We start from the raw sequence: 57671 nt of genomic DNA, 5'->3' as shown, positions 1-57671 counted from the left end.
TCTGGAAAATCGTATAGATGATCACAAATTTTCGGTGGCGATTCATAGACTTAATGATCAATATAATATTTATAATTCCGGAGTAACGCCAACGTTGATAGATACCGGCACTCCAAAATGTAATACCTTAGCACAAAAAGTGAATGCTGATCTTAATGTTGGTGGACTAAATACCAATTATTTTGTTGCTAATTGTTATGAAAATTTTGCACAGAATCACGTAAGTAAGGTGCAAGCACATAGTGGTCATGTTGCACATAGAATCAATGGTTTATTGTCTAATTGTGGTAATTATTTCTCATGGCTTAAAGATAAAGTCTTGCACTTTTTTTCTTCGAGCTCATCATCAACACAGCCAGATACTAATACTATCCAGCATTTTCATCAAATGGGTAATGATTCAGAACGTTCGATTACTCAATGACAACTCGATGATTAAATGTTAAACGGTTTGCGGGAAAAAGTCACTGCCATCAGCCACGTCAGTGGCGGGTATATATTCCTCCTCAGCTAAACAACTCAACCGCAAAGCCATTTACTGCTCGTGTATTTTGGTCAAACGAAATACCGACTTGATAAATCGGTAAGCCTAGATTTAAAAATTTATCGGCGTATTTTGTCTCAATAATTTGCTGTAAAGCTTCTTTTGAGAGATCTTTATCGTTAGCGACTTTTAGCTCAAGAATAATGACCTTGTAATCAGGGATGACAATCGATATATCAATGCGGCCAATAGCGGTTGAGTCTTCCGCAATCACATCATAGCCAAGTCCAGTTAGGTAGCTATAGATTACCGTGCAATAAAAGCCTTCATAATCTTGAATCGGATTATTGCGATACCATTCATTGGGAATGGATGCATATAAGGCAACGATACAGTCATAAAACACTTGCCAATCATCACTGAGTAAGCTGTTACTTAAGCGCGTCGTATTCACGGCATTGGCATGTGAGTTGGTGCCAATTAATGACACACAGCTATTAAAAGAGGATTTAACCTCTAGATTAGGGTACTTCAGGCGATAACCGATTTGCATGCCAATATTAATCTGTTCTTTGATGGTCAAATATCCGGCTTGAAATAGCAAGGCTTCAAGTGGGATATTTTTAACGTCAATATTATCGATAAAGCGAGCTTGCACCTGAAAGTCTTCAAAGTCAGGCACACGGTAGCGATATTTTTGCAATAACTGGATTAAAAACGTAGGCGTGCCGGTTTGAAACCAGTAATCACGGTACTCATAATCCTTATCAATAAACAGTAGGATGTCATAAGGGTTATAAACCTTTTGCGCTTTAAGACCGGCAAAGTTATAACCGTTATACCATTTTTTAAGCTTATCTTTATCAACATCGATTAAATGCTCTTGAAATGATGACTCAAGGTCATGTTGCGTATAGCCACAGATATCAGCATAGCGTTGATCTAAGCTGATATCCTCGAGATTATTGAGTCCAGAGAATAAGCTGACTTTAGAAAAGCGCGTCACCCCAGTAAGAAACACAAACTTCAAGCACTCATCATTGTCTTTGATCACACTATAAAGTCCTTTTAATATCTCATGATTGCGCGTCGCTTTATGCTCATCGGTGATCACATCTAAAATGGGCTTGTCATATTCGTCTGTTAAGAGGATAATTTGCGTTTTGTATTTTTCTTTTATTTGCCGTATGAGATTATGAAAGCGTACAGCGATACTTTGTCCGCTGACATCAACTGCATACCTTTGAGCTGTTTCAGTGATTTGGTTATGTATAATCTCAATAAGTGTCTCTTCTGACTCAAAAGCACTCGAGCTACCAAAGCTTAAATGAATAACAGGATAGGTAACCTCCCAATCCCAGTTACTTTCGGCAAAGGTGTCTTTAAATAATGCTTTATTGCCTAGAAAAAGCTGTTTCAATGTATCAATCGTTAAGCTTTTGCCAAAGCGTCTGGGACGTGACAAAAAGAAATATCGCCCTGAGTTAATCATTTGTAATAAGTGTTGTGTCTTATCAATATAGATTGCATTTCTCGCTCTGATTTGAGTAAGGGTTGAGTCCCCAATGGGAAGACGCTTGCGCTGTATTGTCATTTGTCAGTACCAATCACTTACATTTGCGCTAAAGTGTAGCAAAATATAGTTATAAAGGCGACAACTATACCCATGATCTTTGATGATACCCGCCAACAACGGTGAAGGAAAGCTAAGGTGACAGCAGAAGTGATGGGGGCAGGGCTAATTTTCGTCACGTGTCATTGCGAGCATGGATGCGTGGCAATCCATTTGCGTCAGGGATGACAAGTCCGAAAGTGTCATTGCGAGCAGGATGCGTGGCAATCCAGTTGAGTCATGGATGATAACGGTTATTTGGCAATAGGTGGTGATATATACAACACAGAGCATTGCCGAATGATCATTACCGTCCATGGCAGCTTTGCACTGGATCCTTACGCCGTCCTGGCTCAGGATGACAAGAAAAAAAGGTGACTCAGGATGACAGAGAAGAGGTGGCTTAGGATGACGTCTGTTGTCATTGCGAGCAGGATACGCGGCAATCCATTTGTGTCATGGATGATAAATCCGAGAGTGTCATTGCGAGCAGGATGTGTGGCAATCCATTTGTGTCATGGATGAGTATTTTAAATATTAACAAGAATTTATATACCTTGAGTAATGTCCAAATATAAATCCTTCCAATTTGGGTTGACTGACTCAATCAAGGAAATTTTCTTATATCGTGACCAGGATTTTATTTGTTTTTCTCTGCTGATGGCTGTATACATATCAGCTAATAGCTCATAATAGACCAGTGTGTGAACCTTATAACGTTTTGTGAATCCATCAATATTTAGCATCCTATGCTCATAAATTCGCCTAATTAAGTTATTGGTTACTCCAACATATAGGGTTCCATTTTTCTTTGATGCTAGAATATAGATTGCCGGCTGCATTATTACACCTAATGTTAAAAAATTTGTCTATGAGTATAGTTGCTATTTTGATGTGCCAACAGTACATCAGACAAGAAAAGAGCGCGCAGTGTGCCATGTTTTGTCATTGCGAGCAGGATGCGTGGCAATCCATTTGAGTCAGGGATGACAAGTCCGAAAGTGTCATTGCGAGCATGGATGCGTGGCAATCCAGTTGAGTCATGGATGATAGCGGTTATTTGGCAATAGGTGGTGATATATACAACACAGAGCATTGCCGAATGATCATTACCGTCCATGGCAGCTTTGCACTGGATCCTTACGCCGTCGTGGCTCAGGATGACAAGAGAAGAGGTGGCTTAGGATGACAAGAAAAGAGCGCGCAGTGTGCCATGTTTTGTCATTGCGAGCAGGATGCGTGGCAATCCAATTGTGTCATGGATGACAACGGTTATTTGGCAATAAGTAATATATGCAACACAAAGCATTACCTAATGATCATTACCATCCATGGCAGCTTTGCACTGGATCCTTACGCCGTCCTGGCTCAGGATGACAAGAGAAGAGGCGGCTCAGGATAACAGAGAAAAGGTGGCTTAGGATGACGTCTGTTGTCATTGCGAGCAGGACGCGTGGCAATCCATTTGAGTCATGGATGATAAGTCAGAGAGTGTCATTGCGAGCAGGATGCGTGGCAATCCAGTTGAGTCATGGATGACAACGGTTATTTGGCAATTTAGATGTATCTTTAATCGTAAACATTGATACTTTTTGTGACAAAAAAGACATTAAAATAGACTTTTATCTAGCGGCAAGGCGCCATTTTATAAGGATCTTGATGATATATCTCAAGCAGTGTCAATAACTGCTTTTTATAATGGTTTTTGATTCAATAGCAAGGGCAACAATTAATCCAAACTAACAAATAGGAGAATAACAAATGACTGAATTTAAATTAAAGGATATATTGAATAAAGAAGGGATGGATTTTTATAAAAATTTCAGCTCTGAGTCCAAGAATGAAGATGATCAAGCGCTACTATATAAGCAGTTACAGAATGTTGAGAGTGGCAACGTAAATGAGAATGACTTAAATGATTTGCTAAGCCAACTGTATAGCGAGGGGTGGTTACATAACAACTTTACAAATGTAGAGTGGCTAGAAAAAAATTATAACGATGGAGCATGGATGGAAGCAGTTAAGCCTCTTAGTGATGATTCTAATATAATTAGTAATAATTCTAATACAAAGAGTCTCTATCACTCTCTTGAGAAGAACATCAATAACATATCTTCTGAGAATAAGAATCCTTTTAATGAAAATATAAATACTAGCGGTAGTCAAATTTTTTCTAAAATCAAGAAGAATTACGACGATAGTAGTATTAAGGAACGCACAAGTTCTTTAAATCAAGATATCAACGATTTAAATATCAATAGAACATCTATAAATAATAGTGATTCAAAAGCAAATAACAGATATGAATACAGTCAAAATCATGATGATTATGATAATGTCAATATTAGTACAACTGATATTAATGTAATTAATTCAAATGCATATCAAAAAAATAATAGCAATGAAATCAATAATGAATCAAAACTATCTAATGATAAAAGAAATCTTAATGATTCGCTTAATACTAGTAACCAGTCTCAGCAAGAGTTGAGTCACCAAAACAATCAGTCTAGTGAAGACTCTATAAGTAAAAACGAAAAAACTCTTAAAAAAATTCAAGGATATGTTGCTAAAGCAGAAAAGGGCACAAAAAAGCATTCATTGCTTACGGCATTAGCTGCCGAATATCCGCGTGTCATGGTAGAACAGTTTAGTTTTAAACACTTAGTAAGTTCAAAAAGAGGTAGTGAAAGACAGAATAAACTTGATGCCATTGAACGCATGGCGGATGCTACCTATGACAATGAACTAATTAATACCAATGATTTAGCTGTACTATATAGAGGGGGCAGTGACGCTAGGAAGAATATTGGTAATAAAATTGGGATAGGTGGGGACAGTTATAGAAATGTATATTCACTGGCTGAGTCGTATCAAGTTGAAACCCACTTAAATAAGAAACATAATAGTGATTTTAGTTTTAATGATATTGAGAAGGATCTAAAGCATGACAACTATCAAAAAAAGCTGTTAGAAACAGTTAAGTGGGCATATGAAAAGGATATTAGAAAACAGTTTGCTATAGAGAGTAAAAAATCATTAGAAGATAAAGGTTTTGATAAGAAAGCAGACTTGGATACTAAAGTTATTTCTGAACAAAAAAATAATTTAGATGGTTTAAAAATAAATAATTCTCGTAATGATAATATTTCAAGTACTGATTTATCTCAGAAATATAATTCGTCAAATCAGTTATCTGATAGTCAATCTGGTCGTGACAATGGCAATATTTTTACTCAGCTTGCTGACAAAATAGCTAACAAACAAGAAATTTCAGATAAAGATAAAGAGGATTTATATGCCAAATATCCAGAAAGAACTGAGGCGCTGTATCTAAAGAAAAACTTAGATAAACAGGTCGATAATTATAACAAATACTCTATTAATTACCAAAAAAAGTATAAAAATGAGCTAGGCAAGCAAAGAGATCGTATTGCAGAGACAGATGCCGGCGGTATAGGGTTTCTAACTAAGAATAATATTGCTTACCAACGCGTACAAAAGCTACAACAACTGATAAAAGACGTTGCGTCATATAATATATCAAATGGTGATGCATCAAAATCACTTTTTGAATCGGTTGTTAGTGAGTATAAGCTCAATGAAAAGCAGACGCATTGGTCAGCCAATAATACGACAACCTATAATAACCTTAAGAAACCATTAACAGACTTTCTAAACAAGAGTTACGATGCTAGAGAAGAGCTTAAATTTGAAGAACGGTATGTGCAACTCACTAGTAAATATAGCAAAGAAGAATTAAATATAAACTTCAATCGCGATGACGCCATAAAGGAATTGGAGAATAACGATAAAGATTTAAGTGATGCTAAGAATACTTTAATAAAGACAATAGAAGCTGAAATTACGCGCTTAAAAGAGACGTCTTCATACCAACAAGCAGAGGCTAAAATCCAGGCTATTGATAAGGGAATCAGCGAGCTTGGAAGATATAACACAAATATTGCGTCTGATACATTAAATAAAATACAGCAACGTCGCTATGCTGATGACAATGTTGTAACAAAAACAGTAGGCGGATTGGCTAGTGGCATTTCAGCCTTGACAAATAACCTATTTGGTAAAGCGTCAACGACAGCAGGAGCGTCAATTAGTGGGTATGTTAATGCTCATTCAGTTAAGGAGGTGTCATATGAGAATGAATAGCTTCGACTAAAGCTTAGCCAATAGTATCAACCATCCCTGATAAAATGGATTGCCACGGATCGATGCTCGCAATGACAGCCTCTGACTTGTCATCCTGAGCCAGGATGGCGTGAGGATCCAATGCGAAGCTGCCATGGATGGTTAGTGATCCTCCTAAAGTTAGTGCCATTAGTTCATGCTTAATCGATTTTTGCTATATAAATGACATAAAAAGTTAACTTTGTTAAATCGTGAAGCTTAGTGATTTTATGATTTTGAATGATATATCTTAAGCACTGCAGATAAATGTTTTTTATTTTGATTCTTGATTTAATAGTAAGTGTCAAGCAAACAAGATTTGATTTGAATATATGTAAAACAACAAAAAGGAGAAAATAAAAATGAGAACAATAAACAAAATGAACAAGCAAAAAGGTTTTTCATTAATTGAGTTAATGGTCGTGCTTGTAATTATCGGAGTGTTAACGGCAATTGTGATTTCGCAGTTTGCGAAAGCGGCGCAGAAAAATCGTATTTTAGAAACAACGGCTTTAATTGGCACGGTGCAATCAACCATACATGATGTCACACAAATGGATCTGGGGCGAGAGATTAATGACAAGCTCTTAGTCGATAGTGATCGTATTGCTAAGAAATACATTAGTGGTACAGATATTGTTACGCCATTTGGTGGAAGCTTTACAGTCAAAGGTGCTGCAAAAGGCACTGAATATACGATTAAATTTGATAGTATGTCTCAGCAAGCCTGTGATGCATTATCAAATGCAGTAGCTATGTCTGATGCCTTGAAGCTAAAGATAGGGACACAAACAGAAAGGGCAGTGCCAATTACATCTGCGGATATTGCTACAGATTGTTTAGCTGAAACTTCGGTTGTAGGTACTAAGTATCCATTGGAAGTAACTTTTAAACGTTAATACTCAAATCGAGTAATGCACCAACTATGATGACCGATGGTTAAAATAAATAAAAACCATTGAGCATCATTACCATTTTAGAATTTTCTGAACAAAAATAAACTTAGGTGATCCTAGTGCAGCATATATTTTCAAAAAAACAAAATTGCCGCCAGCTAAGATCTAAGCAACAAGGCTATATTCTCATTTCATTAATGGCGTCGTTGGTGATTTTAGGACTTATTGCGATTAATGAATATATGCATCTGGTTAAGAAACAGCAGTTGGATCGAGCAGAGACGGCAGCGACACAAATAGTCAGTGTTGCCAATACTTTAGGGGACGCCATTTATGAACCAACTGAGATGTTTAATAAAAATAAGGTATTGAAAAATGAGGTATTGAAAAATGAGGCATTGAAACAAGATATAACTGAAATTTCGACACAATGGCAAGATGAAAGCAAAAAGAATGGTGGGTGGGTAACTTTACAGACGTTTTATGAGACACCTGATTTATCTGCTGTTTGTGGTATGAGTTACCCCCCGATTACACAAAGTCAGTCATTTCCATCTTGTCTTGTTGCACGTAAAAAAATAAATTCTTTTAATGACCAATATCGTTCGCTTTGCCGATGCGTTAATCAAAAGATTAAGTATGCTGGGTTTTTAAATCTAATACCTAAAAATATTGTGATGCGACCGATTGGTGGTGGCTATAATAAAATACCTCAATCTATATTGTTACGTGTGCCATATCCTGAGCTTGGTGGTAAAGCCGATAGTGGCTTGGCATTAAGAATATTGACACATATAAAGAAAAACTTGATTGATACACCGAAGTTAAAGTTTGCTGTATGTATGGGCGAGCTAAAAAACCAGGGGCTGATTAGCAATCAATTTACCTGTGAAGCGGATGTTGATTCAGTCGATGCTTTTGATTCAACACATCTTAATCAGCAGTATATTTATATCTATATTGAAAGAAAAGTTTAAAAAAGGAAAGGTAAAGGAAAGTGAGCGATAAAAAAATCTGGCAAAAGCCGCTATGTTTAGTAGGTTTTGTAACTGTTTTATTGATGACTGCGCTGTTTTATCAACGTGCGCTAGCACAGGCATCGGTTTCAGAGAGTTCTTTTAAAGTGGTGAGTCTTAACTGTGCCTTATCTGAACATTGTGCTGACATTGATATTAAGCAATCCCAAGGCATGGGTAAGATTATTGCCGACGATGAATATAACGGTTTTATATTAATTATTGCCGATAACCTAATTGATAAGCTCTCATTGCAAGAGATATATAAAGTTTTTAGTCATGAGGGGTCACGCTTTTCAATTGGTGTTAATCTTGAGCGTAAAACTGTTGCAATTGCGCAAACTCAACAAGAGGCGGATTTATTGGTAAAACATCCGCGAGAAGTCTTCTATGCCCTGAAGGGACAAACCTTAAAACAGACCATTGAGCGCTGGCTTTCTTACCAAGGGATTAGGCTGATATGGGAGGCATCTGTCGATTATAAGCTTGCTGCATCTGCCGTGTTTGAAGAGCCGCTTTTTGCAAAAGATGGCGCATTAAATAATCTGTTAAAAGCATTTGAAGAGGCTGATCATCCATTACAGGCGCAATTAAAAGCCAATAAGGTGTTGGTAGTTAAGGCTAAATCATATTCTTCAAATATGGTTGTTATGCAAAATGAGTGAAGGTTATCTTATGAAAAACAATAAAAAAATATGGCGTATCTTATCAAGCAGTTTGCTGTTATCTCTAACTGCTTGTAGTACCGCGATCTACAAAAAAGTAGATAAAAATACAAATGATCATATCGCAAAAGCGAACGAAATGATCTCAAGTCTTAAAAAGCCGTCGTCAGAGCAGTTTGTTAGCGTCAGTGATGAACCATATGTTCAAGGTGATCTTATTGATATTGAGGCGGAAAATGCTTTACCTCAACTATTCCAACATTCCTTTCAATATACTACTGCCGCAACAGGTGTCACACTGGAAACTTTGATCACAAAGCTACAGAAAATCACGCAAGCTAAAGTGGTTGTTTCAGAAGGTGCGATTGCTTATATTCTTGAGCGTGAGCATGTGGGCATGCCTGAAGCTGATGTGGCGAATAAAGACAGAACTGCTTATGAAGTTGCAGATATTCAAGATGTGATGGTGCACTGTGATTATACGGGAGATATTACTGGGTTCTTGGATTATGTTGCATTTAAGCTTGGTATTTTTTGGAAGTATGATCAAAGTAGAAACACGCTTGAATTCTTCAGAACAGAAACCAAGACATTTCATGTAGATATTTTAACAGATAAGATTAAAACGACAACCAAGGTTGGTAGTAATTCCAGTAGCGGTGTGAACCAATCAGCTTCACTTAAGACAGAAAATGAAGCAGAGTACGATAACCCTTGGGCTGCGGTGATTAAAACCATTAAATCGATTATTGGGCAATCAGGCAGTGTTGATGAGAACTCAACGCTTAATCTAATTACAGTTAAGACCACCCCATTGTTGATGAGACAAGTGTCTCAATATCTTGAAGAAATTAATCGCACGGCGAGAAAGAAAGTTGTCATTAGACTTGATGTATATGATGTCGATCAGAAAAATACTTCAGGTTACGGATTTGACTGGAATGCTATTTATAAGACAACTAAAGGTGCAATTAACTGGAATACGCCAACGGGTTTAACAGACAACATTACCGGTATTAGTCAATATGGCATGTTAGCAGGTGCTATTTCATCGGGTCCGTGGAGTGATTCGACTTTAATTGTCAAAGCGTTACAGACAATGGGTAAGACAACACATGTCACAGGTACAACAATGTACACTGTCAGTGGGCGTCCTGTGCCGATTCAAGTATCAACAACAACTGCATATATCAAAAGTGTAGATGTTGTGGCGACACCTAGTGGCAATGGAACCGTTGTACAACGCTCAGCAAAGGCTGGTGAATACAACGAAGGCTATGAGATTAAAGTTTTACCAATTGTCGTTAAAGGTAATGAAATCTTGGTTGACTTAAGTGTTAATTTAACCAATTTGGTGCGTATGGACGAGTCAAAAGTTCCTGTTGATGGTAGTAGCGAGCCACAAACCATTAAACTGCCATCTATTAGTAACAAAAGCTTTATGCAGTCAGTACCATTAAAATCAGGTCAAACGGTTATTTTAGCTGGCTTTGAAGATAAAAAAGATAATGCACAAACCGACAGTGTTGGTCCTCAAAGCACTTGGATGCTAGGTGGTTCACAAGCTGCATTAAACAACTCAACCGTTACAGTAATTGTTGTCACACCTTATCTGATACGTTAATGATTATGGAGAAACATATGATTATTGTTATAGACAACAAACGTTATGCTATGGGGTTAACTTGGTTTATTGCGGATAGTCAACATAAATTATTTGATGCGCTTTATCATATTGAATGTCAAAACTTTGTAATCGATGTAAAGCGCAATATTGCTGCAGCTATGCTGCCAAATGTAACGCAAGTTGAGGTGATTGGCGCTATTTCACTTGCGGCTGTGCTTGGTGAATTATTGGCAAAAGATGCTATTTATATCTTTCGTTTATTCGATAAAGCGGGTAACTCAATAGATAAGTATTGGTTGTGTGCCGTAAAAAATGGTGTGATTTTACCAACGGCCAAATTACCTGTTAATCAAGAGATAAGATCTCAAAGTGACGATATAAAGACATTAAATGGGAATATTGAATTATCTGGTGATATGGTTGTTGATGAAGCTTCTTTGCATGAATGCTTACGCTATTTAGAGATAATTTTTTCAGCAGATGTTTTTAGGCAAATTATACAGTGCGACACACAGGTTGATCATTTGTTAATTGATAAGATTGCCTTAGATTTTGATATTGATAGGACATTAATCAAAAGGAATGCACTTGCGCAATTATTGATAAATGTTAAAGACAAAGAGTTACGTCAGTTTGCGATTAAGGTGTTGCCTAAACCTGCCAAGAAAGTGCATAGTAAGTCTACTTCTCGCAAGGGGAGTGCTTCTGTATCAAGAAGAAAACTTGTTGTTTATAGTGCACTATTACTCGTATTAGTTGCGGCAGGATATATGTATTTTAGTAGTGAATCATCAGCACGTTCTAACAATAAAAATGTCAATGAGATAAAACTACAGCAGGAAAAATCCTATATTCAGAAAATTGAATCTGACGTTGAGCATAAGAATGCTTACCCTTTAATTATTAAGTTTGTCAATGCTATCGGAGCTTTGCCTACGTCGGTCTTGCAATGGCATATCCAAAAAGTTAGCTATCAGACAGAGGCATTGGATGATGTAAGTGCGGTTTATGTGTTAAACAATAAAAAGCATAAAACTGCTCTAACAAAGGCAGAATTTGCTCATGTTCAGTCATTACAAATCACTGCGGTAAATGAAGCGACTGATAATATGACGAATGTGCACTTTAAGCTCATTGGTAACATGCATGCGCTCACCGATCAGACGATGGTACGTTTGAAAGATAGAGCAGCTGAAAGTTACCACTTTAATCAATTTGTGGAGGAGTTAAAATTAAGGGGGATAGACTTTAAATTAGAACCCCCTCAATCCTCTTATGGCATTGCTAAACATGGGATCACTGTTATAGGGCATAGTATGAATCGGCTTATAACATTAACAGCAATGGCAAAGGAATTACATACATTTGTTTTAGTCAGTATTGAAATACATAATAATCAAGACAAACCAGTCTCTTGGATTGTTAAAGGAGAAATCTATGAAGCATAAACAATCATGTGCTATTCATCTACACTTTTTGAGGTTCCCCGCTTTTTTATTCGCATTGAGTGTAATAACAGTCAATGCTGATGCGCAGCCAAAAAACTTAGAACAAACCTATGCTATTGATTCTAGCAATCACTATTATCAAAGCATTCAGGCGCAGGATCACTTACATGCGCAAATTCAGCAGCAGGCGTTGGAAAATCAGGTGATACAACAAAAGATAGAAAATCATAAATTACAGCGTCAACTAGCTGTTGCGAGTAAATCTAAGGGAATGCTAAATACTGCTTCAGCTAGATATGGTCATCGTGAGTTAAGTGTCAGTGAAATCTCACAAGTAGGTAATACATGGGAGGCTGTTATATGGTTTCAGGCAAAAAAGTATGAGATTAGTGTTGGTCAGTTAATTGGTAAACGTTACAAGGTTGATTCTATTCACCCTGATAGCGTGACTTTTGTTGATCTTGCAAATAATACTAAAACTTTTAGCGTTGATATTGGTTAAATTTTTGGGTATATATGATTATGAGCAAAAACTATCAAACGATTGATGATATTTATAGTGGTATTTATCAGTCATCAGTAAATAGTAATGATCGTCCTGCTAATTCATTAAATGAGTTAGATTTTGTTATTCAAGATGTGATTCAAGCATCAGTTAAAAAAGAACAATATGTTTTTGCGAAGGCACTTAAAAATGGTCAGCAAGAAATTGCTGTTGTATTTATTTCTAGTGAGGTTCCCAAAGCACGATATGAACATATTAAAAAACAAGGGAAAAACTATCTCAAAGATGACCTGGTCATTACTGTTCAGCCTGTTGTTGCCTCATTACTAGATGAGCTTATTACGCTGTCTTTGAGAGATCAAATTGACACAGGTATTTTAAGTGAATTTTATACCATCGTAAAAGAAGCAGTAGATCTCAAAGCATCTGATATTCATATTGAAGCGACGTCAACACGAGTTGAGTTAAAGCATCGTATTAATGGGCTGATCTATCTGCATAAAGCGTATGATGCCGAGGTGATGCTTAAGATCTTGCGAGCAATTTATAATACCAAAGGACATTACGGTACAGTTGATAAACAGTTAGATCTATACAACAAATCACAACAGGCTGTCATTGATCAGCATATTGATGGAGTTGTTTATCGACTGCGTTTTCAAAGTACGCCACTATATCCTTATGGTTATAATGTAGTGATGAGGGTATTGTCTATGGGTAAAAAGCAAAGTCAAACCATACATTCATTGGGTTATTCATCTGAACAGGTTGAACTAATAGATAGTGCGTTAGCTTCACCTGAAGGCGTGATTATTTTCTCAGGTGAAACTGGGTCAGGCAAAAGCACATCACTTTCAGTTGCTCTGAAATTAATGGTAGATCGCAGTCGCCGCCAGAAGAAAATACTAACGATTGAATCGCCACCTGAATATATTATTGATGGGGCTTGTCAAATCCCTGTACATGAAACAGCGGATGATACCAGTCAGGTGACATTGGAGAAATTTAATCATACCTTTAAAGCGGCAATGCGCCTAGATCCAGATGTTATTATGGCAGGAGAAATTCGTGATCGTTCATCTGCTGCATTATTGCAGCAGGCAGTTCAATCAGGGCATAAGGTATTGACAACCCTGCATGCCCAGAATGCTTTTTTGTGTGTTGAGCGTTTGATCGGTATTGGCATTGACAAGGAGGTGTTATTGTCACCTAAATTCTTATCAATGATTGTCCATCAAACACTTGTGCCAATTGTTTGTCCTGAGTGCTCTTGGGGTTATGAAAAATATCGATCGATTTATCCAGATTGTGAGGTGCTGCATCGACTAGAGCGCATTAGTCATCAATATGGCAATGATGATAAAGTGCTTCAAAATGTACGCTTTGCTAACCGTGAAGGGTGTGATCACTGTGGTCATAAAGCCGTTATTGGTCGTGAGGTTGTTGCTGAGGTGCTTATACCCACAGAAGCGTTATTGGAAAAAATGCGTTTAGGTCGAATGAGTGAAGCAAAAGAAATATGGTATCACATCGGTGGACAAAATATGGCTACTCATGCTTTTGTAAAGATGTTATCAGGTTTACTGTGTCCGACGATGTATGAGTATAAAATGGGACGTCTGGATGAAATGGAGGTAGGGCAATGAAAGGCTTTGCTATAAAGTCAATATTTGATCGTCTAAAGTTGAGATTTAGTCAGGAAAAAAGACAGGTAGATGATAGAAAGATTAGAAATTATTCTATCGTCTTGATTTTTGTTTTGCGTTTATTTTTTTCTAATCGTGTGCGAGCCTCCTTATATCAAAATATTATTCTGGTGATGAGTAATAGTAGCTTGAGTATTTACGGCACACTGGTCGCTCTTAAAGAGAAGTATACATACTATCGATCATTCAATAATAGTGTTTTATCTATGATTTTAAAGGATTGGATTAGTAGAATTGAATATGAAGGTATGAGCTTTGATGAAGCGATCAAACCCTATATTCCATCAAATGAACATATGATGATTAAAGCGAATTTTGATGACCCTATTAATGCGCTTGATTATGCAAGTCAATTGACTAGAAAGTTTGCATTATTAACTAAGAGAATTGCAACTGGGATGATTATGCCACTGATTGCAACACTAATTTTAATTGCCGTCATTATTGGTTGTTCGCTTAAGGTAATTCCAATGCTGTTGGAGTCACTGCCCACGGATAATTTATCTGGAAATATTGCAGATTTTATTGCATTGAATAATTATATCACCAGTCATGCATGCTATATTGTTTTAATTGTCATTGTGTTGATTATTACAGTGCCAATAATAATTAAGCGCTGGACTTTTCGTATGCGTTATCGTTTATTTGATAAAATATGGGGTTTTACTGAGTATAAGAGGATTCAAGCGACAAGTATTCTGATTTCATTAGCGTCACTGCTGAGTTCTGGCAAAAGTTTTAATATGGCATTTATGTTGATCGAAACAAATTGTTCATATTATCTCAAGCCATATATCAGCAGGATGAGAGAAATGATGTCACAAGACGGGCTTTCAGCTGGTCGCGCGCTAGCGAGTGTGAATCTTTTTAATAACGATACATCACTACTGTTGGATATTTATACCGATGCGGGAGCGATTGAAGAGGGTTTACTTGCGTTAAGTGATCGTGTTTTAGAAACTGAAATTAATGCGATTGTAGTGAAGATGAAGATGCTAGGATTTGTCATTTTAGGTTTATCGATGAGCTACATTGGTTTCTTTTATTTTTCAGTGGCAACATTGTCAGACAGTATGCGCTAAAAAGTTATTAAGGATGGGGTGTTTATCATAGGAGAATTGTCTGTAAATGGATGGTATGGAATTTTTTAGCGTAACACTTAGACCTCTAAACGCGTTAAGCGGCAAATAAAAACGGGCAATGATGTAAAAGTTGGATTAATGCACTTTTGCTGTCAGTGCCTAGTTTTGCTTTGACGGTATTCAGATAATCAATGGCTGTTGAACTGGCAATATTAAGCTTATAGGCGATTTCTTTAGTGGTACAGCCTTCATAAGCAAGTTTGGCAATTTGTTTTTGTTTTTGTGACAAGGGTAACAATTGATGTTCTTGATGTAATGCATTATAAAACGCAATTAATTGATCACTTTTACAAGGGGCTAAACTTTGATGCATATTGAATGAGTCTTTAAGGCTTGAAGTATATGCGTAGGCAAATTTTTCGAGTTGTTTGAGTTTATTAGCATAGTTTGTAAGTACATAGTCTGATGCAATTTTACTTGCTTCCATCAAGTAATTCTGTTGATTCAGTGACAATAAAACCTCCATGGGGTAATCATAGTGTAGTATCAACGTCATATGATCAATGGTTGTTTGTGTCACAAGGCGATAAGGGATATTTGGGTATTGCAACGATTGAAAATAATGCCCAATCAGTTGTTGCGAGAAGACCGTTTGCCAGCTATAGCTTTTATCATTAAACGTTGTATCTGTCAAAAAGCTCGGATCAATATCAAAGACCTTTGCCTGATAGTATCTTTTGGCATAGGATAAATTGGCAAATGCTTTGACTTGTTTGACTTGTTCCTGTGATTTTTTGTCAGTAAATATCAGATTGATCTCACTTAGACTAAGATTGTGCGTTTGCAAATGTCGGTGTATCGATGTCATGAATGTTTGCAATTGAATGCTTGGTTGTAATAACTCATGTGCATTTGACTGTGTGTTTTGTTGCTTTGATTTCATATGATCGTTAGTCATCTATTCAATAATCTAGGTGGCAATAATCTATCATCTATAAGCTGTTGTCAGAATGCTAAAATTGTATGGAAATTGTACGTAAAAAAACTACCAACGTGTTGGGATGCAAAAAATATAGCCTTTATGGCGAATGGCTTGGAAATACTGATGATCGTCTGCATACGACTCTAAGCGACGTTTGAGTCTTGAGACCAGCAGATCAATGCGACGCAAAAACTCTGGGTTATCGGTTTCACCATATAAAATGGCATGTAATTTCTCGCGCGATAAAATTTCAAAGTCATGCTGCATAAAGATATTCATTAACAGCTTTTCTTTTTGGGTTAAGTGAATCTCGTTACCTTCAAAGTAAAGCGACAGTGTGGTCAGATCAAAATGCCACTGATTAAAGCGCACGATATTTTGTGCTTTTTGTGCTAGTGGTATAGTCGATTTGACAGATACATAGTCTAGTCTGGAGCTGACACGGTTAATCAAATAATCAAAGGGGTTGTGCAGTGCAATATAATCATCAGCACCATTTTTTAAACTGGTAAACTCATTCTCTTGCGTGAAATCATAGACGATATAACATAAATTATGTCGCGCTTTTAGTGTGCGCCATGTGGCAACGTCAGTTTGTAAAAAATACGCAGCATGAATTAAGCAGAGTGATCCTTGCATATGCATGCGATTGATATCTTTTGGCGTTTTAGCAACAAATAAATTCCAGTGATTAAGTGCCTGCATTTTGAGATATAGGTCACTGTTTTTAAGATCATTATTACCGATAAAGACAATGTGCTGCTTCATTTTAAATCCTTTTTGTTTTTTTTGGTTTCTTGTTGTTTTGTCGTTTGTTGATAGCCGTCATCGATCAATTAGTTATTACAGAAAATAATTGATGATAGGTCGTACCGTTTACAAAATTTTTGCAAGCGGTATATGCTGCGAATGAGGATATTTTATCGACAGGTTTATTTTGAAATCACCTCAATTTTTGAGGGGTATACCCATCGTAAATCATTTTGTGGTGTTTAATGTTGAAGAAATTTTTGATGCTTTTGGGTGATTGGGTTGCAGATAATAACTAGGACTATTAGCAAAAACCAATCATTCAAAAGCGAAAGAAACTCAATAGCAGAAATGCTGTAAATTGGTTTGTAATAATTCAAAAATAAGTTGAGCTTTAATTACCCCTCACCCGTGCAGCTTAAGCTGCACGACCTCTCCCGCAAGGGGAGAGGTATTAGCTGACGCAACTTATTCTTGATTCATTACTTTGTGATGGGTATATGTAGGAAAGCGTAAACTTTGTGTCATTAATAAGAGGTTAAATAGCTTAGCAATTTATGTCGTCTAGGTAATATGAAGATGTCATTTTGCTGCATACAAAAAAGTGCGCACTTTGTATTTATTATTATCATTTGGTATCAGGATGAGTCAGGTTAATGGTAAGTAAGTATGTTTACATTTAAGCGAACGAGAAAATTGGTACGTAGTGCATTTATGGTGGATGCTATCAAACAGCAGCATAGTGTGCTAAAAGATATTTTGAAAGCACCATTTAAAACAATAGCAAAGATCAATCAACCAAGCGCAGATGCGCAAAAAGTCGATCAAACGCTAGCGGATGATACGCTTTATCATCAGTGTTTAACGGCGTTAAAGTGTCGTTTGTATTTTTTTCTTATATTATTTATTTTCGGCACGGGATACTTTCTGTATTTGTTGGTTGAAAGCCATGCGATTTGGCAATCAGCGTTAATGATGTTGATGATCAACGTGATTTTATTTTTATATGTCTTTCGTTACCACATGTGGTCAACACAAGCAAAGCACAAACTAAAGCAACTTTCTTTAGCTGGATATTTTCAACTATTGAGAGGCAATTCCTCTATCAATAATCATCAGCATGATAAGAACTGTGCAGATAATAGAAAAAATGACAAAAATCAGCAAAGCTAAAAGGGCGTTTAATTATGAGTATGTGGGCACCAGCAAGTAAGGATACATCAATAAGCATTCTGCAACAATTTTTAACCGGCGGCATGCCATTTTCATTGCATGATGCCTCAGTGACACTTTTTCAGCAAGTTATCTATGGCTTTAATATTGGTATGTTAGCCATTGGTATGGTGTTGTTTGGCTATATCCTATTTGCAGGCACCATTCATTCAGCACGCGATGGTGTGTTTTTAGGCAAAGATTGGGATAGCTATTGGTTACCATTGAGAACGGTATTTGGTGCCATTGCTGTGATTCCAACGAAATCAGGCTATTGTATGGCGCAATGGGCAATATTTAATTTAGTCAGCATGGGGGTGGGTTTTGCGGATCATATTTGGCATGATGCGTATACTGCTGCCGCTCATGGCTCACAGGCAGTTATTCCCAGTGGGCTATCACAACAGATTATTGATCAAAATGCCTATTTTTTGTTGCATGGTTTTGTGATTAATGCTTATGCCGCAGCACAAAATGATAAGGTTATTAACTGCAATTCGGATATCGATAAAACATTACAGATGACATTAACAGCAAGTAACAATAGTCAGGAATTGAAAAAATGTCAATTTAGCTATGATGTATCACTCAAAGGGGTTAATCAATCCAATATCAATCAACTGCTTGATATATGGCAGCCAGATCAACAGTCAAGTCTTAATTTGGCAACTTTCTTACCACAAGATAGTGGCGGGGTGAGTAATTTTCTGACCAATAATTTCAGTCAATGCATACAGTTGGGTAATAGCATATGTGGCGTCATGCTTAATGATAATAACGGTAAACTAACCTATTATCAGCTGGGGTTGGGCAATATGACAGTAAATGCTGATTATTTACTTAGAGCTAATAGTCAGACTCAATATTTAGATACGTACCGAGATGAAATAGAAAAAACTCATCTAAAGATTCCATCTCAAGCTCAGTTTAATACACAGTTAAAAAACCTTACAAGGGATAACAACCCCTTTGCTAAAATGGATATTTTCACACCTAATTCAACCGATGCACAGCTATTATCTAGCTATAGTGGTAATACCATATATGCAATAAATAACCAGAAAATTCCCAAGCGGTCTAGCGATAAGCTAGAAAGTACCTGGTGGGATGCTGATCAAAAATATCTGTTTTTGGATCAAATGCTTAGCGACAATATTCAAGCATTGCAGCAAGCATTTAGTCAGATTAGTCAAAAAATGCAAGTAGCATCAAGTGACACACAAATTACCAATGTTATATCTAATATTTATCTACAGAAAGTGTCTGCACAAACTATTTTTAGCAATACAGGACTTCAGCCGGATAGCAACGGTGTATATAACATTAATGGTTCACAGCAATTGCCACGGTCAATTACAGAAAATAGAGATGTATTAAAAGGGACGGCAAATGTCACAGAAGAAAATGCCCCCGATCTTTGGAAGTTAGTTGCCAGTGGGCAGCTGCAAGCCGGATCAATGCAATCGACCTTAGCTTTTATTGCTAAAGTATTTGGTCAGTCTTCTGATCAATATATATTGGCTAAGCAGTCTATCAACAATGGTTTATCGGCTAAAGCCCAATCTTATATTCAAATGATTATGAGTATTGCCGAACCGCTATATAAACAAAATCAAACAGAGGCGCAAAACTTATTAAATAATTTAATTAATCTGATGACGTACTTTGATATCAATGGTGTCAGTTTTATTCAAAGCAACAATAGTATGAGTGATAACACCTCTGACATAGCCAAAGATGCAGTGACAGCGATTTTAAATAAGTTGTTCCAAAATCAGAATGCCTCATCAAATCAAGCAAAAGATGATGTGACCAGTATTCTTGATGAGATTTATAAGTTTGGTCAGAGTAAGGATAACGGTGGATATACCCAAAGCTCATATATTCAGCAGTTACAGAATTTGGGGCGTGATATGATTAATCGTGCACTTAATGCCTATCAAAATACCTATACCTACTTTGCGTCACAATTTAATAACCTGCAAGTGGCTCAAAAAAATGCAGCATGGGCGTCATTTGGCTTAAATGCCGGTGCTCTAGCACTTGGTACTGCAGGCGTTGCAACCTCGGCATTTGCCATTTTTAATAATGAGCCTGGATTTGTCGGAATGGCGCTGCAGGGAACGGGTAAATTACTGCAAGGGACGGCACATTTAACGATGCAGGCACAAACCGCTATTTCAGTGATGAGCCTCTATAAGTTGATGTTACAAATGATGTATTTACCGATTTTATTTGTTATTTTAAGTTTGGTTTTTATTAATGGTATTATGTTCTCATTAGTTTTACCGTTAGCGCCTTTTTTCTTCTTTTGGGCGGGTAAAATTGCATGGCTATTATTGGTTATTGAAGCCTTTATTGCTGCCCCTTTTGTCGCCTTAGGAATGGTATATCCTGAGGGACATCAAGTGTTTGGTAAATCACAATCAGGGATTCAAATGGCAGTGAATTTATTCTTCCGACCGGTATTGATGATTATTGGCTTAGTGACTTCTGTTATATTGACCTATGTTGTCGTCAAGTACTCGGTGCAAGCTTTCCATGGTATTGTTAGTAGTATGAATTTAATTGCTGTTGACTATACTGCGACCAATAATATTTCATCCGGTGTTATTGCTTTATTTACCATTTTTGTATTTGTGAGCTTTTTGGCAATTGCTTTTAACAAATGCTTTTCAATTATCTATTTACTACCTGATAAAGTGTTGCAATGGGTCGGGCATTCAGGTGGCGAGCGAGCTGGCGAGCAGGAGTTTCAGCAAATTAAATCAAGCACAGAAGGTGGCGTACAACAAGCAAGTCAAGCCGGACAAAAAAGTGCAGAGGAAGGCTTATCAGCGCGTAAAGGACATGTTATGGAATCTGGCAAAGCGATATCCGGTGTTGGTGAGGCAGCGTCAGGTGCTTTAGGCGGCGATAGTAATGCTAAGCTCGCAACTGATTACGCTGATCGCAAAGAAAAACATGATCGCAAAAATGGTGCAACAGATGTCTATGAACAACAAACAACGAATGAAAAAGAAAGATCGAATTAGGAGTAAACAAAGTTATGGCTACAACTGAGAAAGCAAATAATGATAAATCAGATCAGTTAGAACCGGAAAATAATCAGCGCATTAAGCAGGAAAATATAACGGATACAAGTGGCAATGTAGAAGATTTGGTAGTGTATGAGCAAGATACTAAGCCTCTAACTGAACTGGAAAAAAAAGTACGTGAAATTTTAAGCAAACAAGACTATAGCTTACAGTCAAATGCATCATTGGATCGTTCAAGAGGTAAGTTAGATAGTGATATTACCGCATTTTTTAAAAGTCAACGTCTAGCTTCTGTGCCCTTGGAATTATATCGTTCACCGCAATTCTTAAATAAATTTGCTTATCTGATTAGTGAAGCGTTGGTTAATCATAATGCAAAAGATAAAAAACTATTAAATGCAGCAGAGCAAGCTAAATTAAAGCAGGTTGCTAAAAGCTTAAGAGTAAGTGCCTATAAGGCGCAAGATAAGCACGGTTATATTGACAAGTTTGAGTACCACCAAAATGAGCGTCATAATTTTTTAGTGATAAACACTCGAGGACAGGATACATATCAGTTGGCACTAGGCGAAAATCAGCAGTTTCAAATGTATCGCGATGACCATCACGCAGGCGGGTTTTCACTACGCTTTGAACATGGAAAGTTTCATACAAAAGCGTTGGCTGAAGCAATTATGTTAGAAGCAGGCTATCAACCACATGGCACATTAAAAAACTTAAAAGATAATGAATTGACAAGTGTTTTAGATCAATTAATTGAACAGGGTGTTGATATTTCGGGTGTGCAAATCAAAGGAGACAAAGCGCAAAATGACATCTTAAAGAACAAGCAAATGGAACAAGCGAAATTTCAAGAGAAAGTCATAAGACAAATTAATAATGAAGAGATTTACAAAAATCAGGATGTGGAGAAAGTTACCTATCCTGCGTATATGGTAGACTCTGAAGCGGAAAGGCGACTTAAGGCAGAGCATTTACCGCAACCGGTTATTGAGAAATTTATGCAAGAACTGGTTAAAGAGATTAATAACGAAATCAAGTGATAAAAGAATGAGGAAGAAATGAAGCGGATATTTTTGGCATTATTGATTTCAATCGTGATATTTATTCAGATAAGCTATGCAGACGATGGCAGTGGGCGACAAGTGTTTGAAGTAAAGTTTACTATGGATGCTCAGTCGCAAAGAGAGATTAAAGCGATTAATTTTGAAGCAGTTAAAGATGGTAATTTGGATGATGTTTCAACGGATCAATATCAGCATCATTATTTATTATGGAATAGCAATCAAAAAGATAGTGAGTACAAAGTGACGTTGACACTAAAGGATAATGGTCAATTTGTGTTTTATTTAAATCCTTTTTATGATGATTATTCTAATGATGCAACCTACGATTGGATGTTAGGCATCTGGAATTCACAGAAAAAATCCATTAATCAACCAGATGGCAACCATCAATTTAAGTCCTACAGCGGAAGATATTATATTGATAATAGTTTATTAAAACATATGACATTGAATATTTATGAAACGGTTAAACCAGTGATACATGGGCAGTGGCAGGATAATAATAGCTTTATGCCAGAGGGTGATTTGCATCAATTTAATGCTTGCTATAAGTTGTGGCCTAATAATATTACTTATGACACACCCGAGTGTATGACTAATCCAAGTGATAATAAGAGATATCGAATGTATTTTGTAACGATCAACATAGCCAATCTTTTTATGGGCAGTGCTAAGGAATATTTACTAGGTTTTGCTCATAATAATGGTATGGTTAGTTGGCAGCAAAAATCAGAGCAAGATTATGCAAAGGATGGCACATCAACACCTCAGTTGTATTTTGAGGCATCGTATAATCAACAGCCATTTTGTAAGGTGTATATGAGTGATGATTTATCAAGTATTACCTCAGTTAAGCCAGTCCAATATGCGCCGATGAGTTGCAGTTACCAATCTAATTATTATGAGCCAAAATTTATTTTTGCCTGTAGCGGTAGCAGCAGTATTGGGATGGCAGGTGATAATCAAAGTGCCTGTGGTTGGATTAATAGTGGCAACATTCAATCTCAAGCATTTAGCAGTCATATCAATCAGCTATAAAATGTATCAATATAAAACGTTAATATACAATGGTTTACATTTCGTTTTTATCTAAAACGTGTCAAAACAAATTTTGAAGTGTTTCTCAAGTGCAATTTGCCATGATTATAATCATAGGCAAATCGTAACCTTGATCACCAATAGCTTAAGTGAAGTAAAACGATGAATAATATGAATCAGTCATTAACTGCGATCCTACAGCATTTACTGGATAATTTACGTGTGCTGGTATTACCACAAAACAGTGATCAGTTTAGCCTGTTATTTATGCTATCGAGTGTGATTGGCTTTATATTGTTATGTGTTTTTGTTAATCGCTTAAGAATGCACTGTAAACCGCATCATATGATGCGCCATTACTCGCCGTGGGCAACTGTGATGTATCTGTTTTCAGGATCATTTTTATTAAGTCTTCAAGCGATTATTCAACTATTAGTCAAAAGTTTTTTTAATGATAATTGGCAGCCAGATAATGTTTTCAACTACCAACCGATTACGATTAATAACGATCCGTTATGGGGTAGCATCAGTGAGCTGTTTTTTGCGTGTATGGTTGTAATTGGTATTGTCGCTATTTTGCGTGGGTTTATCTTGGCGGTGAAATTAGGTGAAGGACAGGATGGTTCAGTGGGCAGGGTGTTGACACATATTATTGCTGGCGCGGTTGCTGTTAATGCCATTAATGTTGTGAGTTTAATCAATTTATTTTAATAAGGAGCATAATAATGAGAAATTTATATCACAATCTAAAGCATATCCTCTTGGCAGGTTTGATTAATGTTTTATTAATCAATATGAGCTTTGCCGATGAGGTGAAAGGATTTAAGTCGTGGGCAGCAGGAATTGTAACACTATTTGAGCAAATCAAAACCTTTTTGGTGTTTATTTGCTTATTAATTGGCATGTGGTATTTGATTTTGGGATTATTACAATTACGCAAATCACTGACACCACAAGGCGCACAGCAAGATATATTAAAACAAGCGTTTGGTCATATTGTGATAGGCGTTATTCTGATTAGTGTCGTTGCTTTTATCCAGATGTTCCAAGTCTCTATTGATAATAATGCAGGAGATACTTCAAAACCAATCAGTACCTTTAGTGTTGATAGCAATGCTTTGAACAACAATTAATGATGAAACACAATGATCAATAAAAATATAATTGCCCTATTAGGGGTCGCGATGTTATCAGGTTGTGCCAGTACGCCTCAAAGTATTGACTTACAAGCTGAGCAGTTGGAGATAAATGGTTTTATGCTCAAATCGCTTGATCAATCAGCACAAACGATTAGTCAAAGTGTCAATACCTTAAACAGCTATAATGCGATGCGCTTTCCAAAGGTTGATCTACCATTAGCACAAGTCCCTGATGACGTACTAGCGCAAAAAGTTACATTGGTGTGGAATGGACCGATTCAGCCAGTGATTGAAAAATTGGCAAAAATTGCAGGCTTTACTGTTCAAGTGTACGGTAACCCACCTGCCATTCCGATTGTGATTGTGCTTAATCAAGCCAATGATTGGCAGAGTATACTGGATACCTTAAGAAGTATTGATGTGCAGAGCAAAGGTGGCGCCAGTATATATGTTAATGCCAAAGAGAAAATTATCAGCTTGAGGTATCAATAATGGCAATGGTAACTAATGCACAGCTACTAGATAATATGTATGCGCCTAGTGCCTATGTCAGTCACTTGCCAGATCTCACGATTCGTCAGAAAGCAATGTTGGATGCAGCAAAAAATTTAGGCATTCAATCTGGTTTATACTGGGCATCACAAGCGATTGATGATCAGGAGAATGCACTAAAAAATAAATTGAATATGATCTATAACTTTTCTAGTTTGATGCTTAATGATTATGTTGTGCCACCGGTCATCACGCAAGAAAATAATCTTGTCAATATTAGTGATAATGTGATTCGCTTTGGTAGTCAGCGTTATCGAATCATTAAAAATGCGTACTTTTCAACAGCGGCACCTAATTGGCGCACGTATCTTTATATGGATTATCCTCAACCGGATGTCCCTGATAAAAGTTTGTTGCCACAGACCAAAGAGGAGAAGAAGCAGTGGGATGATGCCGTCACCAAGGGCTGGCATTTAGGGATTCATCAGGCACGCGTGATATTCCAAAGTAATCTTAATCAATTAACACAGGATTATGCTGGGATGGTATTGTTTCATCAATTATTATTGCAACATATGGTGAGCTTGCCTTATGTCCAAAAGCAAAACCATGGTATTACTGGGGATAAAAATAATCTGATTATCAATGATCATAGTTGGCAAATCAAAGCCGATCCGCAATTTGAAAAAGCCTTTAAATTATGGGCGCCTTTGATGAAAGCAAAGCAACAAAAAGCAACAAAATGAAAACACTGAATAATTGGAATTATGTATATTGCCCGTACCCTGAGCGAAGTCGAAGGGTCGAAATCAAAGAGGCAAGGTAATGATGGCTTCGACTAATGCTCAGCCAACGCTTATGCAAAATCATTGAATGACAGAGGTAACAAACCAATGCACGTATTGAAACTAGATGATCACTATCTCAATGAGCAACAGTTCAATCAGTTGCTATTGACATGTGCTGCAGCTGAGACTACTGATATCACGTTACAAACCAATACACCCATATTGGTTTTGCGACATAAGAAGCGCCTTTATCAAGGTATGCGTCAATTATCTGTGCAGGAAATAGAAGATATTGCGCAACTTATTTATGGTGCTAATGCCATTGCGCACTTGCATGCTGGCAATGATATTGATACCAATTATATCGTCAGATCAGCCGCTATGCGTTGGCGTGTCAATATGACCGTTTGTCAGCAACAGAGCCAGTTTGGTATTAGCATTTCATTGCGATTAATAAAAGACAAGATCCTGCCGCTTCAAGCACTAAATTTACAAGCTGAAGTTGTTGAGAAATTAATACATTTACAAGGCTTAACAATTATCTCAGGGGCAACAGGCAGTGGTAAAAGCACCTTGATTGCAAGTATTTTAAAAGCACAACAGGCGTTACCCTATGTCCATAAAATATTAACCTATGAATCACCGATCGAATATACTTTTGGTAGTCAGGCAGGTGAAGCAGTTGTCAGTCAAACGCAAATTCCTGATATCTTACCGGATTATCGTTATGCGGTATTTAATGCCATGCGTCGCTTTCCCGATGTGATTATGTTGGGTGAGACACGCGATTTTGAAACATTAAATGCCTTAATTGAAGCAGCATTAACAGGGCATGCTTGTATTACAACGGTACATGCCAATAATGCGGCTGATGTTTTTTATCGTATGTTGTTAATGGTGCCCGTGGCACAAAGGGAGGCGTACTATCGCCAGTTGATTAGTAGTCTATCTGTTATTGTTTGGCAAATGCTTATTCAGTTGATTGATGGCACGTTAGTGCCGATACAGCAGACAGTGATTTTTGATCATGCGTTGAGAGTTGCGTTGTTTGAGTTATCAATGCATGACGGCATTGGCTATCTACGTCAGCACCTTGATGCTAAAGCATCGCCTTTGGAGAAAATGATGGCTTATTATCAACGTGGAGAATTAACCCAAGAGGATTGGCACTATTATCAACAAAATTTTAAGGCGATTAAGGAAATTTAAAAATGGCAAATAACAATTATCATTGGCGCAATAGCGCATTAACGCCAAAGCTACTATTTATCAATGCCTATATGGCCTTGCCGTTATTGCTAATGGCTGTACATTTTTGTCAATGGACGATTGCCATTAGTGTTATATGTGGCGTATTTTTTTTGTTGTGTGAGCTCTTTAAGTATTCGCCAATCGGGCTTTGTTTAAAGTTCCGAAGTTTACTCGTTGGCAATAAAAAGGTAATTAGCAATGACGCATTTTAGAGGAGTCACCAAATCACAAGAAACCAATGCCGCATCGACGATTCGTGATACACGCTCATTAACAAAGCGACTCATAAGCTTTGTCTTAGAGCCAATCAATAGTGTTGCTATTATGCTTTGTTTACTGATGGTGATTTTAATTGTTCCTCAATTATTGATTGTGTTGATTTGGCTGCCGTTAATATTATCAATCGTTGTGTTAACGCAGTCACCTAAGTTACCTTTTAAACTGCCCATCGGTGCACGTTATAAAGATTATAATAATGCGCTTCCTGGACAGACAAAGCCAGGCAAAGCTAAGGGCATTTACTTTTTTGGTAATGAAAAGGAAAGTCATCATGAGCTTTGGTTTAGCAATGAGGATATGCGCACACATGCGCTTATTTTTGGCTCAACCGGAAGTGGTAAGACAGAAACACTCGTTTCACTGGCATACAATGCACTTGTTCAAGGTAGTGGCTTTATTTATGTCGATGGTAAGGGGGATAATGCACTGTATGCCAAGATTTATTCGATGGCACGCTATTTAGGGCGAGAAGATGATGTGTTGGTCATCAATTTTATGACGGGTGCTAAAGATATCAGTACATCAGAAAATAAAGAAGAAAAATTATCAAATACCTTAAACCCCTTTGCGATTGGTTCATCAGATATGCTGTCACAGTTAGTGGTCAGTATGATGTCCTCAGAGTCTTCAGGTGGTGGTGATGGAGATATGTGGAAAGGGCGTGCCATTTCATTTGTTGAAGCATTAATGCGCATGCTGGTGTATTTAAGAGATCAAGGTTATTTATTATTAGAAGCAAGTTTGATTAGACGTTATTTTGTATTAGACGTTGTCGAAAATTTTCTTTATAACAAAGAACTGATTAATCACGAAGGTAAAAGTATTGTCTTTGAAGGTAATATCCCTTTAGCCGTGACAGATCCGATGCATAATTATTTGGCAACCTTGCCAGGATATCAGGTAAAGAATGTCGGTGGACAATCGGACAAAACCTATGAGCAACATGGCTACATTACGATGCAGTTGACACGTGTTTTTGGTTCACTTGCTGATGTCTATGCACATATTATGAAGACAGAGCTTGCTGAGGTTGACTTTCAGGATGTGGTGTTAAATCGCCGTATTTTGGTGGTACTGTTACCAGCACTCGAGAAATCACCCGATGAATTAGCAAACTTGGGTAAATTAATTATTGCTTCACTCAAAGCGATGCTTGCCTCAGGTCTAGGGAATAAGATTGATGGGCACCGACGCGAAGTATTAGATGCCAAACCGTCTAATTCAGATACGCCATTTCTCTGTGTATTGGATGAGTATGGTTATTATGCGGTGAAAGGGTTTGCTGTGGTACCAGCGCAAGCTCGATCACTGGGGTTTTCAGTGATTTTTGCCGGCCAAGATTTACCTGCTTTTCAGAAAGCCTCAAAGGAAGAGGCCGCTTCCATTTGTGCCAATACCAACATTAAGATCTGTATGAAACTTGAGGATCCGCAAGAGACGTGGGAGTTTTTTAATAAGACTGCAGGAGAGGCTTATCTGACAGCGGTCAAAGAATTTAATATGGGAGATCAAGGTGATGCTTTAGGTTATAGAGATACGAGAACGGCAGCTGTTGAAAAGCGCAGTCGTGTTGATCTGATGGATTTGAAAGATCAACGAGAAGGCGATGCCCATATTTTCTTTAGATCACAGATTATTCGTAGTCGCATGTTTTATGCTAACCCCAAACAAACCGATGAGATTAAAGTTAATCGATTTATTAAAGTGCCCCCCTTAACGCAAGATAAAATCCAGCAGCTAAAAGCTATATTAAGCTACTCTCCTTCAATGGATAATGACATCACTCTCCGCCATGAGCTAGGCGATTCACTCAAAGAGCTGTTTCATAAAATGACAGAAGATCAGGAAATAGATCAAAAGGCATTGGTGCAGCAAAGTCATGATTCATTGGCGCAAAATGAACAGTTATTAGTTGATAATATGGCACAACTATTGACTGAGCTACAAAAGAGTGCAACGGTTATTAATGCGCATGGACAACATGAGGTTAATGATACTTTATATCGCAATATCCCATTGAGTAAACGTTTAGATAGTGCGTATTATGATGTGTTGCATGCTGATTTTAACGATGCGCCCGTTTCGGCAGAAAAGATTATGCGTATGACGCATTACTTTGCTTTGCAACAGGGTATTCATCCAACGAAAATTAGTGCTATTCAAAAACGCCTGCTAGGTCAGCTAACACAGGTTACCGCTTTGAAATATAGCCCATGTCAATCGATGGATGAAGTGTATGAAAAATTATCGCAAATTACTAAAGTTTATGGAGTGGGTCGACGATGAGTGTTTGCAATATATTATGTCAGTATTTTATGACGTATCATTCAGATATTACTTTTTGCTATAAAGACAATGGTTATACGCTTGATGAGGTATTGGCAACAGATGGCTTTTTGCCACGAATGATTCACTGTGTTGAGGGAAATTATAAATATGTGTTTAATCGAAAACCTGCAGTGAATTTCGTACGCAAAGAAGATGCCTTATGCTCAGAGGAAGTGTTGTTTGCGGAGGATGAAGCGCAAAATCTGATTTTAGTAATGTATTTAATTGATCTGGTTGAGCGTTGGATTGATGATGAGAAAATTTGTCAGAATAAAAAACTTAACCTTGATTTGGTTTAATGTGTCAAAATGACGCAATTACAGCCTGTTAAACAGGAGTTGTCGTAGAGTAAAATGTAAGAAGAATAAGTAAAAAATTAAGGATTTAGTTGAAATGATTATAAATCAAAATGCAAATAAAAATGAACAATCTGGCAAAGAGAGAAACAGGCCTGTTGAAACTCAAGCGTCACAATCTTTTTTATTAGGTCATGGGAAAGTAGATGAAAGTAAAACCTTTATTTTACCTGACAATGTTTATATTGTGTTTTACTCTCCATTAAGCTTTGGTATCTCAGGTTCATACAAGCATTTGATATCTAACGAAATTAGGGATTATGGGGATAAAAAATTCATATTTGAAGAATTTAGGAACTCTTTAAATTCAAAATTAGTTTTAGGTGGAAAAATAGGTGATCAACTAATTACCACTCCTTATCTAGAGGGTAATAAAAGTATAAATCTTATTACTTTAAGTAAACCAAACAGTAAAATTAATGATCATATTTTATACGATCTTACCATTAATGAGGTACACGATGATTATAATCAACAATACAATACGTTAATAAAAAACTTCAGTAAGTCAGGGAAAGTGCAGTATACATTTAGAGATAGTCATGAAGATGAGAAGTCCTCTAAATATTTGTCGACATTATGCCTAGAAGCGCCTAAGAACAAAGTAACCGTTTATCATTGGTTAGCCTGTCGAGCCATTCTGGATACGAAGGCAGAGCTTATTAGTTATTCACCTTTGTCTGTTACAAAATATTTAGAAAATAAACAAGAGCTTGTTGCAAAATATCAAGAAAATGATAAAAAGCTTGTTGCAAAATATCTAGGTAAACAAAAGTTTTTTGCAAAATATCTAGAAAATAGAGATAAGCTTTTTGCAAAATATCTAAAAAATCAACAACCGCCTGTTATAGAATATCTAGAACGTCAATACAAGTTTGTTACAGAACAGCTAAAATGTAATCAAACTCCAGATCAACTAAAACGTAAACGAACCCCAGATCAACCAAAAGTTATGGAGAACTATACTCAAAATAATTCCTCTAATAAAATGCCAAGGATGCGTTAGAAAATTATTGATAACTTGCAAAGCTTATAGTCGGTGGTTATAAGTATAAAAATGGTTATATTGCAGTTTAAATATTTTTGTCTATGCTTTATTTATGGAGATATCGTGCAGTAGAGTGGATCATGCAGGATAAGAAGATCTTAGTGATAGACGACAATGTAAAGCTTAATAAGCTCATTAGCAATTTTTTAGCTGATAATGGTTTTACTGTTCGCTCAGCACATGATGGTGAAGAAGGGATTTTTTTTGCTAAGAGCTTTGCCCCTGATTTGATTATCTTAGATGTTGAAATGCCTGATTTGTCAGGCTATGAAGTTTGTCAGTTGTTGCGAGCAGACTATCAAGGCGTGATTTTATTCTTAACGTGTCATACTGATCCTGATGATGAGTTAAAGGGCTTGAGATTAGGCGCTGATGACTATCTTAAAAAACCGGTATCACCCGAGGCTTTATTGTTGCGTGTTAACAAGATATTAACATCGCGGACTGCTAATGATGTCATTCCTGATGTGTTAAGCTATGGGACATTAGCGGTTGATGTGAAAAACTATGAAGTGCGCTATAAAGATAAGCCAGTTGAGTTAACGAGCAAAGAGTTTGAATTAATGAAAATTTTTGCGCTTAATCCTGATAGGTTGTTAAAGCGAGAGTATCTTTATTTGATGATTAAAGGTGTTGGGTATGATGGTGTTGATCGGTTTATTGATGTGATGGTGTCAAAGTTACGCCAGCATTTGGAGGATGACGCCAAAAATCCGACCAAAATTAAAACAATTTGGGGTAAAGGGTATATTTTTTGTCAAGGTGCTTGGGAATGAGTATGCTTAAATTTATTGCGCGTCAGTTATTAATCTATCTGTCTGTGCTAGTGATATTGACCATTTTTGTTGTTTCATCGAGTACTTATATTGGTTTTAAAGTCAACCAGCAAAATGCAGAGCTAAATGCTGCTGGTGTTTTCAGAGCTTTGGAAGCTCGGTTTCAGAACGAGCCAGAAAGTAAGTGGCCTTTGATTATTGATAAACTAAAAAGCCTGCATACAAGACCATTACATTTACTTCATTTTGATCAGTTACCAGAAGATATACGTTCACAAAAAGAAGCGTTATACGCCGGTGAGATGCTTTTTGATTATAATAATCATGACTACACAAGTAACTTTGATATGTTTAAGCCAAGCATGATTTATCAACGGGTTTTAAAGAGTGATTTGTTTTTTGCAATGCAAAAACGTGCGCCTGAAATCATAGAGTATCAGAAGAATAATGCGTGGATTCATCAATTGGCTTATAGTAAATTTAAAAACACACCAGAGTCTCAGTGGAGTTCAGTGATTCAATATATAGAGAATGTCTATCAAGTTGGTGTTGAGGTGAAAAATCTATCAACTTATACACAACAAGAGCAGCAAGACATTAAAAAGTGGGGTTATTTCCCGACACAACCCTTTCATGGTGTTGAAGGGTATATTCAATTCTTATCACCAAATCCGAATAAAGTCATTATTATTGGCCCTTATCGAGATAATTGGGTTAAGCTGCACCCACACATTTATGCGTTAATCATTGATGCTATTTTATTGGTGTTTTTGACACTTATTATTTCCTACCCACTTTATCGGGATTTGATTAAATTAAAGTCTTTAGCACAGAATTATGGCAATAATGCATTTGATAAGGACATCCAACTATCGACTAAATCGGTATTATGGTCGGTTTATCAGACGCTTAAGGATATGGGAAACAGCATTCAATCGCTGATAAAACGACAAACGACTTTTGCTAATATGGTCGCACATGAGATTAAAACGCCATTAGCGCAAGTCCATTTCACCTTACGGTTGTTAGAAAGCGCTAAAACAAACGAAGCGCGCGCAAAGCATATCTTATCAATCAAAGAAGATATTATACAAATAGATCATTTGATTAATCAGCAGCTAGATTATTCAAAATATAGTTATGTAAAATTACCATTGAATTTAGATAAAGTATCACTCCCTTCAATGGTTGAAAAAATCGTTACAATTCATCGTACTACTTATGCAGATAAAGCATGGCACTTTACTTGTGATCATCCGAATATAATGGTTTTGTTAGATAAATTTGCAATACAAAAAGTATTAAATAATCTACTGATTAATGCCTATAAATATGGCGGTGATATAATCAATGTATCGATTAGCATTTTTGATAACGATGCGGTGATTAAAATTACAGATAATGGTGAGGGATTTTTGTTTGATCTTGAGGATGTCTTAAATCAGCCATTTAATTCACAATCAAAACAAAGTAGCGGACTTGGGTTAGCAATTGTCTGGCGTATTGTTGAAGCGCATCATGGGCGTATAACACTTGATAATACGTCTGGCGCGGTGACATTTGAAATCAAATTGCCAATAGTATAATACTCCCCATATTTTAGACCATAGTTAGAGACACAAAAAAAGGTCTCAAAAAATGCTAATGTGCTTGGCGTTATGCGTTTAAATCTTGATTGTGATTATGATCGTTTGCAAGGCTGTAGTTTTGATAAAGGTTTTTACTCGGCGGTGAATCTTGCAGAGGCTAAAAAGCTTATTGATAAGGTTGTTATGCCCAAAAAAGGCAAGTTAAACCAGTTAGAAAAGATTCAAGAAAGCGACTCTGAATTTGTCAAAACCAGACATCAGCATTCAGCCGTTGAGTCAGCAATCAACTTTTTGGAGCAACATGGACTTGATCGCTGCCCAGATAAGGGCAAAGAAGGTTTTGATTGTTATGTGGCTTTGGCTGTTTTATCTTGCAATGTTCAACGCATTGGTGAAATTGTGCAGAAAAAACGACGCAAACAAGAAGCTAGAAAAAAACGAAAGTTGAGTAAAGCTGCTTAACACATAAATCATTTAACTTAGGGACAAAAAATCACGCAAGCAAGATCTTGGGGATCAAGTATAAATTGAGTTCACTGCCGCATAGGCAGCTTAGAAATAAAGTGGGGGTAAAAATGGAAATAATTGAATTGTTCACAGTTGTGCAAAAATGGGTTGTGAATATTTATACCGCCCATAAACCATTTTACAGCATTTTTGTCATTGAATTTTGCGCCCTTTTGGGTGATGCAATTTTGCCAATAGTCCCAGCTATTGCCTGCAGTTCCATCACCCAAAAACATCAAAAACTTCTTCGACATCTAACACCGCAAAATGATTTACGAGCGGTATAACACTTCTAGTGTTTAAGCGTTTTCATCGGTAGCACAAAACCATAAGCAATTGGTTTGAATTTGCTGATAAATAAATTAGCCGATTTGGCATTAATGGTTTTATCTTTTGGGTTATCGATGCTTTCAGCGATTTCTTTTTCAAGTTTTTTTACCTTCATCATGATGTCACCTATAAAGTTGATTGAGTCATTGTTTAAAGTAGGTCAAAATTTATTCTTTTGCCATTAATTTAAGAAGAATGTAGTAAAAATAGTATGAGCTGATGCACAATGCGTATAAATAGTGCTGTCAATCTTCTAGTCAAATGTAATACACTAACGCCTAGGAGTAATGATTAACCTTGTGGTTATCACCAAGCATATGAAGAAGATTAAAGTCATGTTTGTCTGTATGGGCAATATTTGTCGCTCACCAACGGCGCATGGTGTTTTCCGTCAATTGGTTGCTGAAGGGCATTTACAGTCACATTTTGAGATTGAGTCATCTGGCACACACTCTAATCAGTGGCACAAAGGTGACGCCTCTGACCCAAGAACTGTAGCAACAGCGTTGAAATATGGTTGTGATATTCGTGACCTACGTTCAAGGCAGTTAGTGGCAGAAGATTTTAAGCACTATGATTATCTGATTGCCATGGATGATAAAAACCTTAAAGATATGCAGATGATTGCGCCAAATAGCAACATGCAAAAGGTGACAAAATTACTGCAATATGCGCCTACTTTGGCAATAAATAATGTGCCTGATCCATACTATAATGATGGATTTGACCAAGTGTATTTGATGATTGACACAGCATGCAGAAATTTACTAGAAGTGTTAAAAGATGAATTAAAGGTAAAGTAGGGGCATATTGCATATGCCCTTATTATTAGGCATCAATTATGTAGCAATAGATAGAAGATATTTTTATGAGTGATAAAAGAATCAAAAAAGTAAAAGATGTAAAAGGTGTAAAAGACGTGAAAGAGACACCTGAACTAAGACAATCACAGATAGTGGAAGCTAAGCCAAATGATACACCATCAATAAAGCCGATGAATTATCGTCAAGCAACATATGTAATGGGGGCTGCGTTAGTTGAACAGCTTCCTGCCGACTATGGCATTGAAGTGGCGTTTGCGGGGCGTTCTAATGCGGGTAAATCCAGTGCCTTAAATGCATTAACCGAGCAGACCAAGTTAGCACGTGTCAGTAAAACACCTGGGCGGACGCAACTGATCAATTTATTTGAGCTGGAAGAACATAAGCGTTTGGTTGATTTACCTGGCTACGGCTATGCCAAAGTGTCAGAAAAGATCAAAGCCAGTTGGCAGAAAACACTAGAAATGTATCTAACAACTAGAAGGTGTTTAAAAGGGATTGTGTTATTGGTTGATTCTCGTCATCCCATTAAAAGCTTTGATTGTATGATGATTGAAGCCGCAGTGCAGAATGAGTTAAATTTGCATGTTTTACTAACCAAGGCGGATAAGCTCAATAATTCAGAAAGAGCCAAAGCGGAGCGCTTATTGAGAGACTATTTAAAGCAAGTGCGCGCACCTGATAATATTAGTTTTCAATTGTTTTCAGCGCAAAGCAAAATGGGATTGGATAAGTTAAAACATAAGCTCGATCAATGGTATAATCTGACATTTGTTGATTTGGAAAGTATCTAGCGGCTAAATCTTAAGAGGGGGAAAGGTGTGCAAAGGCATGAAGATCAATGTGTATTACGCTTAGAAAATATCCATAAAAGTTTTCCAGGGACTAAAGCATTAGATGGTGTCAGCCTAACAGCATATCGTGGCAAAGTAATGGGGCTTTTGGGTGAGAATGGTGCTGGTAAATCAACGTTAATGAAAGTGTTAAATGGTATTTACCAAAAAGATGAAGGTGATATTTATTGTTTTGGTGAAAAGGTTGAATTTGATGGTATTGCCAAAGCGCAAGCATCAGGCATTGCTATGGTACATCAAGAGCCGCATATATTGCCAGATCTGACGATTGCTGAGAATGTTCTCTTGGGTCGCGAGATTATGCGCAATCGCTTATGTATCGATTGGAAGGCAACTTATCAAAAAGTTGATCAAATACTCGCTAGGTTGCACATGCAACAAAAGGCAGCAAGTTTGGCAAATAATTTAAGTATTGGTGATCAAAAGCTTCTGGAGCTTGCTAAAGCTTTATCATTAGATGCGCAAATCATTGTCATGGATGAACCTACAGACGCCTTAACCGAGAAAGAAGTCAGACGCTTGTTTGAAATCATTAAAAAGCTTTGTGAACAAGGCAAATGCATTATTTATATCTCGCATCGCATGGAAGAAATTTTTGAAATTTGTGATGATATTACGATTATGCGTGATGGTCAGTTTATTATTGAAAGTAAAACAGATGTATTAACGCATGAACAAATCATTGAGAAAATGGTTGGTCGTAAGATGACGGCATTCTCATCAGCAGAGCACACTCAGATCTCAGAGCAGCCGATGCAGCAATTATTTAAAGCAGAAAATATTAGTAATGACAAAATCAAGCCAGCAAGTCTCGTTATTCATCAAGGTGAAGTGCTTGGTGTGTATGGGCTAATTGGTGCTGGACGAACGGAGCTTGCGCGCAGTATTTATGGTTGTTATCCGATTAAAGAGGGACAAATGACATTGGCAGGTGAGGTGATTCGTGTAAACAATCCAACGCAAGCTTTGGCTTATGGAATTGTTTATATCTCAGAAGATCGTAAAGTCGATGGACTTGTCTTGGGTGCTAGTGTTAAAGAGAATATGACGCTAGCATCACTTAAAAAACTTTCAAATGCATTGGGGCATATTGATCGATCACAAGAAAAAGAAATAGTCTCTAAGTATATAGATCAACTTAAGATTAAAACACCTAATCAACAGCAGCTAGTCAGTAATCTAAGCGGTGGTAATCAACAGAAAATTGCGATTGCTAAGGGCTTATTATGTCAACCTAAGCTGTTAATTTTAGATGAGCCAACGCGCGGAATTGATGTGGCTGCAAAACGCGAGATATATCGCTTGATTCATACACTTAAAGCACAGGGTTTGGCGATTTTATTTATTTCCTCAGAAATGCCTGAGGTGATTGGCTTGAGTGATCGCATGTTGGTGATGCGTGAGGGTGAGATAAAGGGCGAGCTGATGTCCGACGATATCTCGCAAGAAGCGGTAATGAAATTGGCAATTGCTTAAATGATTTAAGGGGAGAGTAATGCTAAAAAATAGCGTGATGAATAAAGTTAATAAACAATTTTTAATTGAGCATAAAGCAGCATTGGCGCTTGTTGTTATGATTGTCGTGATGTCATGTTTGAATCAGTACTTTTTGACGTGGAATAATATCTTAGTGATTTTGCAACAAACATCTGTTAATGCCGTGATTGCAGTGGGTATGACTTTTGTTATTTTAACCAAAGGCATTGATCTGTCCGTTGGATCTGTATTAGCACTTTGTGGTGTGATTTGTGCGTTTTTATTGCAGTGGATGGTGCCGATTTATTTGGTGGTTCCGTTGACGATTTTAGCCGGTGTTATCTTTGGTGGTGTCAGTGGTGCGATTGTAACCAAAGGTGCGGTGCAACCATTTATTGCGACATTGATTACCATGACCTTGTTTCGTGGATTAACGATGGTGTTGAGTGATGGTTATCCGGTGGCAACAAGCTCTGACGCTTTTGCTTTTATTGGTACCGGTAGTTTGTTGGGCATTCCTTTTCCTGTGTACATTATGGCAGTGGTTTTTACGGTGTCTTTTTATGTATTGAAATATACGCGTTTTGGGCGATATGTCTATGCCACAGGTGGCAATGAAGAGGCAACAAAGCTTGCCGGTATTCGTGTTAATCGTATTAAATTTGCTGTTTATGCTATTTCAGGCGCTCTATCAGCAATCGCGGCAATGATTATTACCTCGCGTCTATCATCAGCACAACCTACAGCAGGTACAGGTTACGAGCTTGATGCAATTGCTGCAGTAGTTTTAGGCGGGACGAGCCTTTTTGGTGGTAAAGGTAAAATTATGGGCACATTGATGGGTGCGCTTATTATCGGTTTATTAAGTAACGCGCTTAACTTAATGGACGTTTCCTCGTATTATCAGATGATCGTCAAGGCGTTGGTCATATTGATTGCGGTATTATTTGATTTTAAAGTGAAAACATAGTGTAACTAACCTCATGGAGAAGAAATGAAAATGAAAATGCGTATTTTTAAAGTAATTACAGCGATTGTTGGTGTTGTCGCAATGCTGGTAGTGGCAGGCTGTGGTAGCCCAAATGATAATGATAAAACGGTTGGATTTGTGGTATCAACTTTAGATAATCCGTTTTTCGTTAGCATGAAAAACGGGGCTGAAGAAACCGCCAAAGCAGAAGGGTATAAAGTTGTTACGCTTGACTCACGTAATGATCCGGCAAGAGAATTATCTAATGTTCAAGACTTGATCACAAAAAACATTAAAGTGATTATTATCAATCCAACCGATTCACAAGCCGTTTCTAATGCGGTGAAATATGCCAATAAACATGGTGTTGAAATCATTACTTTGGATCGCACAGCTGATTCAGGCAAGGTATTATCACATATTGAATCAAATAATGTGGCGGGTGGTAAAATGGCAGCGCAATATATGATTGATCGCTTGAATAACAACGGCAAAATTATTGAGCTTCAAGGGATCCCGGGTGCTTCAGCGTCTAAAGAGCGTGGTCAAGGTTTTGATACTAAAATGGCAACATCAGATATCAAAATTGTAGCTAAACAGCCAGCGAATTTTGATCGCACACAAGGCTTGAATGTCACGCAAAACTTATTGCAATCTAACCCTGATATTAATGGTGTTTTCGCGCAAAATGATGAAATGGCATTAGGAGCAATGCGTGCGATTGAAGATGCAGGCAAAAAGCATATTATCCTTATCGGCTTTGATGGCACAAAAGAGGGTATCAACGCCGTTAAGGCTGGTAAAATGGCAGCAACTATTGCTCAACAACCGTATTTAATGGGTGAGCTTGGGATAGAAGCGGCGATTAAATTCTTGCGTGGCGAAAAAGTCAATCCACATATTGTCGTTCCATTGAGACTAGTCACTCAATCTAATGCTTAATCTGCTAGGCATTTAGAGTAAATATTGGTATTCTTATGCCAGTTTTTAGGAATGGAATAAATAAATTAAAGGTAAAACAATGAATGCAAAAATTAGTAATGTTGTTGCAAGACAAATTTTAGACTCACGTGGTAATCCAACCATTGAAGCCGATGTTATTTTAGAATCAGGTGCTTTTGGTCGCGCGGCTGCACCTTCAGGTGCGTCAACGGGTACGAGAGAAGCCCTAGAATTACGCGATGGTGATAAGAAGAACTATCTTGGTAAAAGCGTGCAAAAAGCAGTGAATAATGTCAATAAATCGATTAAAAAAGCGGTTGTTGGCTTAGATGCTTTAGATCAACGTTTGATTGATCAGACGATGATTGATCTTGATGGTACCGAGAATAAAGAAAAGTTGGGTGCTAATGCGATTCTAGCAGTATCTTTAGCATCTGCAAAAGCGGCAGCTTCTCACCTTAGAAAGCCTTTTTATCGTTATTTGATGAACTCTAAAGAGTATATTATGCCGGTGCCGATGATGAATGTCATCAACGGTGGTGAGCATGCTGATAATAATGTTGATATGCAAGAATTTATGATTATGCCGGTGGGCTTTGATAAATTCTCAGATGCACTTCGTTGTGGTGCTGAAATTTTTCACACATTGAAAAAGGTACTAGCAAATGCTGGTTTTAGCGTTGCCGGTGTAGGGGACGAGGGAGGATACGCTCCTAATTTGCCATCAAATGCTGTGGCGATTGAAATGATTTTAAAAGCAATTGAAGAGGCGGGTTACAAAGCCGGTGAAGAGGTTTATATCGCACTAGATCTAGCCAGTAGTGAATTTTACAAAGAGGGTAAATATGTATTGGCATCTGAGAATAAATCACTAAGCTCAGCAGAGTTTGTTGATTATCTAGAAGATTGGGTTAATCGCTATCCGATTATTTCTATTGAAGATGGCATGGCTGAGAATGACTGGGATGGTTGGAAGTTGTTAACTGAGCGTTTAGGCAAAAAAGTACAATTGGTTGGCGATGATTTATTTGTGACTAACAGCAAAATATTGCGTGAAGGAATTGACAAGGGCGTTGCTAATTCGATCTTAGTTAAACTCAATCAAATCGGTACATTAAGTGAGACATTTGAAGCCATGGCAATGGCAGCAGAGGCTGGATACACTTGTGTTATTTCGCATCGCTCAGGTGAGACATCTGATACAACGATTGCTGATTTAGCCGTAGCAACGGGTGCAGGACAAATCAAAACAGGTTCACTATGCCGCTCAGATCGTGTTTCTAAATACAATCAGTTATTACGTATTGAGGAAGATTTGGCAGATAACGCAATTTATCCGGGACTTAAGACATTTAATTTTAGTGACGATGTTGATACTGATGAAACAGCTCGTGAGCAAAGTGCCCAAGCAGATGTGGTTACAGAAACTGAGGCTGCACAAACAAATACAGTTGTTGAAGAGACGATAGTCATTGTTGAAGATCAAAAAACTCATACCACTGAGCTCAAGGAACACATCGTTGAAAAAACGGAAGTTTTAGTAGATGATGCACAGGTTAAAGAGGACAAAGAAATTAAAAAAACTGAGTCGATTGATAGTGGTACGGAAGCAGAAGCCGAGCCAAAAGCATAAGCAAATATCAAAAACCTAAAAAAAATAAAAGTATAATGATCTCACGCTATACCCTGTTTATTACCGTACTATTTATTGGCATTATTGCCTTGCAATACGATTTTTGGTGGAGCAAAACAGGTTTTTTTGCCACGCATGAGCTGGAGGAACAGGTAAGTGTCAAGCAGCAAAAAAATAATGAACTACTAGCGCGTAATATGCATTGGTATGCAGAGATTGTTTCTTTGCGTCAAAATGACTCAGTACTTGAAGGCATGGCACGCGCTAATCTTGGTTTTATAAAAAATGGTGAGATTTTCTATCAAATCGTCACACCGCAGGATAAAAGAGTTTCATTGCAGGAAGATAATTAATGAAAAGAATTCTGGTGATTCCGGCAAGCGGGGTTGGTAGCCGCATGAATCAAGATATTCCTAAACAATATATCAAATTGGATAATGGATTGACGATTCTTGATACGACAATTTTACGCCTATTAAGTGAGCCTTTTTTTGATTTGGTTGTGGTGGCACTTAATTCAAAAGACCGTTACTGGAAAAACTCAATTCATATCAGTAATGCACGTATTAAGATATGCGCTGGTGGCAAAGAACGCAGTGATAGTGTGCGTAATACTTTGATGGCATTAAAAAATGTAGCCAGTGATAACGATTGGGTTTTTGTGCATGATGCAGCAAGGCCTTGTGTGCGTTTAGATGATGTTAGAAGGCTTTATGCAGCTATTCGTGTCGAAAATGCCATAGGTGGCATTTTAGCAACGGCAGCCTGTGATACCGTTAAAGCAATAGATGAGGCGTTTAATATCGTAAAAACGCTCGATAGAACAAAGATTTATCTTGCGCAAACGCCGCAGGTGTTTTGTTATCGCACTTTATTGATGGGATATTATTTTTGCTTGCACAATAATATCGCTGTAACTGATGAAGCATCAGCCGTTGAAGCGCTTGATCATCAGCCTATTGTTATTGATGGCGATAAGCGTAATATTAAAGTCACGACATCAGAAGATCTGGTGCTTGCCAATTATTTTTTGTCGACACTGAGTTGAGTTGAATTATTTTCAATATGCATAGCTCTCTGAGGGAAAGGAATTTCAATATGATGCTCATCAAAACAAAGTTTTGTTTGCTCGGTTAACGCCCACTTTGTTTCTAGAAAATCAGCGCGCTTTGTCCAATAGCGAACCAGCAGATTCACGCTACTATCAGCCAATTCATCAACGCGTATAATAGGTGCCTTGCCTTCTTCTTTAATAATGTTCTCATTATTGTTTACAAGCGTCTGTAGTAATGACTTTGCTTGTTGTAGATCGCTGTTGTAACCAATGCCAATAATAAAATCATTGCGTCTGAATTCGTTGTTAGAAAAATTAGTAATAATACGTGAGGTTACTAAGCTATTAGGCACTTTAACTTGACGTCCATCACTGGTACGCAGTGTGCAAAAGACAAAATTGATTTCTTCAACCGTGCCAGAGGTGCCACCCATGTCGACAAACTCCCCAATTTTAAACGGGCGTGTCGAGACAATCATAATCCCTGAAACAATGATATTAGCAGAAGTTCTAAGTGACATACCAATACCAACAATAAGGGCGGTAATCGCGGCAGTCACTGGGGTAGTGGATATGCCCATTTCACTTAGTGCGATTAAAATGACAAAAATAACCAAAAAGATATGTAATATCTGCATTAAAAACATCGTTACTGCTTTATCTAGCTTGGTTTTAAACAGTAACTTTTGTGTGGTTGAACGAATAATTCGGGCAACAATAAGACCAATAATAAGAATGATTAAAGCAAGAACGATGCTTGGTAAGTGTTCTAAGATAAGGGTTATAATCCATTGAAAGTATTGGTTAATATTTTGTGTGTAAAACTCCATTAATTATGTCCTTTATATAAAGATTAATTGATGAAGTTAAAGTTACAGAAATTAGTAAATAGTGCAAGTAGAAATATAAATTAATGGCACTACCTTAAGAATTAGCTTATAAATATAGGCTTGCAACGAACTTAAACCTATCATCCCTGACAAAAATGGATTGCCGCGCATCCATGCTCGCAATGACACCTTCTGACTCGTCATCCTGAGCTAGGATGGCGTGAGGATCCAATGCGAAGCTGCCATGGATGGTTAGTGACCCTACTAAAGGTAGTGCCATTAAAATATAAATAAGTATAAAAGTAAATAGATGCTTAGTTAACTACTTCATTGATTTGATGGTCACTGGTGATATCTTTTTTATCATGAATGTATTTATTCAAAATGGGGCGTGATAGCCACATGATTGCGGCAATAATCAAGGTAACAATACCGATTTGCGCAAATACACCAGTGTATACATGAAGACTTTCTAGTGTGTTTAAGGTCACGCCAGTCGGTGGCGAGGTCATGTTGCCTACAAAGGCACTTAGAGGACCAGCAAGCATGGATGTTAAGAACCAAATCCCCATAACAAAACCAGACATAGCGCGTGGGCAAAGCTCAGCAACCATCGCAACCCCTAAACCTGAGACTAGTAACTCTCCTGTAGATTGTAAACTGTAGCTCAAGACCATCCACCAAGGTGAAGCAAGACCGGTTTCAGCTGCGGTAAAGCGTGGCAAGTAAAGCACTAAAAAGGCAAGCCCACACAAAGTCATACCAAAGCAAAACTTAGTGACATGTGTGCCTGGCAGTTTTCGATAGATCACGGCCAAAATAGGTGAGGCAATAATGATTACTAGTGGATTTAGCACTTGGTAGGAAGCCGCAGGAATGACCCAGCCAAGGACATTGTTATCTATATTATGCACAGCAAAGAAGGTCAATGAGGTTGGCATTTGAAAATAAAGGACAAAGAAGACAATTCCTTCAAGAATTAATAAAAATGCAATGAGCATACGAATGCGATCAGAGCCTTTTAAGCTCAATGCCGTTTTTAAGAAATATAAAAAACCACCGGCAACCACAATGTAAACGATTGTATAGCAGACTGTTGTATGAGGAAGTAGTTTGCCAAATATAATAACAGCAACAATTGAGGCAACAATAATGGTGATCAAACGACCAAACATCATTGGCTTTGCGCCTGCTTCGGTTGAGATAGAGCCTAAAACTTTATAAAAGACAAAGTAGTTTAAAAGACCGAGCAATAAGCCAAAAGCACTGATCCAAAAGGCGGCTTGCCAACCATAGGCTTGTGCAGCAACCGGGGCAATTAGCATAGAAACGAAAGAGCCTAAATTAATCGCCATATAATATAAAGTCATCGCGCCATCTAAGGCTGGATCGCCTTTTTCATATAGCTTTGAGATAAGTGAAGATGGATTTGCTTTGAATAGTGCATTACCGACGATAATCCCACCAAGCGCATAAAAAATAGTGCCTTTAGTCGACATTGCTAATGCTAAATATGAAATAAATAAAACAATCGCACCAAGAGCAACTGTGCGTTTTGCGCCTAAGTATTTATCACCAACGTAACCACCCACCCAAACAAAGCCATAAACAAAAGCGGAGAAAGAACCAAAAGTATAAATACTTAACTCTTGGCTAAAGCCTAAGTGACTGACAAAGTAAAGTGCTAAAATGGCTTGGGTTGCGTAATAACCAAAACGTTCCCATAATTCAATTCCCCAGATCACCCAAAATGGTTTAGGCAGACCTCTAGAGGCAATAACCTCATTTGACATGTAGTTTCTCCCGTATTTTTAATAACATTTAGAGTCAGAAGTTATATAAAAACGCTAATAATATTGCCATGCATAACAATTAATCATGATGCATAGTAACTCTCTAGGTTATATATGTTTTGACCTCTTCCGCTCTGGAGTTATTTATAAATCCTTTTATCATTAAAATCAACCGAAAATAAGTAAATGACTGTAAATTTACTTCAGTTTGTGATTGATTGATGGCTTTGATACATTTTGTATGGTAACTCTTAGTGTTGCTGTTGTGTTTTTATGTAATTGTATTACTGGAATGGCTATGCTTAAATGACGATGTTGATGATAATTAAAACTAAAACTACAACTAAAACTAAAACTAAAATAAGGAAGTTCAATGGATAAACAATCAAAATTAATACTAAGAAGTGTATTGCTCAGTAGCTTTATGATGACAGCTGCATTTGCTGGTGCCAAAGCATCTAATGAGGTATGTAAAGAGGGTGTGTGCGCATTGCATTTGAAGAATATGTACTTGTCTTATCAGATGCAAGCAGATAAAAATATCAAGTTTACATTAAGTGCCAAGACAACAGGTTGGGTTGCAGTAGGGTTTGGTGCTAATAATACAATGACAGGTGCTGTGATGGTATTGGGATATGTTGATGCTGATGGCAAAGTACAGCTATCACAGGAGTATGGGGTAAAAGGACGTCCACCACACAAGAGTGTTGTATCTTTAGGTGGAGTACCAGAGGTTAAATTAGTTTCAGGTAAAGTAGAGAAAGGGCAGACAACCATTAGCTTCACGTTGCCAATGACGCCATCATCGGCTAAATATAATTATACGTTTACTCAAGGTGAAGATATCCCCATCATTTTGGCTTATGGTAAGAATGGTGTAAAGAATTTCACTAGTTACCATCAGTATCGCACTAGTGCAGAGATAAAGTTGCCAAAATAAGTTAATTCGCCCAAGTATCTCTAAGATTAACAATTTGATTAAAGACGATATTGTTAGCACTATGCTCAACTTTATCCGCACAAAAATAACCTAAGCGATTAAATTGAAAACGTGTTTCAGCTTCAGTTTGTGCTAATGAAGCTTCAAGCTTGGCATCGTTAATAATGACTAAAGAGTGTGGATTTAAGCCTTGCTCTAAATTGTCTAAGGCGGCGGGATTTTCACAGTTGAATAGGCGGTCATATTGTCTGATTTTGGCATTGATGCAATTATTAGCATCCACCCAATGGAGCATCCCTTGTGGTTTGATACCGTCGTTTGGTTTTTTGCCACCTAGCGTTTCTGGTAAATAGCGACATTTTAACTTAGTGATGTGACCTGAGTCATCTTTTTCAAGATCATAGCATTCGATCACATATGCATTTAATAAGCGCGCTCGTCCATTTAAAGAGAGTTTTTTATGCCCCTTTGTTAGTTGTTCCATGAAGTCATCTTGTTCAATATAAATATGCTTTGAAATAGTAATATCTCTGCGTCCAAAATCCGGGTTCTGTGGGTGATTTGGTACATTAAGTACTTCGTTGTTTAGGTCATCGATCTCAACTAATAACGGTCTCAACACGGCATTGCGACGCTCAGCCGTTTTGTTTAGATCATTGCGAATGACCTCTTCAAATAAGCTGTAATCAGTAATCGAATCTTGTTTTGAAATACCTACAAGATCAATCAAACGACGAATGGCAGCAGGTGTCACACCGCGACGGCGTAATCCGCGAATGGTAGGCATTCTCGGGTCATCCCAGCCAGAAACAAGCTTATGCTCAACAAGATATTTTAATTTGCGTTTACTGGTGATGGTGTAGTTTAAATTCAAGCGTGAGAACTCAATTTGCTGTGGTTTATTCTCAAATCCACACTTTTCAACAACCCAGTCGTACAGTGGACGGTGATCTTGAAACTCAAGGGTACACAGTGAGTGAGTGATTTTCTCAATAGCATCAGAGGCAGCATGTGCGAAATCATACATAGGATAAATACACCAAAGCTCGCCAGTATGTGGGTGGGTTACTTTCTTAATGCGATAAAGTGCAGGGTCGCGCATATTTATATTGCCGGCACTCATGTCAATTTTAGCACGTAATGTACAAGTGCCTTCATCAAAGAGACCTTGACGCATTTGTTCAAACTTTTGTAAATTTTCTTCAACACTACGTTGGCGATATGGACTATCTTTACCCGTTTCAGTTAGGGTACCGCGGTGAGCACGCACTTCATCTGCCGTTAAATCACAAACATAAGCATTACCATCTTTAATAAGCCTAACCGCCAGAGCATAGAGTGTTTCAAAATAACCAGAGGCATAGAAAAGATAATCTCCCCAATCAAAGCCAAGCCATTTGACATCTTCTTTGATTGCCGCAACAAATTCTGCTTCTTCATTAGCGGGGTTAGTATCATCAAATCGTAAATGGCAAGGTCCTTTTTGGTAATCTTGTGCCAAACCAAAGTTAAGACAAATCGATTTGGCATGGCCAATATGTAAGTAGCCATTGGGTTCTGGTGGGAAGCGTGTGATTACCTTGCCATGCGTTTTATTGTCAGCAAGATCTGTATCAATAATATTACGTATAAAATTGGTCTTGTGTGCAGTTTCAGACATTATTTACTCGAGTTTATTTTTAGTTAACCGCGCTATTGTAAAGTGCTTTATCAGTGAGCTCAATAGCAAGCTTAGTAAAGCGAATAAAATTTTGATAAAGTTGGTTAGAGTGGGTTGTTCATTTATCTTTGGCATATTATTATATTTATGTACAAAACAATGGAGAATTTACAAAAATGCTACTTGACCAGTTGAAAAAATGCGGAATTAATGAAACAAAAGAAATGTTTCACAATATTTCTTATGAAGCCTTGTATGATCACGAAACGTCAGCAACTGCTCAAGGGTATGAAAAAGGTGTTGAAACGGCCACTGGTGCTGTTGCTGTAGATACTGGTAAATATACCGGACGTTCACCAAAAGATAAGTTTATCGTTGAAACGGCTGAGGCTAAGAAAAATGTTTGGTGGGCAAAAGATGGCTCAGACAATAAGCCATTGTCTATTGAAAGCTGGCAGCATTTAAAATCATTAGCAACAACACAGCTTAATGATAAGAAACTTTATGTGATGGATGGCTTTTGTGGTGCGAACCCTGAAACACGATTATCTGTGCGCTTGGTGACTGAGGTTGCATGGATGGCACACTTCTTTAAAAATATGTTTATTCGTCCAACGGCAGATGAGCTTAAAAACTTCACCCCAGATTGGACGATTTTAAATGCGTGTAAAACAAAATGTGAAGATTATCAAAAATGGGGTTTAAATTCAGAGACTTTTGTTGCATTTAATATTGCTGAGCGTATGACGTTAATCGGTGGTACATGGTATGGTGGTGAGATCAAAAAAGGTATTTTTTCGATGATGAATTACTTCTTACCATTGCAAGAAATTGGTTCCTTCCATTGTTCTGCAAATGTCGGTAAGGCGGGCGACTCAGCCTTATTCTTTGGGTTATCAGGCACAGGTAAAACAACGCTTTCAGCTGATCCAAAACGTGAGCTTATCGGTGATGATGAGCATGGTTGGGATCATGATGGTATCTTCAACTTAGAAGGAGGGTGCTATGCTAAAACTATTAATCTATCTAAAGAAAATGAGCCAGATATTTATCATGCGATTCGTCGTGATGCATTACTTGAAAATGTGGTTTTAAACGATGATAAAACCATTGATTTTGCATCAAATGCTAAAACTGAAAACACGCGTGTTTCGTATCCAATCTATCATATTGATAATATTGTTAAGCCAGTATCTAAAGCCGGACACCCAACTAAAATCATTTTCTTAACCTGTGATGCTTATGGTGTGCTACCTCCTGTGTCAAAGCTATCGATTGAGCAAGCAATGTATCAGTTCTTATCCGGTTATACAGCAAAAGTTGCGGGTACTGAGCTAGGTGTCAAAGAGCCAACAGCGGTATTCTCGTCATGTTTTGGGCAGCCGTTTTTATTGCTCCACCCAACAAAGTATGCTGAAATTCTAGGTAAGAAAATGCTTGAGCATGGCGCCAGTGCCTATTTGGTTAATACCGGCTGGACCGGTGGTGGTTATGGTAAAGGGCATCGCATTTCAATCAAAGATACACGTGGAATCATTGACGCGGTACTTGATGGTTCGATTGATCATGCGCCATTGCACAAAGATGAAGTATTTGGTTTTGAGATTCCACAAGCTTTGCATGATGTAGACAGTAACATTTTAAATCCACGCAACACGTGGACAGATAAAGCAGCTTATGATGCTCAATATCAACAGCTTGCTGAGATGTTTGTCAATAACTTCAAGAAATTTACCAATAATGACTTAGGCAAAAAGTATGAGCAATACGGCCCAAAGTCTGACGCCTTGGTTTAATTTTGACTTAAATCAGGGAACAAATAGAATAAAACCCCATGGGCGTGAGCCCGTGGGGTTTTATTTAATATCCACTGGATCAACATCGATCGTAATTTTCACTTTCTTACGCGCAAGCTTAATGTCGTTACTCACGGCATTTAATAACTGTTGCAGCTGTTTGCGTGTGCTTGCTGTCAACATCAACATAAAGCGATAATGTCCGGCTTGTTTGATATTAATTGCGGGTAATACATGCGAAATTTGACATTGTAATTTCGTTAGTTCATTAGAGTTTACAAGTGCATGATTTAGTTGCTGTAATGCGTGCGTGCAAGTTTGTGTCTTGCTTGCTTGGGCGTAAATATATGCCTGATAGGAAAAAGGCGGATAGTTGAGAAGCTTACGTGTTTCAAGGCTATGCTCTAAGAACTTCTTATAATCAGCCTGTAGAATCAGTTGCAATATAGGATTATCTGGTTGATAGGTTTGAATATAAACATCCCCAGATTTACTGCCTCGTCCTGTTCTACCTGCGACTTGAATAATCAATTGTGCTGTTTTCTCAACGGCATGAAAATCCTGGCTATAGAAGCCAGCATCGGCATTGATAATGCCGACAAGGCTGACATTTTGAAAGTCATGACCTTTGGCAATCATCTGTGTGCCAACGATAATATCAATATGTTGTGATTTGATGTCATTAAGCACATTTTCAAGGAAGCCTTTTTTCTGCGTTGAGCTGCGATCTAAGCGCGCGATATGAGCAGTTGGGAATAGCAGAGTTAATTCATCTTCTAGTTTTTCAGTACCCTGCCCAATGTCAGATAAATTGTGTGATTGGCAATTAGGGCATTGCAGAATAATCTCACGCGCTTTGCCACAAAAATGGCATGCCAGATGCTGAGGTTTAGTGTGTAAAGTATATGGCTTTTCACATTGATTACAGTTGGCACACCAACCGCAATCTTGGCAGATTAAGCTATGGGCAAAACCGCGACGATTGATAAATAATAGCACTTGTTCATCGTTAGCAATCGTTTGTTTGATTTTATCAATCAAAATGGGGCTTAAGCCTGCTTGTGTTTTACTTTTCTGTAGGTTAATAATATATACTTGATTATTGACTTGATTCAATGCACGATTTTTTAAGGTTAATAAATGATATTTGCCACTTAACGCATGATAGTAACTTTCTAAAGATGGCGTGCCACTGCCTAGGATAATTGGAATATTATATTTTTGCGCTTTGACAATCGCGATATCACGTGCATGATAGGTAGGTATGTTTTGTTGCTTGTAGGAGGCATCATGCTCCTCATCAACGATAATCATGCCAAGATTTGGGGTATCAAATAAAAGACCAGAGCGTGTCGCGATGATAATATTAATCTCAGCATTTTGCACTTTAACAAATAGCTCAAAGCGTGCTTGATCAGTCAGCTGCGAATGAATGGCAGCAATAGGCTCGTTGAAGTTTTGTTCAAAGCGCATCAATGTTTGTGGGGTGAGGTTGATTTCAGGCACTAACATCAATACTTGTTTACCGCTTAGAATCACGGGCTTAATCGCTTCAATATAAATTTCCGTTTTGCCACTTCCAGTGACGCCAAAAAGCAAAAAGGTTTTAAAGTGATGAAGATGCTTAAGAACAGCATCAACAGCGCTTTGTTGTGCAGTGTTAAGTGTGCGTGGTGTTATTGCTGTTGTGGCGTGAGCTTTTGGAAGGAGCCTATGCTTTGATTGTGTGATGATATTTTTGTTGATGAGCGATCTAATCGTTGCCAACGTTATCTCATGACTGATAAAGGTATCATGTGAGACACTGTCATGTTCACGTAATAGTGCCAATGCCTTGTGCTGTTTATGCGCATTCTTAGCAGGTTTAAAATCATTACTATCTGCATTGTTTAGTGTGTAAATGATTTGCTTGGTGCATTCTGGCTGTTCTTTTTGTAAATAGTGTTTTGGTAGTGATAACCTTAAGCTTTGATACAAGGTACATTGATAGTAATTAGCAAGCCACCTAATAAGATCAATAGCTTGTGTTGATAACAGTGGCTTATTATCAAGGGTTTTAATGATCGGTTTAAGCTTCTCCTTGGGCAAACTCACTTTGGGATTGATTTCACTAATCACACCAATCACCTTTCGAGTGCCAAGTGGCACGATGACACGCGTAAAAGGTATTGCTATTGCTGGCAAAGGGTACAGGTAATCAAGCCCCTCCGTAAAGGGACCATGCACTAGAACACGAACAATTGTCATATGTCATAAATCTTATTTTTTAATCATATGATTAGCAAACATAGCAACAAGGGTGATTAAAGCTCCAATGCTTAATACATAAGCAGGTGCTAGTAAGTTACCACTGACTTTAATTGCGCTAATAACAATGGTTGGTGTTAAGCCACCAAAAACAGCAAAGCCTAAGTTGTAAGCAAAGCCAATACCACTGTAACGCACATCTTGTTTGAAAGCATCAATAAGCATTGAGGGGATATTACCCCAACATAACGCACAAACAATCGCACTGACGATGATGGCAATAAAGTAAATATCTTGATTCTGTGTGTAGATGTGATAAATGAAAAAACTGCTAATTATAGTGATAATAGTGGTCAGTAATAGAATCAATTGACGATTGATCTTATCTGCAAAAAATCCAACGATAATGCACAAAATCGACAGAATGATCACCCCTAAGCTATTAATCCAGACAAAGTTTTTTAAGTGTAAGTTTAAGATGGTGCCAAAGTATGCTGGAAGTAATAAGAATAATGTCACAAAGCATAATGCACCAAATGAAACAATAATTGTGGTGTAGACTAAGTTCCAACCATGGGTGTGCAAGACTTTGGTAATTGGCAAAGTGTATTCTTTTTGGATAAAGGGTTGAAAGTCCTCAATATCCATTAACTGTTTACGTAGATAATAAGCAATAAAGCCAAAGATACCTCCTAAAATAAAGGGTATACGCCAAACATGCATAAGCATTTGCTCATGGCTAAAAAACTGCAACAATAGTGCTTCAACGATAAAACCAATGGCAACACCAGAAATTAAAAAGCAAAAAACAAAGCCAGTCATAAAGGCCTTTTTATCAGGTGCTGATTCACTGACATAGGTAATAGCTCCTGGGATTTCTCCTCCAACAGAGAAGCCTTGTGCAATACGGCAAATGACTAATAAAGTCGGGGCTAACATACCAACGCTTTGATAAGTCGGCAAAACACCAATGATAAATGTTGATAATGCCATTACCAAAATTGAAATGGTAAAGGTTTTCTTGCGCCCATATTTATCGCCAAAATGTCCAAAAATAATGCCGCCAAATGGGCGTGCAAAATAACCAACAGCATAAGCGCTAAAAGCAATTAAAAGTGAGTTAATTGCCGAGTGTGTCGGAAAGAAAAGCTGTGATATATAGCCAGCAAGTAGTGCGTAGATGATAAAATCATAAAATTCAAGCATGCCACCTAAGCTTGATAATAATAGAATTTTACGTTGATTTTTGTTAAGCATAGATTATTAAAGATCCATATTGAATGCTAAGGTTGTAATATTCTATCAATGAAAATTTTACGTAGCTAGTTATATTATTTTTATATTAAAAATTCGATAATTTATATGACAATCTGGATTAATGAGAGCCCCTCCAAAATTAGTAGCTTAGATCTGCTAAGGTCAACATCTATTGCAATGGATTGCATGCATCCTGTGGCAAAGACATTGCCATTATGATAGGGGGTTCGATAATCTAGCTTGTTAGAATGCCGATCTACAAGGAGTTAATAAAAAATCCGGAGTTTTCAGTAATTTATGCATTGAATTATTTTGCTATACTTAACCAATTGATAATTTAAGTTGCGAGAATCTAATGATGAAAAGGATCATCCACTTAACTGATACCCATTTAGGCTATGAAAACCTATCCTCAGTTATGCGTGATTTAGTCACACGTATTATCTTTACCAAGGAGAAGGCGAGTGATTATATTATTGTTATCACGGGTGATATCGTTGAAGATGCAACAAAGGATGGTGCTTATGATGAGGCATTAGCGCAAATTAATCGCTTAAAACGCGCCGGATTTCATGTGCTTGTTATTCCGGGCAATCATGACTATGGCACAGGCTCCATTGGTTATAGTGGTTATGTTGCCGCATTCAAACAGGCTTTTTATGGCAGTATTGATGTGCAGTATCCGATTAAAACGATGATTGATAATATTGCTTTTTTGGGACTGGACTCAATGGCAGAGGAGATTCATTGGTATGATCGATTGTTTGCTGAAGGGCAGTTGGGTGAAGCTCAATTACAGCGTTTGGATGGTTACTTAAGTCATGATGTGGATATTAAAAATGCAGAGTATCGTGTGATCTATCTGCATCATCATCCCTTTTCACCACGACCATTCCATCATTTAAAAGATTCAGATGATTTAGGCAAGATATTAAAAGTGCATAAAATTGATATGCTGTTATTTGGGCATAATCACGATGGTTTAGTATGGAGTGGTAAGTGGGGTATTCCTAGAGTGTATGATGGTGGGACATCGACTGGCAAACAAGGTAAGCCTTCACCACATCGCGTGATAGATTTATCAAAACATCCGGCATTTGATTATGATGCAAAATTCTAGTTAATCACAGGTGTGTAATTCCAGTTATTTATGGTCAACGAACAATGTTTTGCGTATAGTATCTGCCATTGATCAGGACCAATAAAAATCAAAAAAACAATATGAAAATTGCAATTATGGGGGCAATGCCCGAAGAAATTACGCCAATTCTTGCTGAATTAGACACTTATGAAACCAAAGAGTATGCTAATAATACCTATTATCTAGGGCACTATTATGGACATGAGCTAATTATCGCCTATAGCAAAATCGGTAAGGTGTTTTCAACATTGACCGCAACCGTGATGATAGAGCATTTTGCTGCAGAAGTTTTGCTCTTTTCTGGCGTTGCTGGTGGCGGCTCGGCGGATGTGCAAGTGGGGGATATTGTCGTTGCTACACAAACGGTACAACATGATATTGATATCACTGCATTTGGTCGTCAAAAGGGCGAAATTCCGGGTAGCAAAGTATTTATCGAAACCTGCCCGAGTTTAACATCAAAGCTAAAAGAAGCGGCAAATACGCATGGCATTGCTTTAAAAGAAGGTGTTATTGCGACGGGGGATCAGTTTATTCATAGCAAAGAAACTAAAGAGATGATTGTGAAGCACTTCAATGCACAAGCCATTGAAATGGAGGGCGCGAGTGTTAATCTAGTGTGTCATGAATTTAATGTGCCTTGCGTGATATTGCGTGCTATCTCAGATACAGCCGATGGTCAGGCAGTGGAAGACTTCCCGCAATTTGTTGAAGAAGCAGCCAAGCAATCAGCAACACTTATTTTATCGTTGGTAAGATTATTATAAGACAAATGTATAAAGTGAGAATAATCAGATTTTAGGGCGTATTCAATACCCCCCTACGGTAAATACATTCATCGTAAATCATTTTGCAGCATTTGATTGTATTCTGGTTTGTGATGAGCATTCAATTAAATAAAAGAATAAAAGAATAAAAGAATAAAAGAATAAAAGGAAAAAACAATGCGTCCAAGTCAACGTCAAACGAATGAAATGAGAAAATTAACGGTAATTCATCAATTTACCAAACATGCGGAAGGCTCAGTGTTAGTATCTTTTGGAGATACCAAAGTATTATGTAATGCCTCGGTATTGAAAGAAGTCCCTAAGTTTTTAAAAGATGCTAATCAAGGTTGGTTAACGGCTGAATATGGTATGCTGCCACGTTCAACGCACTCAAGAATGGATAGAGAGGCGGCAAGAGGTAAACAATCAGGTCGAACGCAAGAAATCCAGCGTTTAATCGGTCGTGCTTTGCGTGCTGCAGTGAACTTAAATGAGTTTCCAAGAATTACAATAAAAGTAGATTGTGATGTCTTGCAAGCCGATGGAGGCACAAGAACGGCTGCGATTACTGGAGCGAGCCTTGCGATTGAAGATGCGGTGAAATATATGCAAGCAAATGGTTTAGTCAAAGAAGATGCCAAGCCGATTCAAGCACATGTTGCGGCTATCTCAGTTGGTGTTTATAAAGAAACACCAGTACTTGATTTAGATTATGCTGAGGATTCAGATGCTGATACGGATATGAATATTGTGATGACACATGATGGTGGCATTATTGAGATTCAGGGAACAGCTGAAGGCAAACCTTTCTCAGAAGATGATTTTGCACAAATGCTTGCTTTGGGTAAAAAAGGGATTAATGAAATTTTCAAGCAAACGCGTAATTTACCGTAGGGGCGTGTTGCATACGCCAAAAAATATGCAAAACCCGTAGGGGCGTATTGAATACGCCCTAAAAAACATTGGAGTAAAAACCATGATTCGCTTAAGCCCTTTATTACAGGCTTTTCTAAGTGTTGAGAAAAACAAAACGGTACATGCTGCCGCTGACGCCTTGTTTTTAACGCAAACTGCAGTTACACAAAGAATAAAGCAGCTTGAAGAGAAGCTTGGCGCATCGCTTTTTATTCGTTCACGAAAGGGGATGCAATTGACCGAAGAAGGGCAAATACTGCTTAGGTATTGTCATGATATGCAAAATTTAGAAAACAGCTATTTGCATAGCTTAAATATGAGCGACAGTAATCATATTATTGCCTTAAAACTTGTATCTTCCTCGACATTAATGAAAACACGGATTGTGAAAGTAGTGACCGCGATTGCTAAGTTATACCCGCAATTAAGGCTGCATTTACAAATTCAAGATATTGAAGCGCGACATGAGTTGTTGAAAACAGGGCAAGTTGATCTGGCGATTGTTAATAATCAACAAGTTTCAAAAGAGATGTGTACAAAAGAGTTATCTCCAGAGCGTTATGTTTTTATCGTGCCTAAGGCGTGGACAAAACGCGCAATTAAAGACGTTGTTCTTAATGAAAATATTATTGATTTTGATGGTAGTGATGATATTACGTTTTCCTATTTGGCAAAGTATGACTTATTGCAGTTTGCACGCAAAGATCGACACTTTATCAACTCCCCTGACCAATTAGCGCAATTGGTTGGCTTTGAGCTTGGTTATACGGTCGTTACAGAGCAGTTTTTTGAGCAGTATTGTGATCAGACTAAAGTAGCCATTCTTAACGATAATTGGTTTTATGATCATGAGATTTCACTGTGTTGGTATGACCGTGGTGTATTGCCAAGTTACTTTAAAGCATTAATTGATGCAATTAATTAGACCGTCTCCTGAGCGAGGTTGAAGTGGAAAGGCAGCAGATGGCTTCGACTAACGTTCAGCCAACATGTGCAAATATAGCTTAGAATCCTGACTCTTTCACCCAAAGTATAAGGACTTGTTGCCATAAACGTGCGGCAAGTGACTTTCGCTCAATATCAATAAATACCTTGCCTCTGACAACATGTGGTAATTTATAAGGAAGTGGAGAATTAAGGCTTAATAAAATTAAAAAAACATTCTCCTGCGGTGTGAGCTTCCCTTCTTTATTAGGATTAACGGCAATACTACCACCAAAATTTGACGCGTGATATGCACTTAATGGAGCGGCTTCATGGATATAGCTTAAGTTTGCTTTGTTTTCATTCTGACTTTTGAAAACACTTGATTGTGAGCTCACAATATATTTAATCTCCACGGGTATTTTAGCAAGATCAATATTCTCAGGGACAAAATAACCTTTTTGATTAAGCTTTAATTGATCTTGATCATCCGCCGTTGTATAAGCGCGTAGTTGCAAATTTTGATTATTGACAATCAGCATTAATGCTTGCTTTGCTTTAAGCCAGGCATCGGGCTGCAAATCTTCAGACAACGATTCAACAATACCATCAAAAGGCGCGATAAACCTTAACTTGTCTTGTTGCTTTTGTAGTTGAGTTAATTGGGTTTTAGTGTGATTAATTTGTGTTTGCAGTACTTGCTGTTGATCCAATTTGGTTTGAAAATGGACGCTATTTCTTTGCTGCCAAATCAGTTGTTTAAGTTTCTCATTGGCTTGTGCAATCTGAAAATCAAGTTGATCAGATGTTAGTTGTGCTAAGAGCTGTCCTTTTTTAACATAATCTCCTTTTTTGATGTCAACAGAGATAACACGTGCTGCAATCTCGGTATAAAGTGGTTTGGTTTGATAAGACAAAGTTGCTGGCAATGAAACTTGTGACTGCCATGGAATAAAAAATAAACCAATTAGAATCAAGAGAATAATCGATAAAATTAAGGTATTTTTATTAAGTGATATATTAGCTTTCATACTCCACCAGATTTTTAGTTCGCGATAAATGGGGTGTAAAATAAAGTAAACAATTTCAATGACAAATAAGATAATGCCTAACGCCTTAAAAAATAAGTAATAGACCATGATCGCTATCCCTAAGAACAGGACAAAGCGATAGATCCAAGTCAATATAGCATAAGTAATCAAAACACGTTGACGTGCTTTAGAAAACTGCTCGGGTGCAGGCGCGTTAAGCCCAAATAATATTTCACGCAATTTCCATTTAGTCAGTGCAAAGGCGCGTGTTTGCAAATTACGCATACTTAAAATATCAGAAAGTACATGGTAGCCATCAAAGCGCAAAAAGGGGCTGATGTTAATAACTGAAGTTACGCACTTTTGATGTTTGAATTTAAGAAATACGACCACAGATTATGAGTGAAATAAATAAAACTGATGA

General features: G+C 37.6%; 54 protein-coding genes and 1 pseudogene (1 of these 55 running past the window's edge). 42 read left to right on the top strand and 13 right to left on the bottom strand.

Annotated features, from left to right (window positions below; translation table 11 throughout):
• Positions 1 to 424, top strand: partial view of a hypothetical protein gene (locus ACTS4L_RS06055; RefSeq protein WP_440617701.1) — the 3' portion only. 4619 nt of this gene lie to the left of the window's left edge; 424 of the gene's 5043 nt are visible here — the last part of the coding sequence; its start codon lies beyond the left edge, outside the window; the stop codon is at positions 422 to 424.
• A gap of 82 nt (positions 425 to 506) precedes the next feature.
• Here ACTS4L_RS06055 and ACTS4L_RS06050 read toward each other — a convergent pair whose 3' ends face one another.
• Positions 507 to 2078, bottom strand: coding sequence for an AAA family ATPase (locus ACTS4L_RS06050; RefSeq protein ID WP_440617700.1), 1572 nt, complete (start codon positions 2076 to 2078; stop codon positions 507 to 509).
• 566 nt (positions 2079 to 2644) lie between these two features.
• Positions 2645 to 2938, bottom strand: coding sequence for a GIY-YIG nuclease family protein (locus tag ACTS4L_RS06045; protein WP_440616346.1), 294 nt, complete (start codon positions 2936 to 2938; stop codon positions 2645 to 2647).
• 200 nt (positions 2939 to 3138) lie between these two features.
• Here ACTS4L_RS06045 and ACTS4L_RS06040 point away from each other — a divergent pair, with 200 nt between their 5' ends.
• Both ACTS4L_RS06040 and ACTS4L_RS06035 read left to right on the top strand, forming a co-directional pair.
• Positions 3139 to 3285, top strand: a complete 147-nt coding sequence (locus ACTS4L_RS06040) for a hypothetical protein (RefSeq protein ID WP_440651818.1) — start codon at positions 3139 to 3141, stop codon at positions 3283 to 3285.
• Positions 3286 to 3857: 572 nt separating this feature from the next.
• Positions 3858 to 6263 carry a hypothetical protein gene (locus ACTS4L_RS06035; RefSeq protein WP_440616344.1) on the top strand — a complete coding sequence of 802 codons (2406 nt, stop codon included), beginning with the start codon at positions 3858 to 3860 and terminating at the stop codon, positions 6261 to 6263.
• Between the two features lie 13 nt (positions 6264 to 6276).
• On the opposite strand, the gene ACTS4L_RS06030 is transcribed toward ACTS4L_RS06035, so the two are convergent.
• Positions 6277 to 6432, bottom strand: a complete 156-nt coding sequence (locus tag ACTS4L_RS06030) for a hypothetical protein (RefSeq protein ID WP_440616343.1) — start codon at positions 6430 to 6432, stop codon at positions 6277 to 6279.
• A 211-nt stretch (positions 6433 to 6643) separates the two neighbouring features.
• On the opposite strand from ACTS4L_RS06030, the gene ACTS4L_RS06025 reads away from it, so the two are divergent.
• The 8 genes from ACTS4L_RS06025 (at position 6644) to ACTS4L_RS05990 (ending at position 15226) form a co-directional block, all read left to right on the top strand.
• Complete coding sequence (locus ACTS4L_RS06025) at positions 6644 to 7180, top strand: type II secretion system protein (protein ID WP_440616341.1); 537 nt, start codon at positions 6644 to 6646, stop codon at positions 7178 to 7180.
• A 116-nt stretch (positions 7181 to 7296) separates the two neighbouring features.
• Positions 7297 to 8154: a pilus assembly FimT family protein gene (locus tag ACTS4L_RS06020; RefSeq protein ID WP_440616339.1), complete on the top strand. Its 858-nt coding sequence runs from the start codon at positions 7297 to 7299 to the stop codon at positions 8152 to 8154.
• A gap of 20 nt (positions 8155 to 8174) precedes the next feature.
• On the top strand, positions 8175 to 8858 hold the full coding sequence (locus ACTS4L_RS06015) for a TcpQ domain-containing protein (RefSeq protein ID WP_440616337.1): 684 nt from the start codon (positions 8175 to 8177) through the stop codon (positions 8856 to 8858).
• Positions 8859 to 8868: 10 nt separating this feature from the next.
• Positions 8869 to 10482, top strand: a complete 1614-nt coding sequence (locus ACTS4L_RS06010; RefSeq protein WP_440616335.1) for a hypothetical protein — start codon at positions 8869 to 8871, stop codon at positions 10480 to 10482.
• Positions 10483 to 10499: 17 nt separating this feature from the next.
• A complete protein-coding gene (locus ACTS4L_RS06005; protein ID WP_440651816.1) occupies positions 10500 to 11933 on the top strand; it encodes a hypothetical protein in 1434 nt (477 codons plus the stop codon).
• The gene (locus tag ACTS4L_RS06000; protein ID WP_440616333.1) at positions 11923 to 12435 is read left to right on the top strand and encodes a hypothetical protein; all 513 of its coding nucleotides are present in this window, start codon (positions 11923 to 11925) and stop codon (positions 12433 to 12435) included. The genes ACTS4L_RS06005 and ACTS4L_RS06000 overlap by 11 nt, the downstream gene beginning before the upstream one ends.
• A 20-nt stretch (positions 12436 to 12455) precedes the next feature.
• Complete coding sequence (locus ACTS4L_RS05995) at positions 12456 to 14084, top strand: GspE/PulE family protein (RefSeq protein ID WP_440616332.1); 1629 nt, start codon at positions 12456 to 12458, stop codon at positions 14082 to 14084.
• Positions 14085 to 14257: 173 nt separating this feature from the next.
• Positions 14258 to 15226 (top strand): hypothetical protein, encoded by a 969-nt coding sequence (locus tag ACTS4L_RS05990; RefSeq protein WP_440651814.1) that lies wholly within the window; start codon positions 14258 to 14260, stop codon positions 15224 to 15226.
• Between the two features lie 94 nt (positions 15227 to 15320).
• Here ACTS4L_RS05990 and ACTS4L_RS05985 read toward each other — a convergent pair whose 3' ends face one another.
• Together ACTS4L_RS05985 and ACTS4L_RS05980 are read right to left on the bottom strand one after the other, a co-directional pair.
• Complete coding sequence (locus ACTS4L_RS05985) at positions 15321 to 16184, bottom strand: helix-turn-helix transcriptional regulator (RefSeq protein WP_440616330.1); 864 nt, start codon at positions 16182 to 16184, stop codon at positions 15321 to 15323.
• An 87-nt stretch (positions 16185 to 16271) separates the two neighbouring features.
• On the bottom strand, positions 16272 to 16976 hold the full coding sequence (locus ACTS4L_RS05980; protein ID WP_440616329.1) for a winged helix-turn-helix domain-containing protein: 705 nt from the start codon (positions 16974 to 16976) through the stop codon (positions 16272 to 16274).
• A gap of 651 nt (positions 16977 to 17627) precedes the next feature.
• On the opposite strand from ACTS4L_RS05980, the gene ACTS4L_RS05975 reads away from it, so the two are divergent.
• From ACTS4L_RS05975 to ACTS4L_RS05895, 17 genes are all read left to right on the top strand, one after another.
• The gene (locus ACTS4L_RS05975; RefSeq protein ID WP_440616328.1) at positions 17628 to 18131 is read left to right on the top strand and encodes a hypothetical protein; all 504 of its coding nucleotides are present in this window, start codon (positions 17628 to 17630) and stop codon (positions 18129 to 18131) included.
• Positions 18132 to 18145: 14 nt separating this feature from the next.
• Positions 18146 to 21205 carry a DotA/TraY family protein gene (locus tag ACTS4L_RS05970; protein ID WP_440616327.1) on the top strand — a complete coding sequence of 1020 codons (3060 nt, stop codon included), beginning with the start codon at positions 18146 to 18148 and terminating at the stop codon, positions 21203 to 21205.
• 14 nt (positions 21206 to 21219) lie between these two features.
• On the top strand, positions 21220 to 22251 hold the full coding sequence (locus ACTS4L_RS05965; protein ID WP_440616326.1) for a hypothetical protein: 1032 nt from the start codon (positions 21220 to 21222) through the stop codon (positions 22249 to 22251).
• Positions 22252 to 22269: 18 nt separating this feature from the next.
• The gene (locus tag ACTS4L_RS05960; RefSeq protein WP_440616325.1) at positions 22270 to 23313 is read left to right on the top strand and encodes a hypothetical protein; all 1044 of its coding nucleotides are present in this window, start codon (positions 22270 to 22272) and stop codon (positions 23311 to 23313) included.
• A gap of 162 nt (positions 23314 to 23475) precedes the next feature.
• Positions 23476 to 24024, top strand: a complete 549-nt coding sequence (locus ACTS4L_RS05955; RefSeq protein WP_440616324.1) for a hypothetical protein — start codon at positions 23476 to 23478, stop codon at positions 24022 to 24024.
• Positions 24025 to 24038: 14 nt separating this feature from the next.
• Positions 24039 to 24446 (top strand): hypothetical protein, encoded by a 408-nt coding sequence (locus ACTS4L_RS05950; protein WP_440616323.1) that lies wholly within the window; start codon positions 24039 to 24041, stop codon positions 24444 to 24446.
• A gap of 12 nt (positions 24447 to 24458) precedes the next feature.
• Positions 24459 to 24944: a DotD/TraH family lipoprotein gene (locus ACTS4L_RS05945; protein WP_440616321.1), complete on the top strand. Its 486-nt coding sequence runs from the start codon at positions 24459 to 24461 to the stop codon at positions 24942 to 24944.
• Entirely contained in the window at positions 24944 to 25690 is a 747-nt protein-coding gene (locus tag ACTS4L_RS05940) for a type IV secretory system conjugative DNA transfer family protein (protein ID WP_440616320.1), read from the top strand. Before ACTS4L_RS05945 ends, ACTS4L_RS05940 begins: the two co-directional genes overlap by 1 nt.
• Positions 25691 to 25837: 147 nt before the next feature.
• A complete protein-coding gene (locus ACTS4L_RS05935) occupies positions 25838 to 26941 on the top strand; it encodes an ATPase, T2SS/T4P/T4SS family (RefSeq protein ID WP_440616319.1) in 1104 nt (367 codons plus the stop codon).
• A 2-nt stretch (positions 26942 to 26943) separates the two neighbouring features.
• Complete coding sequence (gene icmT / locus ACTS4L_RS05930) at positions 26944 to 27195, top strand: IcmT/TraK family protein (protein WP_440616318.1); 252 nt, start codon at positions 26944 to 26946, stop codon at positions 27193 to 27195.
• Positions 27182 to 29548 carry a type IV secretory system conjugative DNA transfer family protein gene (locus tag ACTS4L_RS05925; protein WP_440616316.1) on the top strand — a complete coding sequence of 789 codons (2367 nt, stop codon included), beginning with the start codon at positions 27182 to 27184 and terminating at the stop codon, positions 29546 to 29548. The genes icmT and ACTS4L_RS05925 overlap by 14 nt, the downstream gene beginning before the upstream one ends.
• Before the next feature lie 29 nt (positions 29549 to 29577).
• Positions 29578 to 29889, top strand: coding sequence for a hypothetical protein (locus ACTS4L_RS05920; RefSeq protein WP_440651812.1), 312 nt, complete (start codon positions 29578 to 29580; stop codon positions 29887 to 29889).
• 94 nt (positions 29890 to 29983) lie between these two features.
• Positions 29984 to 30952 (top strand): putative adhesin, encoded by a 969-nt coding sequence (locus tag ACTS4L_RS05915; protein ID WP_440616312.1) that lies wholly within the window; start codon positions 29984 to 29986, stop codon positions 30950 to 30952.
• 122 nt (positions 30953 to 31074) lie between these two features.
• Positions 31075 to 31770 (top strand): response regulator transcription factor, encoded by a 696-nt coding sequence (locus ACTS4L_RS05910; protein WP_440616311.1) that lies wholly within the window; start codon positions 31075 to 31077, stop codon positions 31768 to 31770.
• Positions 31767 to 33356, top strand: a complete 1590-nt coding sequence (locus ACTS4L_RS05905) for a sensor histidine kinase (protein WP_440616310.1) — start codon at positions 31767 to 31769, stop codon at positions 33354 to 33356. Before ACTS4L_RS05910 ends, ACTS4L_RS05905 begins: the two co-directional genes overlap by 4 nt.
• 72 nt (positions 33357 to 33428) lie before the next feature.
• Complete coding sequence (locus ACTS4L_RS05900; RefSeq protein ID WP_440616309.1) at positions 33429 to 33821, top strand: hypothetical protein; 393 nt, start codon at positions 33429 to 33431, stop codon at positions 33819 to 33821.
• 113 nt (positions 33822 to 33934) lie between these two features.
• Positions 33935 to 34153: a hypothetical protein gene (locus tag ACTS4L_RS05895; RefSeq protein WP_440616308.1), complete on the top strand. Its 219-nt coding sequence runs from the start codon at positions 33935 to 33937 to the stop codon at positions 34151 to 34153.
• 5 nt (positions 34154 to 34158) lie between these two features.
• Here ACTS4L_RS05895 and ACTS4L_RS05890 read toward each other — a convergent pair whose 3' ends face one another.
• On the bottom strand, positions 34159 to 34314 hold the full coding sequence (locus ACTS4L_RS05890; protein ID WP_440616306.1) for a hypothetical protein: 156 nt from the start codon (positions 34312 to 34314) through the stop codon (positions 34159 to 34161).
• 169 nt (positions 34315 to 34483) lie between these two features.
• On the opposite strand from ACTS4L_RS05890, the gene ACTS4L_RS05885 reads away from it, so the two are divergent.
• The 8 genes and pseudogenes from ACTS4L_RS05885 to ispD all read left to right on the top strand — a co-directional run bounded on the left by ACTS4L_RS05885 (position 34484) and on the right by ispD (position 41940).
• Entirely contained in the window at positions 34484 to 34999 is a 516-nt protein-coding gene (locus ACTS4L_RS05885) for a low molecular weight protein-tyrosine-phosphatase (RefSeq protein ID WP_440616305.1), read from the top strand.
• A gap of 191 nt (positions 35000 to 35190) precedes the next feature.
• Positions 35191 to 35811, top strand: coding sequence for a ribosome biogenesis GTP-binding protein YihA/YsxC (gene yihA, locus ACTS4L_RS05880; protein ID WP_440616350.1), 621 nt, complete (start codon positions 35191 to 35193; stop codon positions 35809 to 35811).
• Between the two features lie 27 nt (positions 35812 to 35838).
• A complete protein-coding gene (locus tag ACTS4L_RS05875) occupies positions 35839 to 37347 on the top strand; it encodes a sugar ABC transporter ATP-binding protein (protein ID WP_440616304.1) in 1509 nt (502 codons plus the stop codon).
• Between the two features lie 19 nt (positions 37348 to 37366).
• Entirely contained in the window at positions 37367 to 38317 is a 951-nt protein-coding gene (gene rbsC / locus ACTS4L_RS05870; protein ID WP_440616302.1) for a ribose ABC transporter permease, read from the top strand.
• A 24-nt stretch (positions 38318 to 38341) separates the two neighbouring features.
• Positions 38342 to 39259, top strand: coding sequence for a ribose ABC transporter substrate-binding protein RbsB (rbsB, locus tag ACTS4L_RS05865; protein WP_440616300.1), 918 nt, complete (start codon positions 38342 to 38344; stop codon positions 39257 to 39259).
• Positions 39260 to 39338: 79 nt separating this feature from the next.
• A pseudogene (eno, locus tag ACTS4L_RS05860) lies at positions 39339 to 40721 on the top strand (phosphopyruvate hydratase); the annotation flags it as partial.
• A gap of 206 nt (positions 40722 to 40927) precedes the next feature.
• Positions 40928 to 41245: a septum formation initiator family protein gene (locus ACTS4L_RS05855; protein ID WP_440616299.1), complete on the top strand. Its 318-nt coding sequence runs from the start codon at positions 40928 to 40930 to the stop codon at positions 41243 to 41245.
• Positions 41245 to 41940 carry a 2-C-methyl-D-erythritol 4-phosphate cytidylyltransferase gene (gene ispD, locus ACTS4L_RS05850; RefSeq protein WP_440616297.1) on the top strand — a complete coding sequence of 232 codons (696 nt, stop codon included), beginning with the start codon at positions 41245 to 41247 and terminating at the stop codon, positions 41938 to 41940. The genes ACTS4L_RS05855 and ispD overlap by 1 nt, the downstream gene beginning before the upstream one ends.
• On the opposite strand, the gene ACTS4L_RS05845 is transcribed toward ispD, so the two are convergent.
• The 3 genes from ACTS4L_RS05845 to ACTS4L_RS05835 all read right to left on the bottom strand — a co-directional run bounded on the left by ACTS4L_RS05845 (position 41916) and on the right by ACTS4L_RS05835 (position 44569).
• Positions 41916 to 42776, bottom strand: coding sequence for a mechanosensitive ion channel family protein (locus ACTS4L_RS05845; RefSeq protein WP_440616296.1), 861 nt, complete (start codon positions 42774 to 42776; stop codon positions 41916 to 41918). The two genes, ispD and ACTS4L_RS05845, sit on opposite strands and share 25 nt — an antisense overlap.
• A 106-nt stretch (positions 42777 to 42882) precedes the next feature.
• Entirely contained in the window at positions 42883 to 43056 is a 174-nt protein-coding gene (locus tag ACTS4L_RS05840) for a hypothetical protein (RefSeq protein WP_440651810.1), read from the bottom strand.
• 34 nt (positions 43057 to 43090) lie between these two features.
• Positions 43091 to 44569, bottom strand: a complete 1479-nt coding sequence (locus ACTS4L_RS05835; RefSeq protein ID WP_440616295.1) for an oligopeptide:H+ symporter — start codon at positions 44567 to 44569, stop codon at positions 43091 to 43093.
• Positions 44570 to 44942: 373 nt separating this feature from the next.
• On the opposite strand from ACTS4L_RS05835, the gene ACTS4L_RS05830 reads away from it, so the two are divergent.
• Positions 44943 to 45509 (top strand): DOMON domain-containing protein, encoded by a 567-nt coding sequence (locus tag ACTS4L_RS05830; protein ID WP_440616294.1) that lies wholly within the window; start codon positions 44943 to 44945, stop codon positions 45507 to 45509.
• 1 nt (position 45510) lies between these two features.
• Here the strand turns inward: ACTS4L_RS05830 and ACTS4L_RS05825 are convergent, their stop codons facing one another.
• On the bottom strand, positions 45511 to 47172 hold the full coding sequence (locus ACTS4L_RS05825) for a glutamine--tRNA ligase/YqeY domain fusion protein (protein ID WP_440616348.1): 1662 nt from the start codon (positions 47170 to 47172) through the stop codon (positions 45511 to 45513).
• A 173-nt stretch (positions 47173 to 47345) separates the two neighbouring features.
• On the opposite strand from ACTS4L_RS05825, the gene pckA reads away from it, so the two are divergent.
• On the top strand, positions 47346 to 48965 hold the full coding sequence (pckA, locus tag ACTS4L_RS05820; RefSeq protein WP_440616292.1) for a phosphoenolpyruvate carboxykinase (ATP): 1620 nt from the start codon (positions 47346 to 47348) through the stop codon (positions 48963 to 48965).
• Positions 48966 to 49025: 60 nt separating this feature from the next.
• On the opposite strand, the gene ACTS4L_RS05815 is transcribed toward pckA, so the two are convergent.
• Together ACTS4L_RS05815 and ACTS4L_RS05810 are read right to left on the bottom strand one after the other, a co-directional pair.
• The gene (locus ACTS4L_RS05815; RefSeq protein ID WP_440616291.1) at positions 49026 to 51212 is read right to left on the bottom strand and encodes a primosomal protein N'; all 2187 of its coding nucleotides are present in this window, start codon (positions 51210 to 51212) and stop codon (positions 49026 to 49028) included.
• A gap of 12 nt (positions 51213 to 51224) precedes the next feature.
• Positions 51225 to 52469, bottom strand: a complete 1245-nt coding sequence (locus tag ACTS4L_RS05810; protein WP_440616289.1) for an MFS transporter — start codon at positions 52467 to 52469, stop codon at positions 51225 to 51227.
• Positions 52470 to 52824: 355 nt separating this feature from the next.
• Between ACTS4L_RS05810 and ACTS4L_RS05805 the strand changes: the two genes are divergently transcribed.
• The 4 genes from ACTS4L_RS05805 (at position 52825) to ACTS4L_RS05790 (ending at position 56217) form a co-directional block, all read left to right on the top strand.
• Positions 52825 to 53589 carry a metallophosphoesterase family protein gene (locus ACTS4L_RS05805; RefSeq protein WP_440651808.1) on the top strand — a complete coding sequence of 255 codons (765 nt, stop codon included), beginning with the start codon at positions 52825 to 52827 and terminating at the stop codon, positions 53587 to 53589.
• 101 nt (positions 53590 to 53690) lie between these two features.
• A complete protein-coding gene (locus ACTS4L_RS05800; protein ID WP_440616286.1) occupies positions 53691 to 54377 on the top strand; it encodes a 5'-methylthioadenosine/adenosylhomocysteine nucleosidase in 687 nt (228 codons plus the stop codon).
• A 177-nt stretch (positions 54378 to 54554) separates the two neighbouring features.
• Positions 54555 to 55271 (top strand): ribonuclease PH, encoded by a 717-nt coding sequence (rph, locus tag ACTS4L_RS05795; protein WP_440616285.1) that lies wholly within the window; start codon positions 54555 to 54557, stop codon positions 55269 to 55271.
• 82 nt (positions 55272 to 55353) lie between these two features.
• Positions 55354 to 56217, top strand: a complete 864-nt coding sequence (locus ACTS4L_RS05790) for a LysR family transcriptional regulator (protein ID WP_440616283.1) — start codon at positions 55354 to 55356, stop codon at positions 56215 to 56217.
• Positions 56218 to 56296: 79 nt separating this feature from the next.
• Here ACTS4L_RS05790 and ACTS4L_RS05785 read toward each other — a convergent pair whose 3' ends face one another.
• On the bottom strand, positions 56297 to 57532 hold the full coding sequence (locus ACTS4L_RS05785; protein ID WP_440651806.1) for an HlyD family efflux transporter periplasmic adaptor subunit: 1236 nt from the start codon (positions 57530 to 57532) through the stop codon (positions 56297 to 56299).
• Positions 57533 to 57671 lie beyond the last annotated feature (139 nt).

Source organism: Cysteiniphilum sp. 19S12-1, assembly GCF_052030685.1.
GTDB lineage: Bacteria > Pseudomonadota > Gammaproteobacteria > Francisellales > Francisellaceae > Caedibacter.
Note: the sequence above shows the minus strand (reverse complement) of the source record. Positions and strands in the feature narration are given on the sequence as shown.

Bases quoted from the DNA above. Each gene is read 5' to 3' on its own strand.
- ACTS4L_RS06050 (WP_440617700.1), bottom strand. From the start codon at position 2,078: ATGACAATACAGCGCAAGCGTCTTCCCATTGGGGACTCAACCCTTACT.
- ACTS4L_RS06045 (WP_440616346.1), bottom strand. From the start codon at position 2,938: ATGCAGCCGGCAATCTATATTCTAGCATCAAAGAAAAATGGAACCCTA.
- ACTS4L_RS06040 (WP_440651818.1), top strand. From the start codon at position 3,139: ATGGATGATAGCGGTTATTTGGCAATAGGTGGTGATATATACAACACA.
- ACTS4L_RS06035 (WP_440616344.1), top strand. From the start codon at position 3,858: ATGACTGAATTTAAATTAAAGGATATATTGAATAAAGAAGGGATGGAT.
- ACTS4L_RS06030 (WP_440616343.1), bottom strand. From the start codon at position 6,432: ATGGCACTAACTTTAGGAGGATCACTAACCATCCATGGCAGCTTCGCA.
- ACTS4L_RS06025 (WP_440616341.1), top strand. From the start codon at position 6,644: ATGAGAACAATAAACAAAATGAACAAGCAAAAAGGTTTTTCATTAATT.
- ACTS4L_RS06010 (WP_440616335.1), top strand. From the start codon at position 8,869: ATGAAAAACAATAAAAAAATATGGCGTATCTTATCAAGCAGTTTGCTG.
- ACTS4L_RS06005 (WP_440651816.1), top strand. From the start codon at position 10,500: ATGATTATTGTTATAGACAACAAACGTTATGCTATGGGGTTAACTTGG.
- ACTS4L_RS06000 (WP_440616333.1), top strand. From the start codon at position 11,923: ATGAAGCATAAACAATCATGTGCTATTCATCTACACTTTTTGAGGTTC.
- ACTS4L_RS05995 (WP_440616332.1), top strand. From the start codon at position 12,456: ATGAGCAAAAACTATCAAACGATTGATGATATTTATAGTGGTATTTAT.
- ACTS4L_RS05990 (WP_440651814.1), top strand. From the start codon at position 14,258: ATGAGTAATAGTAGCTTGAGTATTTACGGCACACTGGTCGCTCTTAAA.
- ACTS4L_RS05985 (WP_440616330.1), bottom strand. From the start codon at position 16,184: ATGACTAACGATCATATGAAATCAAAGCAACAAAACACACAGTCAAAT.
- ACTS4L_RS05980 (WP_440616329.1), bottom strand. From the start codon at position 16,976: ATGAAGCAGCACATTGTCTTTATCGGTAATAATGATCTTAAAAACAGT.
- ACTS4L_RS05975 (WP_440616328.1), top strand. From the start codon at position 17,628: ATGTTTACATTTAAGCGAACGAGAAAATTGGTACGTAGTGCATTTATG.
- ACTS4L_RS05970 (WP_440616327.1), top strand. From the start codon at position 18,146: ATGAGTATGTGGGCACCAGCAAGTAAGGATACATCAATAAGCATTCTG.
- ACTS4L_RS05965 (WP_440616326.1), top strand. From the start codon at position 21,220: ATGGCTACAACTGAGAAAGCAAATAATGATAAATCAGATCAGTTAGAA.
- ACTS4L_RS05960 (WP_440616325.1), top strand. From the start codon at position 22,270: ATGAAGCGGATATTTTTGGCATTATTGATTTCAATCGTGATATTTATT.
- ACTS4L_RS05955 (WP_440616324.1), top strand. From the start codon at position 23,476: ATGAATAATATGAATCAGTCATTAACTGCGATCCTACAGCATTTACTG.
- ACTS4L_RS05950 (WP_440616323.1), top strand. From the start codon at position 24,039: ATGAGAAATTTATATCACAATCTAAAGCATATCCTCTTGGCAGGTTTG.
- ACTS4L_RS05945 (WP_440616321.1), top strand. From the start codon at position 24,459: ATGATCAATAAAAATATAATTGCCCTATTAGGGGTCGCGATGTTATCA.
- ACTS4L_RS05940 (WP_440616320.1), top strand. From the start codon at position 24,944: ATGGCAATGGTAACTAATGCACAGCTACTAGATAATATGTATGCGCCT.
- ACTS4L_RS05935 (WP_440616319.1), top strand. From the start codon at position 25,838: ATGCACGTATTGAAACTAGATGATCACTATCTCAATGAGCAACAGTTC.
- icmT (WP_440616318.1), top strand. From the start codon at position 26,944: ATGGCAAATAACAATTATCATTGGCGCAATAGCGCATTAACGCCAAAG.
- ACTS4L_RS05925 (WP_440616316.1), top strand. From the start codon at position 27,182: ATGACGCATTTTAGAGGAGTCACCAAATCACAAGAAACCAATGCCGCA.
- ACTS4L_RS05920 (WP_440651812.1), top strand. From the start codon at position 29,578: ATGACGTATCATTCAGATATTACTTTTTGCTATAAAGACAATGGTTAT.
- ACTS4L_RS05915 (WP_440616312.1), top strand. From the start codon at position 29,984: ATGATTATAAATCAAAATGCAAATAAAAATGAACAATCTGGCAAAGAG.
- ACTS4L_RS05910 (WP_440616311.1), top strand. From the start codon at position 31,075: ATGCAGGATAAGAAGATCTTAGTGATAGACGACAATGTAAAGCTTAAT.
- ACTS4L_RS05905 (WP_440616310.1), top strand. From the start codon at position 31,767: ATGAGTATGCTTAAATTTATTGCGCGTCAGTTATTAATCTATCTGTCT.
- ACTS4L_RS05900 (WP_440616309.1), top strand. From the start codon at position 33,429: ATGCGTTTAAATCTTGATTGTGATTATGATCGTTTGCAAGGCTGTAGT.
- ACTS4L_RS05895 (WP_440616308.1), top strand. From the start codon at position 33,935: ATGGAAATAATTGAATTGTTCACAGTTGTGCAAAAATGGGTTGTGAAT.
- ACTS4L_RS05890 (WP_440616306.1), bottom strand. From the start codon at position 34,314: ATGATGAAGGTAAAAAAACTTGAAAAAGAAATCGCTGAAAGCATCGAT.
- ACTS4L_RS05885 (WP_440616305.1), top strand. From the start codon at position 34,484: ATGATTAACCTTGTGGTTATCACCAAGCATATGAAGAAGATTAAAGTC.
- yihA (WP_440616350.1), top strand. From the start codon at position 35,191: ATGAATTATCGTCAAGCAACATATGTAATGGGGGCTGCGTTAGTTGAA.
- rbsC (WP_440616302.1), top strand. From the start codon at position 37,367: ATGCTAAAAAATAGCGTGATGAATAAAGTTAATAAACAATTTTTAATT.
- rbsB (WP_440616300.1), top strand. From the start codon at position 38,342: ATGAAAATGAAAATGCGTATTTTTAAAGTAATTACAGCGATTGTTGGT.
- ACTS4L_RS05855 (WP_440616299.1), top strand. From the start codon at position 40,928: ATGATCTCACGCTATACCCTGTTTATTACCGTACTATTTATTGGCATT.
- ispD (WP_440616297.1), top strand. From the start codon at position 41,245: ATGAAAAGAATTCTGGTGATTCCGGCAAGCGGGGTTGGTAGCCGCATG.
- ACTS4L_RS05845 (WP_440616296.1), bottom strand. From the start codon at position 42,776: ATGGAGTTTTACACACAAAATATTAACCAATACTTTCAATGGATTATA.
- ACTS4L_RS05840 (WP_440651810.1), bottom strand. From the start codon at position 43,056: ATGGCACTACCTTTAGTAGGGTCACTAACCATCCATGGCAGCTTCGCA.
- ACTS4L_RS05835 (WP_440616295.1), bottom strand. From the start codon at position 44,569: ATGTCAAATGAGGTTATTGCCTCTAGAGGTCTGCCTAAACCATTTTGG.
- ACTS4L_RS05830 (WP_440616294.1), top strand. From the start codon at position 44,943: ATGGATAAACAATCAAAATTAATACTAAGAAGTGTATTGCTCAGTAGC.
- pckA (WP_440616292.1), top strand. From the start codon at position 47,346: ATGCTACTTGACCAGTTGAAAAAATGCGGAATTAATGAAACAAAAGAA.
- ACTS4L_RS05815 (WP_440616291.1), bottom strand. From the start codon at position 51,212: ATGACAATTGTTCGTGTTCTAGTGCATGGTCCCTTTACGGAGGGGCTT.
- ACTS4L_RS05810 (WP_440616289.1), bottom strand. From the start codon at position 52,469: ATGCTTAACAAAAATCAACGTAAAATTCTATTATTATCAAGCTTAGGT.
- ACTS4L_RS05805 (WP_440651808.1), top strand. From the start codon at position 52,825: ATGATGAAAAGGATCATCCACTTAACTGATACCCATTTAGGCTATGAA.
- ACTS4L_RS05800 (WP_440616286.1), top strand. From the start codon at position 53,691: ATGAAAATTGCAATTATGGGGGCAATGCCCGAAGAAATTACGCCAATT.
- rph (WP_440616285.1), top strand. From the start codon at position 54,555: ATGCGTCCAAGTCAACGTCAAACGAATGAAATGAGAAAATTAACGGTA.
- ACTS4L_RS05790 (WP_440616283.1), top strand. From the start codon at position 55,354: ATGATTCGCTTAAGCCCTTTATTACAGGCTTTTCTAAGTGTTGAGAAA.
- ACTS4L_RS05785 (WP_440651806.1), bottom strand. From the start codon at position 57,532: ATGCGTAATTTGCAAACACGCGCCTTTGCACTGACTAAATGGAAATTG.